Origin of the sequence: Actinosynnema pretiosum (assembly GCF_024171695.1) — a bacterium.
GTDB lineage: Bacteria > Actinomycetota > Actinomycetes > Mycobacteriales > Pseudonocardiaceae > Actinosynnema > Actinosynnema pretiosum.
This window is the reverse complement of the sequence record NZ_JAMTCF010000015.1, coordinates 57,672-115,342: the sequence shown is the minus strand read 5'-3', so window position 1 is coordinate 115,342 and position 57,671 is coordinate 57,672. Positions and strand designations below refer to the sequence as shown.

Below are 57,671 nucleotides of genomic sequence, written 5' to 3'. Positions count from 1 at the left end.
GTCTCGGAGAAGGCGAACGGGGGCAGCACCCACTCGAAGCCCTCGGGCGGCACCGTGCTCGCGGTCGGCGGGAAGAGCCCGTTGCCGGGCCCGCCGAAGAAGGCGGTGACGACGACCGAGGCCCCGACCGCCGACCCGGTGGCGAGCACCGGCCGCCGGGACGCCCACCACACCGCCGCGCAGCCCCCCGCGATCACGCCCAGGACGAGGACGGCCCGCCACGAGAGCGGCCACGCGCCCCACACCTGGCCCAGCAGCACCAGCGCCGCGACGAGCGGCCACCACCTCACGACTCCCGGCACGCGGCCGACCTTACGCACGCGCCCCCGCGCGCACGTCGGCCCGGAGGCCGGTCGGGGTCGGCCGATCGGCCGATGCCCGCTGCGCGCGGCCCCCCGGTGGAGCAGACTGGGGGTTCCTGTGATCGTCGTGGAGGGGTGGCGCGGTGGGCAAGAGAGAGTGGCCGGAGCTGGTGGGCGCGTCGGCGGACCAGGTGGTCGCCTCGATCAGGGCCGAGCACCCCGGCCGCGAGGTCGTGGTGGTGCCGGAGGGCTCGTTCGTGACCTTGGACTACCGCGAGGACCGCGTTCGCGTGTTCGTCACCGCCGACGGCCGGGTGGCCGAGGTGCCCAGGGTCGGGTGAGGCGGCGTTCCCCGGTGCGGCCGGGATATCTCACCCCGACCGCACCGGGGACCGGTCAGGAAGCCGTGCAGCCGGTGACCGTCACCCCGGCCGCCTGCCCCGTCCCGGTCAGCCCGAACGTGGTGCTGCCCGCCGGGGCCAGCGCGCCGTTGTGCGCGGCGTTCACCACCGCGCCCGAGGCGTGGGTCCCGTTCCACACGCTGGAGATCGTGGTCCCGGCCCCGACCGCCAGCGCGACCTTCCAGCCCCGCACCGCCGCCGTCCCGGAGTTGGTCACGGTCACCTCGCCCTGGTAGCCGCCCTGCCAGCTGTTCACCACCCGCAGCACCGCCGCGCACCCGGCGTCCCCGCCGCCGCTGCCCGGCAGCGTGGTCGCGCTGCGGGAGGCCGAGGCCGCCGAGAGGTTGCCCGCCGCGTCCCTGGCACGCACCGAGTAGCTGTAGGCGGTGCCGGGGCTCAGCCCGGTGTCCGTGTACGAGGTGCCGACGGCCGCGCCGACCTTCACCGCGCCCCGGTACACGTCGTACCCGGTCACGCCGACGTCGTCGGTCGCCGCCTGCCAGCTCAGCGCCACCGTCGTGGTGGTGGTCGTGCCCACCGCCAGCCCGGTCGGCGCGGTCGGGGCCGTGGTGTCGCCGGGGCCGCCGCCGTCGCCGTAGCGCTGGCCGAGGCTGATGCCGGTGGTCGTGCCCTCGCCGCCCAGCGGCACCTGGTGGTCCAGGCTCACGAACTTGCCGCCGTGCTGCCACAGCGCGGGCTTGAGCAGCGCGTACTTGGCCGCGTCCCAGGTCTTCCAGTCGTCGAGCAGCAGCCCGCCGGTGTCACCGGAGTTCGGGTTGAGCGCCCAGAACGTCTGGTGCAGCCCCTCCTCGACGATCAGGTCGCGCAGCGCGGCCATCCACCGGTCCTGCCGCTCGTCCTCGCCGAGCCGCCCGCCCCACTCGCCGATCAGCAGCGGCGCGGTCCCCTGCTCGTGCAGGTACAGCCAGTTGGGCCGCCACACGTCGGTGATCAGCGACTCCTTGGTGAACGGCTTGTCGAACCACGGCTGGTTGAACACCAGCGGCCCGTAGTCGTGCGGGGAGTAGACCAGCTGGTCCTGGTTCGCGCCGAGGTTCACCGGGTGCTCGGCGACGCCGCGCAGGTTGCCGCCCCACCAGGTGTGGAAGTAGTTGGGCGAGCGGTCGGGGTTGGTGTCGGGCGCGTCCCAGCCCTTGCCGGGGCGCGGGTAGACCTCGTTGCCCTCGCACAGGACCAGCAGCTCGGGGTTGATCGCCAGGATGCGGCGGCCCGCGGTCTCGCAGGTGTGCTTCCAGTTGTCGACGTCGGTCGAGCCGTCCCACTTGGCGCGCGGCGAGTCGCCGGGCCCGCCGTGCGGCTCGTTCTTGACGTCGACGGCGACGATCGTGTCGTTGTCCCGGTAGCGCGCGGTGACCCACTCCCAGGTGGAGTAGAACACCTCCGGCGTGATCGATCCCTTGTACCAGACGGGGTGCACGTGGCCGGAGTTGTCGGCCTCGGCGCTGTGCACGTCCAGCAGCACTTTGAGCCCGAACCGCTCGCACAGCCGCAGCCAGTAGTCGAAGATCTGGAGGTTGTTCATCCCCGCCAGCTCGGGGTTGGCGTAGTCGTTGATGTTCGGCTTGGCGACGGTTTTGCCCTCCTTCCACTCCTGCAGCAGCTGGGTGGAGACGGGCACGCGCACCAGGTTGACGCCACGATCGGCCATCGCCTTGGTGATCTCGGTGATGTTGGCCGACCACAGGCCGTGGAAGACCCGCTCGGTGGCGTTGAAGCCGAACCAGTTGGCTCCGGTGAGCTGGACGCGGTTGCCCGCCGCGTCGACGATCCGGTTGCCCTGGACGTGCAGCCAGTCCTTGGCGGGCGGGGCGGCGGAGGCGGCGGGCGGGGCGAGCGCGGAGGCCGCGAGGGTGGCGGCGACCAGCGGGACGGCCGCGAGCGCGGCCAGCCACCGCCGACCGCGCCCGTGGGTGGGTGACAGCACTGTCATCCTCCGGGGTTGGGTGACGTGGGAGTTCTGGGAGCGCTCCCAGAATGACTGATCGGGGGCGTCGGGAGAAGACCGCAGTTCTCGCGGGGCTTCGGTGGGCGGGGCTTCGGCGGACGGGTCGGCGGGGGCGTCGCCGCGCGCCCCGCCGACCCGCCGCACCCCGGCGGCCCCTGCGCGCCGGGAGGCGCCCCGCCCGTGGGAACCGGGGCGGGGCGCCGAGGGGCGGGGTCAGGAGCAGGCGACGCCGTTCAGCGTCGGCGACGAGAACGGCGGCGTGGCGCCGCCGTAGTTCGCGTTGTACCCGGCGGTCACCCGTCCACCGGGCGCGAGCGCTCCGTTCCAGGCGGTGTTCACGACCCGGACCCCGTCGCCGGTGTCGGTCCACGTCCCGTTCCACCCCTGCGTGACGGTCACACCGGGCGCGGAGAACTCCAGGGTCCACGAGCTGATCGCGGCCCCCCGGTTCTCCACGACGACCTCTCCGGTGTACCCGCCGTTCCACTGGCTGACCACGCGGTGGGTCACCGCGCAGCCGCCGCCGGGGTTCCCACCCGGCGTGGTGGTGGTCGTCGTCGTGGGCACGGGCCCCGCCGCGACCGCCAGGTCGTACGCGCGCTGCGGCACGAACTGGCCCGCGCCCGCGATGCACCCGTCCGCCTCGCCGACGATCTTGACCCACAGGAAGGCGTCGATCTGCGAGTCGCCGGTGCTCTTCGTGCTGGGCGTGCCGATGGCGCGACCGGGCGGGTCGCACCACTCGCTGCCCAGCGGCCCGTTCCCGTTGCGGCTGGTGTCGATCACCGCCTTGAGCCTGCCGTCGCCCAGCGCGTTCAGGATCGCCTTGGTGTAGGAGACCTCGGCCGGGGTGGTGCGGTAGTTGGAGACGTTGCTGGCGATGCCGTCGGAGCTGCCGGACACGTCGGCCCCGCGCAACCGGTTCGCGGCCTCGGCGGGCGCGAGCCAGTCGGAGTTGCCGATGTCGAAGTAGACCTTCGCCTGCCCGGAGCCGGACTTGAGCTTGCGGCCCGCGTAGGACATCGACGCCTTGGTCTGGTTCTGCTGGTCCGCGCTCTGGCAGTTGGACATGATCGGCAGCACGTCCGGTTCCAGGATGATCGACGCCGGTCGTCCGCCGAGCCCGGCCGCGACCTCGTCCACCCACGCCCGGTAGGCCTGGTGGGACGGCGCGCCGCCGCCGCTGGCGCCGCCGCAGTCCCGGTTGGGGATGTTGTAGACGACCATGATCGGGATCTTCCCGGCCGAGGCCGCCGCGCCGACGAAGGCGCTGACCTCCGAGCGCACGGTCGAGGTGTTGGTGGTGGTGAACCACTTCGCCTGCGGCACCGAGGCGACCCGGTCGCGGATGACCGCCGCGCGCGAGTCGTTCGGGTTGGCCGCCACCCACCTCGCGCTGGAGCTGCCGGGGTCGGTGTAGAACGCCGAGTCGGCGGCGGTGGCGCTCTGACCGCTCCCGGCCGCCAGGACGACCACCCCCGCCACGAGCGCGCCGGACAGCGCGCACGCCGCTGCTTTCCCGATACTCGCCATTGAGCTCCCTCTCGCGGTGCGTCTCGCCCGAGTCGGACCCAACCAGGCGCGGACAACAGCCGTCAACGCGCTCACGGGAAAGCTAAAGTTGTTAGCGCTATCTTTAGCTCGATCATTTCTCCGGACAAATACCTGGTCACCGCCTCAGCAGTCTGAAGTGCAGGTTGGGAGCGCTCCCCGAAATTTTTACCTCGTTCGGCCCACTGCGGTTGACGCAGCGCAAAAGCCTTCTTGTGAACGCGCACATCAAATGCCAGACTCCTGCTCACCGCCCCGTTCCCGTCCCCCACCACCCCGGCTCGCCGGGTGGTCGTCGGAAGGTGTGGAAGATGGAGCCGACATCGAGGTCAGCCTCCCGAGCCGGGTTCGGCGCGGTGGCGCTGGCCGCCGCGCTCGGAGCCACCCTGCTCGTGAGCACCCCCGCCAGCGCGGCCACGACCCTGGGCGCGGCAGCCGCCCAGACCGGCCGGTACTTCGGCGCGGCCGTCGCGGCGGGCAGGCTGAACGACTCGACCTACGTGAACATCCTGAACCGCGAGTTCAACTCGGTCACCGCCGAGAACGAGATGAAGTGGGACGCCACCGAGCCCAACCGGGGCCAGTTCACCTACACCGCCGGTGACCGGGTCCTCAACCAGGCGCTGAGCAACGGCAAGCGGGTGCGCGGGCACGCCCTGCTGTGGCACCAGCAGCAGCCGGGCTGGGCGCAGAGCCTGAGCGGGTCGGCGCTGCGGCAGGCCGCGCTCAACCACGTCACCCAGGTCGCCACCCACTACCGGGGCAGGATCCACTCCTGGGACGTGGTGAACGAGGCGTTCGCCGACGGCGGCTCGGGGGGCAGGCGCGACTCGAACCTCCAGCGCACCGGCAACGACTGGATCGAGGCCGCGTTCCGGGCCGCCCGCGCGGCCGACCCCGCCGCGAAGCTCTGCTACAACGACTACAACACCGACGGGATCAACGCGAAGTCCACCGGGATCTACAACATGGTGCGCGACTTCAAGTCGCGAGGCGTGCCGATCGACTGCGTGGGCCTCCAGTCGCACCTGACGAACAACGCGCCGTCGGACTACCAGGCCAACATCAAGCGCTTCGCGGACCTGGGCGTGGACGTGCAGATCACCGAGCTGGACATCGCGGGTTCCAACCAGGCCAACGCCTTCGGCGCGGTGACCCGCGCGTGCCTGGCGGTCCCCCGCTGCACCGGCATCACGGTGTGGGGCATCCGCGACACCGACTCGTGGCGCGGCGGCGAGAACCCGCTGCTGTTCGACGGCGGCGGCAACAAGAAGGCCGCCTACAACGCGGTGCTGGACGCGCTGAACGCGGGCGGCTCGACCGTGCCGGGCGAGACCCCGCCGACCACCACTCCCCCGACCACCCCGCCCACCACGACGAACCCGCCGCAGCCGGGCGGGTGCACGGCGTCGGTGTCGGTGAACTCCTGGGAGGGCGGTTTCGTCGCCACGGTCACGGTGACCGCCGGGTCGAGCGCGCTGACCGGCTGGAAGGTCACCACCGCCCTGCCGTCCGGGACGTCGGTGACCGGCTCGTGGAGCGCGAGCGGCAGCGGCACGTCCGGCACGGTGGACTGGACCAACGTCGCCTACAACGGCGCGGTCGCGGCGGGCCGGTCGACCGAGTTCGGCTTCCAGGGCACCGGGAGCGCCACCGGTCTGTCCCCGACCTGCGCGGCGAGCTGAGGCGGCCGTGCGCGCCACGACGCACCCCCGCAGCGGCCTGGTCGCGCTGGCGGTCCTGGCCTTGGCGGTCACCGCGTTCAGCGCGGTGACCGCGACCCCCGCCAGGGCGGACAACCCGGTGGTGCAGCACGTCTACACCGCCGACCCGGCCCCACTGGTCCACAGTGGACGGCTCTACCTCTACACCGGCCACGACGAGGACGGCTCGACCTACTTCACCATGAAGGAGTGGCGGGTCTGGTCCACCACCGACATGGTGAACTGGACCGACCACGGCTCGCCGATGAGCGTGGGCACCTTCGCGTGGGCCAGCAAGGACGCCTGGGCCGGGCAGGCGGTGGAGCGGAACGGGAAGTTCTACTGGTACGTGCCGGTGGTCAACCGGGCGACCGGCCGCATGGCCATCGGCGTCGGGGTCTCCGACAGCCCGACCGGCCCGTTCCGCGACGCGATCGGCCGCCCGCTGGCGGAGAACGGCGAGATCGACCCGTCGGTGCTCGTCGACGACGACGGCCAGGCGCACCTGTACTGGGGCAACCCGAACCTGTGGCACGCGCGCCTGAACCCCGACATGGTCTCGCTGGCGAGCGCGCCCGCGCGGATCCCGCTGACCACCGCCGGGTACGGCACGCGCGCCGGGAACGCGCAGCGCCCCACCCTCTACGAGGAGGGGCCCTGGGTCTACAAGCGGAACGGCTTGTACTACAACGTGTTCGCCGCGCAGTGCTGCTCGGAGTTCCTCGCCCACTCGACCGCGCCCACGCCCACCGGGCCGTGGACGTACCGGGGCGTGGTGATGCCGACGCAGGGCAGCAGCTTCACCAACCACGCGGGCGTGATCGACTACAAGGGCGGCTCGTACCTCTTCTACCACAACGGTTCCCTGCCGGGCGGCGGCGGTTACACCCGCTCGGTGGCGGTGGAGAGGTTCGCCTACGGCGCGGACGGCGCGATCCCCCGGCTGACCATGTCCAGCTCGGGACCGCCGCCCGCGGACACCCTGAACCCGTACGCGCGCCAGGAGGGCGAGACCATCGCGCGGGGCAGCGGCGTCGAGACCGAGACCTCCGGCGAGGGCGGGATGAACCTGAGCCACCTGGAGAACGGCGACAGCGTCACGGTCCGCTCGGTCGCCTTCGGGTCGGGCGCGACCGGCTTCACCGCGCGGGTCGCCTCCGCGACGGCCGGTGGTTCGCTGGAGCTGCGCGCGGACGGCCCGAGCGGCCCGGTGGTCGGCCGCTGCGCCGTGCCGGGCACGGGTGGTTGGCAGAGCTGGACCACGGCGTCCTGCCCGGTGACCGGCCTGTCCGGGACCCGCGACCTGCACCTGCGGTTCACCGGCGGCAGCGGCTACCTGTTCAACGTGGACTGGTGGCGGTTCACCGCCTGAGCCACCGGGTGCGGTGGGGTCTCGCGCCCCGCCGCACCCGGCCGCGTCAGGACGCGTGCACCTCGAACTCCGCCAGCTGCGCCGCGGCCCACCCGGTGTTCCCGGTGAACGTGAGCCGCACGTGCCGGTGCTCGCCGGTCACCGCGATCGTCACCGCGTTCCCGGAGGCCGCGTCGAACCGGTGCCCGGTCGCGCCCACCACCGTCCGGTACGAGGTCCCGTCCACGCTGCCCGACACCGCGATCGTCTGCGTGCGGGCGCCCCAGGCCGGGTCGGCGGGCAGCTTCAGCACCAGCCGCCGCACCTGCCGCACCGCGCCGAGGTCGACCGCCACCTCCTGCGGGAACGCGCCGCTCGGGCTCTCCCAGTACGTCCGCGCGTCGCCGTCGACCACGTTCGCGCCCCGGTGGCCGTCCACCGCGCCGCTCACCACGACCGGCTTGCCCAGCGCGACGTTCCCGGCCGGGAGCGCGGTCGTGGTGGTCGTCGGCGCGGGGCCGGGGTCGGTGCGCGGCGGCCAGGAGCCGCAGTCCGCCCACCGGCCGTCCCAGCCGCTGTTGCCGCTCCCCCTGGTCACCACGAACCCGCCGCCGCAGTCGTAGACCCCGCTCGCGCCCACCCGCGACGCGGTGACCCCGGTGAACCGCCCCTGCCCCCTGGTCTCGGCCTGGAGCACGACCGTGCCCACGCCCTCGACGCTCGCGCCGTCGACCGACAGCGAGGTCACCGCGTTCCCGCGCCCGGAGCCGTCCACGACCTGGATCGCGGAGTACGGGCTGTCCACGAACCTGTTGTCGGTCAACGAGATCGGCGTGGTGACGGGCGTGTCGTAGGAGTCCACGCGCAGCGCGCCGTGCGGGTGCGAGCTGCCCCAGTTCGGGTTGATCGCGCCGGTGCGCACCAGCGTGTTCGACGCGACCACCGTGGTCCCGGCCAGCGGCGAGAACGAGCCGTCGTGCAGGAAGGCCTGGTTGGAGATCGCGATCCCGCTGCCGAGCGCGTTGGTGTCGCGGACCAGGTTGCCGCGCACGGTGATGTCCGCGCCGCCGTAGATCGCGATCCCGTTGGCCAGGTTGGGCTGCACGACGGTGTTGTCCTCGAACCGGTCGCGCGCGTTCGCGCCGACGGACCACATGGCCAGCGCGTCGTCCCCGGTGTTGCGCAGGAAGTTGTCGCGCACCACCGAGTCGGTGACCCGGCCGTTGAAGTTGAGCCCGGCCGCCAGCAGGTCAAGGAACCGGTTGTTCTCGATGACCGCGTTGCTGGTGGTGCCGCTCATGGTCCAGATGCCGACCTTGAGGTGCTGCATCCACAACCCGGAGATGACCGAGTTCGCGCCGAGCGGCCCGTGGTAGGCGTTGTCGGGGCGGTCGTCGACGCGCTCGGTCACCTCGCCGAGGACGGCGAAGTCGTGCAGGCGGATGTTCCCGGCGACCTGCCCGTGGTTGAGGAACGGGTTGTCGCTGCGCAGCACCGAGTGCCACATGCCCGCGCCCCGGACGGTGACCTGGTCGATCGGCAGCCCGCGCCGCACCTCGAACTCATCGGCGGGGATCCAGACCTGCGCGCCGGACGCCCTGGCCGCGCCGATCGCGCGCGCGAGCGCGTCGGCGTCGTCGCGCCCGTCGCCGGGGACGGCGCCGTGGTCGGTGATCGACACCGCTCCGGCGGGCTTGGCGGCGGCGGGCGCGACCTGCTCGAAGTCGACCAGGTCGACGGTCAGCCGGGCGACGCTGCCCGCGTCCAGCTGCACCTTGACCTCGGCCCCGGCGGGCAGGTCGCGGCCGAGCAGCAGCCGCGACTCGTCGAACAGGTGGTGGGTCGTGGAGCCCGCGATGTGCGGGGTGTCGAGGTAGCTGTACTTCGAGGTGACCGGGAGGTCCGCGAGCTTGGTCCCGTCGACGTGGACGGCGGCGGTCCCCGCTGTGCCGTCGGGGACGTTGTAGCGCAGCACGAGCGCGTTCGCGGGCGCGGTCAGGGTGAACTCGACGTGCCGCCCCTGGCCGCTCAGCGTCACGGCGCGCCGCCCGGACGCCTCGGAGGCGAGCGTGCCCTGGGTGTGGTCGGGTCCGATCACCACGCCGTTGTGCGCGGCGGTCTCGGCCTCGTGCTCGACGAACGGAACACTGGCCCCGGAGCCATCGGCGCCACCGGCGCCATCGGCGCCATCGGAGGTGAGCTCGGGGTGCGGGGCGGCCGATCCCGAGGTGGTGACGGCCAGGGCGGCGGCGACGAGCGCGGCGGTCGCCAGCGCCGCTGCGGGCAGGGTTGTCCTGGACATGGGTGGGAGCGCTCTCCTGGCCGGGTCGGTCCGCGCGGGGGTCGACGGCGGGGCAGGGTTCCACCGTCGTGCGGATGACGGTCATCCTCCCGAGAACCCGATCCGGAACACACCCCTACTACCGGGAAAAGCGCGCCCGCGCGGCCGAAGAACGTGCGCCGAACGGTTGTGGAGCCGGGTTCTTCACGGCTTTCACACAAGTTCCTCATATCGAACTCCCAGCGAACGCCCAGCCGCGATCCCTAACTTCGGCGCTCCCGAACGATCTCCCGACACCACGACGAGGTGGACCTTGCACGACGACGACGAACCGATCGGCGCCCTCCTGGGCAGGCGCCAGGCGCTCACCCTGCTGGGCGCGGCAGGCGCGGCCCTCACCCTGGGCGGCGCGACCCACGCGTCCCCCGACACCGCTGTCCCCCGAGTGGACTGCGTGGGCCGCCCGGACCAGACCGAGGGCCCGTACTTCGTGGACGAGAAGCTGAACCGCTCCGACATCAGGACGGACCCGTCCACCGGCGCCCTCTCGCCGGGCGTCAAGCTCACGCTCTCCTTCACCGTGCTCCAGATCCAGTCCGCGACGTGCCGCCCCCTCCCCGGCGCGGTCGTGGACCTGTGGCAGTGCGACGCGCTCGGCCTGTACTCCGACATCCCGTCGGAGGGGTCGGGCGGCAGGAAGTTCCTGCGCGGCTACCAGGTCAGCGACAGCACGGGCCTGGCGAGGTTCGTGACGATCCTGCCGGGCTGGTACCGGGGCCGCACGGTCCACCACCACTTCAAGATCCGCACGACCGGGACGAACGGCGGGGCGTACGAGTTCACCTCGCAGCTGTACCTGGAGGAGGCGTTCAAGGCGGCGTACCTGAAGCTGGCCCCGTACAGCGCGAAGGGCAGCCCGGACACCACCAACGCGCGCGACGGCATCTACGCGCAGGGCGGCAGCCAACTGCTGCTGAAGCCGACCGGGTCGGCGAGCGCCGGGTACGCGGCGGACTTCGCGATCGGGCTGGACCTGTCGGACACGGGCGTGGGGGCGCCCGACTAGCCGGGCGCGCGGCGGACCGGCGGCACGCCCCGGCGCCGGTCCGCCGCTGGCGTCCCCCGCATGACCGATCCCCCCGGCGTCGCGCTCTCCCCCGCCGAGATCGCGGTCCCGGCCGGGAACTTCCCCGAGGTGCGCGCCCGCTTCCCCGACCACGTCCTCGACGCGGTGGGCGATGGCCGCATCTGGGCGGACGCCGGACCTGCGGCGCTGGCCGCCACGCACCAGACCTGGGTGCGCGACCCGGTCACCGACGCCTACCTGCTCGACGTGCTCCGCGAACCGCACGACGGCACCACCTGGGTCTTCCGCCACGACCCGGCGATCCGCCTCCCGCGCGCCGAGGTCGTCGAGCGCACGAGCGACGGCGTCCCGCGCCTGGCGCCCGACCTGGTCCTGCTGTTCAAGGCCAAGCGCCCCCGCCCCAAGGACCAGGCCGACTTCGACCGGGTCGTCCCCCGCCTGCCCCTTGCCCGGCGCCACCGACTGGCCGCCCTCCTGGCCCGCGCCCACCCCGGTCACCAGTGGCTGACCCGCCTGTGACCCTATGCTCCGCCCATGAACACGTCGGTGACCTGGGACCAGGTGCGGTCGTGGCGGCTGAACAGGCAGTTCCTCGACCCGCGTACCGCCGTGACCGCCGGTGAGGTCGTGGACCGGTTGTGCGGGGTGCAGGCGCAGGTGGCGTCGTCGGCCGAGTTCGCCGTGGCGACGCGCACCGGCGTCACCGGCGAGGTGGCCCGCGACCTGGCGTCCGGCGCGCTGGTGAAGACCTGGGCGGCGCGCGGGACCCTGCACCTGCTGCGTCCGGACACCGCCCCCGACGCGCTCTCCCTGCTCGCCTCGGCCCGCACCTGGGAGCGCCCGTCGTGGCAGAAGGCGTTCGGCGCGACCCCGGCCCAGGTCGCCGCGCTCGCGGACGCGGTCGGCGAGCTGCTCACCGGCGCGCCGCTGTCCCGCGAGGAGCTGGCGACCGCGCTGGCCGCCGACGCGCGCTTCGCGGGACTGGCCGACCAGCTCCGCTCGTCCTGGGGCACGCTGCTGAAAACCCTCGCCTGGCAAGGCGTCCTGCGCCACGCGCCCCCCGAGGGCAACCGGGTCGCGTTCACCGCCCCGCCGTGGCGCGGGCTCCCCGCCCCCGACGAGGCCGCGCCCCGCGTGATCACCGCCTACCTCGGCGCCTACGGCCCTGCCACGCCGGAGGCGTTCGACGCGTGGCTGCTGCGCGGCGCGCTGCGCAAACCCGTGCTGCGCGGGTGGTTCGCCGCCCTGGGCGACCGCCTGGCGACCGTGGACGTCGAGGGCCGCACCGCCCACCTGCTCGCCGAGCACGTGGACGAGCTCGCCGCCACGAGGCCGAGCACGTCCGTGCGCCTGCTCGGCGCGTTCGACCAGCACGTCCTCGGCCCCGGCACCGCCGACCCCGCCCTGCTCGCCCCCGAGCACCGCCCCCTGGTCAGCAGGGCGGCGGGCTGGATCTCCCCGGTGGTCGTGGACGGCGGTCGCGTCACCGGGACCTGGGCTGCGGAGGGCGGCGTCCTCACCGTCACCCCGTTCCCCGGCCACGCCCCGCCGGACCCCGCCGCGCTGGAAGCCGAGATCGAGCACGTCACCCAGGTGGGCGGGCTCGGCGGAAGCCGCCCCTGACCGGGGAGCGGCGCACTCCCGCACGACTGCTCCACCCGGGTGAACGGGCGCGGGCCGGGCAACTCCGGGCCGTCCCGCGCGCCCTTCCCAGTGCCGGCGTCACCGACCCGGCACTGGGGGTTCCACCGCACCGCGACCCGGCCGCGAGGTCGGGCTGTTCGCCGTGCCGTGGAGCGGGAACGAACTGGGGGAACGCAGGATGAGCAGCACGAGAGCGCGCTGGGCGGGGATCGCCGCGATCACCGCGGTGTGCGCGGTCGCCGGGGGCGGCGTCGCGGTGGCGGACGAGGCGACGGGGTCGATCTCCGGGCTGGTGTGGAACGACCGGGACGCGGACGGGGCGGTCGGCGAGGGGGACGGCGTCCTGTGGGACGCCTACGTGGAGGTCCACAGGCCGAACGGCGACTGGGTGACCTGGCAGCGCGCGTCGTACGACGGCACCTACACGATCAGCGGCCTGCCCGAGGGCGACTACCTGGTCACGGGCGGCAAGTACGGCTTCGCGTCCACCACCAGGTCCGTCCAACGGGTGGTGGTGACGTCGGAGGGCGTCAGCGGGGTCGACTTCGGCGCGCGCGGCGGTCAGATCACGGGGCGGATCTGGCACGACGTCAACGAGGACGGCGTCCGGCAGGACGACGAGCCGGGGCTGGTCGACGCGTTGACCTACGTCGCCTCCCTGCACTCGCAGGAGTCGTGGCGGCAGGAAGCCGACGGGACGTACGTGGTCTACGACCTGGAGGCGGGTTCCCACGTCTTCTCGACCCCGTCGCGGTCCACGCTCGCCCGCTCCCCGAAGGGCGCGGGCGACGACCCGGAGCGCGATTCCGACTTCGAGCGCACCGGGGTGAGCGAGACCGTGGAGTTCCGGGTCGTGGGCGACCAGGTGCTGCCCGTCGGCGGCCCGGTCGTGCTGGACGTCGGCTACTACGTGGGCGTGACCCACGGCGCGCTGACGTTCACCGCCGACCGCGACACCACCGACCTGGAGGTCGGCGACACCGTGGTCCTGACCGCGACCGCCGCCTACACCGGCAACGCGATCGACACCTACGGCGTCAGCATCGACCTGCCGCAGGGGCTCACCGAGGTGTCCGTGACGCAGGACGGGTGGCTGCGGGAGACCTACGGCGGCGACCCGCACATCTTCCTGCGCCGCTCGTGGGACGCGCTGGAGCCGGTGACGAGCACGTTCACGATCACGGCGCGGGTCACCGCCCCCATCACGTCGGGGCTGGTCACCGGCAAGCTGAACAACTCGTCCTACCTCGCGGACTGGGACCTGATCAGGGCGAGCCTGCCGGTGTCGGCGACGTCCTGACCGGGTGGCGCGCGGTGGTGGTCGCAGGCCGCCACCGCGCGCCGCAGGCCGGTCGCAGCACGCCCGGCCACCGGGTCACCCCTCGGCCAGCTTCCGCCGCACCCGGTCGGCCTCCGCCCGCCGGTCCTGCTCCTCCAGCAGCGCGAGGCACTCCCGCCACGCCGCCACCGCCGCGCCCCGCTCCCCCAGCGCCGCGTGCAGGTCGCCGAGCACGTCGAGCACCGGCGGCGCCTGGTAGGTGTACCCGTGCTCCCGGTACAGGGCCAGCGCCCGCCGGTAGTGGCCGATCGCGCCCGCGTGGTCGCCCGCGCCGCGCGCGATGTACCCCAGCGTGTCCAGGGTGTTCGCCTCGCCGTCCGGGCTCGGGGCCTGCCCCCGGTGCAGCTCCAGCGCGGCCTCGCAGTGGGCCCGCGCGGTGGTGTGGTCGCCCAGGCGCGCGGAGTACCAGCCGACCAGGTTCAGCGCTTCCGCCTCGGCCGCGGGCTGCGCCAGCCCCCGGTACAGCTCCACCGCGCGGCGGGCGTGCGCCAGGGCCGCGCGGTCCTCGCCCAGGTGCTCGAACGGGCCGGTGAACGCCGAGTGCACCTGGGCGCGCTGGACCGGGTCGCCGAGCCGCTCGGCGTGCGCCAGCGCCCGGTCCAGGTGGGTGATGGCCTCCCGCTGCTGCCCGAGGCCGGTGTGCGCCAGGCCGAGCGCGCGGTGCGCGTGGGCGGGGGCGGTGGGGTCGGGCAGGTGGCCTGCGGCGTCGGCGGCGGCCCGCCAGGTGGCGAGGCGGTCGCGGCGGTGGCCGCGCAGGGTGTGGAACGTGTCCAGGGCGCGGGTCAGGTTCCACACGGTCGGGTGGCGGGCGGTGGCGGTGGCGGCGCGGTGCCCCGCGAGCAGGCAGGCGTGCTCGGCGTCGAACCAGGCGAGCGCGGCGCGCGCGTCGGGCAGCGGGTGGGGGCGCACGCCCGGCGCGGGCGCGGCCAGCTCGATGGGGCGGCGGTGCGGGTTGAGCAGGCGGTCGGCGGCGCGGGCGGTGTGGGTGTGGAAGTCCAGGAACCTGAGCAGCGCGGCCTCCCGCGCCCGCGCGGTCAGCCCGTCGCGGGCCGTGGCGGCGGCGTGCGCGCGGACCAGGTCGTGCATGGCGTACCGGCCGCGCGGGCGGCGCTCCACGAGCGAGGCGCCCTCCAGGGTGCGCAGGGTCCGGCGGGTCTCGGCGTCGGGGGCGGCGGTGAGGGCGGCTGCGGCGGGCAGGCCGATGTCGGGACCGGGCGCGGTGCCCAGCAGGGCGAACGCGGTGCGCTGCTCGGGGGTGAGCGAGCGCAGCGACCAGGAGAGCACGACGGGCAGGCTGGCTGCGGGGTCGTCGTCGTCCAGCAGGTCGAGGCCGAGCTCGTGCAGCTCGTCGGTGAACTCGGCGAGCGGGGCGGACGGGCGGGCGGCGATGTGCCTGGCCATGATCGCGAGGGCCAGCGGGTGCCGCCAGCACAGGTCGACCAGCTCGGCGGTGGCGGCGGGGTCGGCGGCCAACCGGTCGGCGCCGACGCGGGCGGCCACGAGGGCGTGCGCCTCGTCGCGGGTGAGCACGCCCAGCGGCAGGTGGCGGGCGCCGTGCCGGTCGATCAGGGACGGCAGGGCGGTCCGACCGGTGACCAGGACGGCGCAGGTCGGGCTGCCGGGCAGCAGCGGGCGCACCTGCTCGGCGGTGGCGGCGTTGTCCAGCACCACCAGCACGCGCCTGCCCGCGAGCAGGCTCCGGTAGCGGGCGGCCCCGGCCTCCAGGTCGGGCGGGACGCGGTCGGGGTCGACGCCGAGGACGTCGAGGAAGCCGCGCACGGCGGTGGCGGGGTCGAGCGGCCCGGCGTCCGGGCTGAACCCGCGCAGGTCCGCGAACAGCTGCCCGTCGGGGAACAGGTCGGCGTTGCGGTGCGCCCAGCGCAGGGCCAACCAGGTCTTGCCGACACCGCCACCGCCCGCGATGGCGACGACGGGCATGGCGTCGGCGCGGCGCGCGTCGGCGAAGGCGGAGTCGAGCCGGTCCAGCTCCGCGCCGCGCCCGACGAACGGGGCCGGTGGCGCGGGGAGCTGGCGGGGGACGCCTGCCGCGAGGGCGCCGGGCGCGGGAGTGGACGCCGGGCCGCTGGGCACCGGACCACCGGTCGCGGGGCCGCCGGTCGCCGAATCACAGGTCGCCGGGCTACCGGTCATGGGGCCGACGGCAGCAGGACCACCGGTCACAGGACCGCCGGACGCTGAGCCCCCAGCAGCAGGACCACCGACCACCGGGCCGCCAGCCGCAGTGCCGCCGACCGCAGGACCACCGCTCACCAGGCCACCGCTCACCAGGCCACCGGTCGTGGGCTCGCGCGGCGGGCGGGTCGGCCCCTGTTCGGCGGTGAGGACGTCCCGGTGCAGCCGTCGCAGCGCGGCGCCGGGGTCGACGCCCAGCTCCTCGGCCAGCAGGTCCCTGGTGCGGCGGTAGTGCTCCAGCGCGTCGGCCCGCCTGCCTGACCGGTGCAGCGCCAGCACCAGCTGGCCCGCCACGCGCTCGTCCAGCGGGTGCTCGGCGGCCAGCGCGGTCAGCTCGGGCAGCAGCTCGGCGTGCCCGCCGCACTCCAGCGCCAGGTCGGCGCGGTGGGCGCGCGCGGCGGCGCGCTCCCCGGTCAGGCGCTCGCGCTCGGCCAGCGCCCACGGGGTGTCCAGCTCGGCCAGCGGTTCACCGCGCCACAGCGCCAGCGCCTCGTCGACCAGCCCCAGCGCCCTCGGCGCGTCCGCGCCCGCCCTCGCCCTGGCGAGCAGGCCCCGGAAGCGGTGCAGGTCCACCAGCTCCGGTTCAACGGATAACCGGTACCCGGTGCCGTTCCAGGTGATGGTGATCCCGGTCGGCTCCAGCGCCCGGCGCAGGGCGGACAGGTACGTGCGCAGCACCGGCCTGGCCCGAGCGGGTGGCCGCTCGCCCCAGACGCGGTCGAGCAGCCGGGCCGGGGGCACCACGCGGTTGGCGTCGACCAGCAGCGCCGCGAGCACCGCCTTGCGCCGCACGGGCCCGACCTGCAGCGGCACGCCGTCGACGTGGACCTCCAGGGCGCCCAGCACGCCGACCACGACACCCGGCACCGAGCCCCCGATCTCCGCCACCCCCCTGTTCTACCCGCGCCGCGCGGGGGGGTTCAACGCCCCCGTCCCAGGGCCGGGGGACACCACACCCAGGGGTCGCCTGGCACCCGCGCCGACCTGCGTCAACCCCTAGTCCACTGTGGACTAGCGCGGCCGATCGCGCTTCAATGGGCGGGTCGACCGACCGAGGAGAACAAGCGTGCCCAAGATCGTGCCGGGTCTGGTGGTGGCCCTGGCCGCCACGGGGGTCCTCGCGGCCCCCGCGAGCGCCGCCATCACCAGCCCCACCGTGACCAGCACCGCCACCACCGTCACCTTCGAGGTCGGCCGCACCGGGACGCCCGCGTTCTCGCGCGTCTACGTCGACACCGACCGCAGCGCGGCCACCGGGTACGCGCAGGGCGGCATCGGGGCGGACTACCTGCTGGAGAACGGTTCCCTGTACCGGCACAGCGGCGGCGGCTGGGCGTGGACGCAGGTGAGGTCGGTGCCGTTCACCTCCTCCGGCGGCACGGCGCGGTGGACCGTCGAGCGGGTGGACCTGGGCGAGCACGCGAGCCCGAACGACGTCGACGTGGTGTTCCAGGTCGAGGCGCCGGTGGAGACCTCGGCGAAGGTCACCCACACCTACGCGGGCGGCGCGAGCGGCGTGGTGTCCTACCCGGCGTCGACCGGGGCGATCGCCAACCCGGAGCGCGGTCTGTACCACCACACCGGTGACTGCGACAAGGCGGACTTCTCCGCCGACACCCTGCGCAAGTACCGCACCGAGCAGAACATCACCCTCGCCATGTGCGTGTTCTACCTGGCCGAGTACCGCTCGTCGCCGATCGCGCAGACCGCGCTCGACCGCCTCCAGCGCCAGTTCGACGCCGCGCGGGTCGCGGGCGTGAAGCTGGTGCTGCGCTTCGCCTACACCGCCGCGGAGTCCGGCGAGGACGCCCCGAAGGACCGGGTGCTGGCGCACGTCGACCAGCTCACCCCGCTCCTGCGGTCGAACGCGGACGTGATCGCCGTGGTGCAGGCGGGCTTCGTCGGCGCGTGGGGAGAGTGGTACTACACCAAGAACTTCGGCAACGCGGGCGTCGTCTCCGCGACCGACCAGGCGAACCGCAAGGCGGTCGTGGACAAGCTCCTGGCCGCGCTCCCGGCGAACCGCGCGGTGCAGCTGCGCACGCCGAAGTTCAAGCGGGCCCTGTACGCGGGCGGCAACACCAGGGTCGGTCACCACAACGACTGCTTCCTGGCCAGCGACACGGACTTCGGCACCTACGAGGACCCGGCGACCGAGTACCCGTACCTGGAGGCGGAGACCAGGTCGCTGCCGATGGGCGGCGAGACCTGCGCGGTGAACCCGCCCCGCACCGACTGCCCGACCGCGACGGCGGAGCTGTCCCGCTTCCACTGGACGTACCTGAACACCGACTACCAGCAGGACGTGCTGCGCTCGTGGTCGGCGCAGGGCTGCCTGGCGGACGTGACGAACCGGCTCGGCTACCGCTTCACCCTGCGCGACTCGGTGTTCCCAGCGACGGTGGCCAGGGGCGCCGCCCTGCCGGTGAGGGTGAACCTGGCGAACGACGGCTACGCGGCGGCGGTGAACCAGCGCGCGGTGAACCTGGTGCTGCGCAACACGACCACGGGCGCGCTGACCCGCGTCCCGCTGACGGCGGACCCCAGGACCTGGCTGCCGGGGGCGCGCTCGATCGCGCAGGACGCCCAGGTGCCCGCGTCGCTCGCGACGGGGAGGTACGCGCTGCTGCTGGAACTGGCCGACCCGGCCCTGCCGGGGCGGCCGGAGTACTCGATCCGGACGGCGAACACCGGGCTGTGGGACGCGGCGACGGGGTTGAACGACCTGAAGCAGACGATCACGGTGTCGTAGGGGTGCGGGCCGGTTCCCCGGCCTCGCACCACCACACCACCCCCACCGCGCGGGCCGGAACCGATTCCGGCCCGCGCGGTTTTTCCTGCTCCGGCGGAGTGGTCTTGCCACAGAACGGGCACGGCCGCGCACCCCGAGCCTTATGCATGACCCGGAAGTCGACTCCTCCACTCACCGGAAGGGGACACGGGCACATGAGAGCAGGGTTCAAGGCATCGGCCGCCGCCGTCGCGGCAGCACTCGCACTGGCCACACCGGGTTCGGCGCTCGCGATCGAGCAGAGGTCCTGCACGGTGCCGCAGTGGTCCTGCGGGACAGCGGCGCTGAGCACGGCGGGCAGCACGATCTTCCACGTCGCGACGGACGGCGTGCGGGGTTCCTCGTTCGTCATCGTCCTGGACCTCGCGGCCCCCGGCACGCCGGAGGTGGTCCGCGAGTCCCTGGGGGCGGGCAACCACGACATCTGGCGGGACAAGGTCTACTCGAGGTACCGGGCGGAGCTCCACTGCCCGTACTCGTGCGCAGGCGCCAGGATCTACTTCGCCAACGGCTGAGCACGCCCGCACCGCGCGAACGCCTCGGGCACGGCGCGCGCCCCACCCGTTGACGGTGATCGCTCGTGCCCGCACCACGTGGGCCGCTAGGGTGCGATCCATGTCCGCCAGCCGGATTCATTGAGCAAGGGCTCAGCTCAGCACCACAGCTCTGCCCCCACTCGAATCCGGAGAGTAATCATATGGTCACCCCCAGTGCGGTGCTCTGCGCCCGCGCGGGCTGCGGCGCGCCCCGGCCCGCAGGCGCCACCGCCCGCTGGCGCTTCTGCTCCACCGCCTGCAAGCAAGCCGCCTACCGCGTGCGCCGCAAGGCGGTCGGCCCGGACCCCGCCGACCTGGACGAGCAGCTCCGCTCGGCGCTGCTCGCCCTGGTGGCGCGGGCCAGGTGCCTGGCCGCCCGCACGGGCGCGGAGACCGACCCGCCCCGGTCCGCGCAGGCCGCCGCGCTGGTCGAGCTGGCCCAGCGGGTGGCGGAGCTGGCCGGGGCCCGCGAGGTCAGCTCACGCGGGCGCTGACTCTGCTCAGCAGCAGCGCCGAGGCCACCGCCCCCGCCATCACGGCGGCGGGGACGAGTGGCCCGCCGGTGGAGAGCGCGCCGGAGACGGCGGTCAGCAGGGTCACCAGGAGCGCCCGCAGGCCCATGGTCAGCGACGAGGCCGCGCCCGCCCGGTCGGGGAAGACCGCCATCGACCGGGCGAACACGACCGGGTAGCACACGGCGAAGCCCGCGCAGAACAGCGCGACCGAACCGGTCGCGGCGACCGGACCGTCGCCCAGCAGCAGGAACCCGAGCACGCCCGCCACCACCGCGCCCAGGCTCCAGCGCACGGCGCCCGCCGGGCCGCCGAGGAGCGGGATGAGCCTCGTGGCGAACGCGCTGGGGATCGCGAACGAGGCGACGACGACGAGCAGGGTGAGCGCGAACTCGGTGGCGCCCAGGCCGAACGCCGAGGTGTAGAGGAACGAGCTGGCCGCGATGAACACCAGGTACGCGGCGAACAGCAGGCTGGGGACCAGCGACGCGGCCAGGTAGGCGCCGCTCCCGAGCAGCGCCCGGTAGTCGGCGAGCACCGATCGGGCGGTGACCTCGCGGCGCGCGCGGGCTCGCGTCTCGGGCAGGAGGAAGAACATCAGCAGCAGGGACAGCGCGGTGATGGCGCACACCGTGAAGTAGTTGCCGCGCCACCCGACCAGGTGGTTGATCACTCCGCCGAGGGGCGGCGCGGCGGTCATCAGGACGGACATCGCGGCGTTCACCAGGCCGTACATCCTCAGGGCGGCCACGCCCTCGTAGCGGTCGCCGATGATCACGAACACCAGCACGACGGCGGTGCTCGCGCCGATGCCCTGGACGAACCGCGCGGCCAGCAGCAGTCCGATCGTCGGGGCGATGGCGCAGCCCAGCGCGCCGACCAGCATGACGGCGTTCCCGCCGAGCATGACCGGGCGGCGGCCGAACCGGTCGGAGAGCGGGCCGTGGCACAGCGCGCCCAGGCAGTAGCCGAGGAAGTTGAGGGTGATCGTGAGCTGCACGGCCGCGCCGCCCACCCCCAGCTCCCGCGCGATGTCCGGGAAGCTGGGCACGGACATGTCGATCTCCACGATCGTGCCCACCAGCGCCACGACCAGCAGGGCGGGCAGCCCCCCGCCCACCGCGCCGTCGATCTTTCCTGCCACCAACGCCGTCCTCCCGAGGTCAGCGAGGAGTTTTCGGTAACGCCGGAAAAAGCGTTCCGCAACGTTTCCTCGAATTATCCGGGAAATCCGCCGAAACGAATTTCCCTAACCTCGGACGCTAGCGCCAAATCCCTTTCCGGTTAACTCATTTGCCGTCGTCCGCGAACGGGTCGACCGCCCGCTCCGGCTGCCCCGCGAGCACCCGGTCGACCAGCGCGGTCACCAGGTCGTGGCGCTGCCGGTCGGTCAGCAGGTCGGGCAGGGTGAGGCGCTCCACGATCAGCCAGTTGAGCGCCAGCCACAGCAGCGCCACGGTGGTCCCGTCGCCGGGCAGCCCGGAGCGGGCGTGGTGCTCGACGTTGAAGCGCAGGTCGGCGCGCACGCGCTCGGTCAGCACCGCGCGCAGCTCCGGTCTGCGCGCGGCCTCCAGGCGCAGCTCCAGCAGCGCCAGGAAGCCGGTCGGGAACGCCGACACCCGGTCGACCAGCGCGTGCATCAGCTCTGCGACGCGGGCCCGGTCGCGCGCGCCGTCGAGCACCTCGGCCAGCGGGGCCTGGTCGAGCAGCCGCTGGTAGACCCGCTCACCCGCCCCGGTGAGGATCTCCGCGCGCCCGGCGAAGTAGTTGGACGCCGTGCCCGCGGGCACCCCGGCCCGCTGGTCGACCGCCCGGAACGTGAGCCCCCGCGCGCCCTCGGCCGCCAGGACCTCGACGGCCGCGTCGAGCAGCGCGGCCCGCCGCTCCGGGTTGCGCCGCGCCATTGACACCACTCCAAACGTAGTACTACGGTTCACACCACTTCAGACAGAGTACTACGACCGGAGTGGTCGAGACAGGGAGAAGCCCGTGCGCAAGCTCGTGTACTTCATCGCGGCGAGCATCGACGGCGTGATCGCGGGCCCGGAGGGCGAGTACGACTTCTACCCGACCGCCGAGCCCATGGTCGAGCACCTGCGCGCCGAGTACCCCGAGACCACGCCCACCCACGTCCGCGCGCTCACCGGGATGCCCCTGGACACCCCGAACAAGCGCTACGACACGGTCCTGATGGGCCGGGGCAGCTACCAGCCCGCGCTGGACGCGGGCATCACGAGCCCGTACGCGCACCTGCGCCAGTACGTGGTCTCCCGCTCCCTGCCGGAGACCACCGACCCGGCCGTCACCCTGGTGCGCGCGGACCCGCTCGGCCTGGTGCGCGCGCTCAAGCGGGAGGACGGCCTGGACGTGTGGCTGTGCGGCGGCGCCGACCTGGCCGGGCAGCTGCTGCCGGAGATCGACGAGCTGGTGGTCAAGACCTACCCGGTGGTGGCGGGCGGCGGCACCCCGCTGTTCCGCGCGGGCTTCGCCCCACGCGCGTTCACCCCGGTGGACGTCCGCGCGTTCGACCACGGCGGCGTGGTCACCACCTACCGCCCGGCCTGACACCCCCGACGCGCGGGCAGTACACCCCGGCAGGCAGGGCGGCGGTGGCGGACGCGAGCAGGACGGCGGCATCGACGCCCGCCAGTGACGCGCCGCCGGGGTTGGGCAGGTCCACGACCAGCACCGACACCGTGAAGCCGATCGAGCCCGGCAACCCCGCCCCGAGCACGTCCGGCCGGCCCAGCACCGGGTCGAGCCGGGCGCGGGTGAACCAGGTGGGCAGCCAGGTCGCGCCGACGATGCCCAGCGGCTTGCCCACCAGCCGCCCGGCAGGCACGCCCCACACCACCGCGCTGTCCCGGAACCCGTCCACGCCGGACAGGTCGACCCCCACCGAGGTCAGCGCGAACACCGGGAGCAAGTCCCCTGCGGTGAACGGGCGCAGCGCCTACTCGGCCCGGCACGCGGGGTCCTGCGCCTCGCCGGGACGCGGGCGGGGGCGCACCAGCAGGCCCATCACCACGGCCCCGATCGTGGCGTGCGCCACGAAGGCGTGCGCCAACCACCAGATCCCCACCGCGAGCGGCGCAGGCAGCACCCGGCACGCACGCCCCTGCAGGAGCCCGAACACCACCAGCCCCACCACCGCGCCCGCGAGCGCGGCCAGGTCCAGGCCGGAGGTGCAGGCGACCACGATGACCAGCACCGCGCGCACGTCGCCCACAGCGGCCGGGCACCAGGAGGGCGGCGGGCGGCCGACCACGGCGGGCACGGCCAAGGCGAACGCGGTGCCGGTGGCCACCGGCACGCCCCACCCGGCGCTCGCGCCCGGCGTGGCCGCGATGACCGCCAGGAAGACCAGCGCAGGCGCTGCGACCCCGCCGAGCGCCGAGCCGATGGGCAGCGGGGCACGCCGGGGGATCGCGCAGCTCCCCGTGCACGATCTCGCGCTCGTGCGCCGCGCCGACGACGAACACCGCCAGCACCCCGTCCGTCGCCCACGCCCGCACCGTCAGCATCGGAGGAGCGCGGGGCTGAGGTGATCCGTGCGAGGACGGACACGGGTGAGGTCTCCGGAGCAGCGCGAAGGGGACGGCCGCGCGCCCGTCCTGGGCGCTCGTTCCGGGAGACGGCGCGGGTCAGCGCCCCTTCCACGGGTTCACGCCCGCAGGCGCGCCCCGGCTGCCCACGTGGCCGTTCGTGCCGATCGGACGGTGCTCGGCGGTCACCAGCGCGAGCACCCTGGCGGGCACGGCGACCACACGACCACGCATCGTCCCTCAGCCCGCCCACACCGAATCCGGGCCTCCGGCGCACCCGCGCCCTCCCCTAAGGTCGTGCGATGCCGGACACCTCCACCGCCATCAGGTCCGCCTACGACGCCGTCGCCCACCTCTACGCGGACCTGTTCACCGACGTCCTCAAGTCCTTCCCCCTCGAACGCGCCCTGCTCTCCGCGTTCGCCGAGCTCGTCGGCCCCGGCGCCCGCGTCGCGGACCTCGGCTGCGGCCCCGGCCACCTCACCGCGCACCTGAGCGCGCTCGGCCTGTCCGCGTTCGGCGTCGACCTGTCCCCCACGATGATCTCCATCGCCCGCGCGGCGAACCCGGACCTGGAGTTCACCGAGGGCTCCATGGCGCGGCTCGACCTCCCCGACGCCGGTCTCGCCGGAATCCTGGCGTTCTACTCGGTGATCCACACCCCGCCCGCCGAACTCCCGCCCGTGCTCGCCGAGTTCCACCGGGTGCTCGAACCCGGCGGTCACCTCATGCTCGGTTTCTTCGCGGGCGACGATCCGGAACCCCAGGCTTTCGACCACAAAGTCGTGACCGCCTACCGCTGGTCCCCCACCACCCTGCTGGCGCTGCTGCGCGCGAGCGGTTTCACCGACGTGGCCGAGGTGGTGCGGGAACCGCAGGTCGGCGAGCGCTTCCGGCAGGCGCAACTGCTGGTCCGCAAACCCGCCACCCCCTGACCCGAACCCCCGTTGCACACGTCCGGTCAGCGGTTGTCAAAACCCCCGAGCGTGACATTCCACTTCCCTGAGCACGCTCCCGCGATGGGTACAGTGGAACCCCTGCGTGTTGCGCGCCGAATCGGCGCGGGCAGTTCCCAGGAGGAGCGGCACACGATCATGGGCTGTGTATTGGTCATTCCGAGGACGGCCGCGCGCGCCGTCCGGTCCGGCGGTGGGGCGTGACCGAGGCGTTCACGTGGGAGACCGACGACGACATCAAGCTGGCGGCCAGCCTGCGCCGCGACGCGGAGGCGGCGAACGCGGCGGACTCGACCCGCGCGTACCTCAAGGCGATCGGCCGGGTGCGGCTGCTGACCGCCGACCAGGAGGTGGAGCTGGCCCGGCGGGTCGAGGCGGGCCTGTACGCCGAGCACCTGCTGGACCTGCCACCGGCCGCGCGCGGCTCGCGGCGGCCGATCGAGCTGCGCCGGGTGGTGCGGGACGGGCAGCGCGCCAAGGACCACCTGCTGGAGGCGAACCTGCGGCTGGTGGTGAGCATCGCCAAGCGGTACACCGGCAAGGGCATGGCGCTGCTCGACGTCATCCAGGAGGGCAACCTGGGCCTGGTGCGGGCGGTCGAGAAGTTCGACTACGCCAAGGGCTTCAAGTTCTCCACCTACGCCACCTGGTGGATCCGGCAGGCGATCACGCGCGCGCTGGCCGACCAGTCGCGCACCATCCGGCTGCCGGTGCACATGGTGGAGGTGGTCACCAAGCTGGCGCGGATCGAGCGGGAGCTGCTGCACCGCAACGGGCGCGAGGCGACCGCCGAGGAGGTCGCGTTCGAGCTGGACGTGACGCCGGAGAAGGTGGTGGAGCTGCGCCAGCACGCGCGCACCCCGGTGTCGCTGGACCAGACCATCGGCGCGGAGGCGGACACCTCGATCGGTGACCTGATCGCGGACGAGAACGCGGTGGCCCCGCTGGAGGCGGTCAGCTCGGCGCTGCTGTCGGCGGACCTGCGGGCGGTGCTGGACACGCTGACGCCGCGCGAGGCGGGCGTGGTGCGGATGCGGTACGGCTTCCCGGACGGGGTGCTGCACACGCTGGACGAGGTCGGGCGGGTCTACGGGGTGACGCGCGAGCGCATCCGGCAGATCGAGTCGCGCACGATGGCGAAGTTGCAGCACCCGGCGCGCTCGCGCGGCCTTGAGGGGTACCTGGACTGAGGGGGCGCGCGGGCGCCCCCTCGGTCGGAGGCCCGCTCAGAACACGTCCGTCGCGTACCGCCCCCGCGCGCGCAGGGCGTCCAGCCACCCGGCGCCGGATCCGACGCGCGCCAAGGTCTCCTCCACCGCAGGCCCCATCCGCGTCGCGTCACCGCAGACGTACACGCGCGCCCCCGCGTTGACCAGCTCGCGCACCCGGTCGCGCCGCTCCCACAGCCGGTGCTGCACGTGGCGGACCCCGCCGTCGGGGTGGCGCGAGTACGCCCGGTCCACCTCCAGCCAGTCCCCGAGCGCGGCGAACTCCTCCGCGTACAGGTCGTCCAGCTCCGGCCCCCGGCAGCCGAACAGCAGCAGCACCGGTCCCGGCTCGCCGCCGAGCGCCGCCCGCGCCCGGAGGAAACCCCGGAACGGCGCGATCCCCGTGCCCGCGGCGATCAGCACCATCGGCGTCGCGGGGTCCGAAGGCGGGCGGAACGACTCCGGCGGGGACGCGACGCCCACCGCCACCCGGTCACCGGGCCGCACCCGGCCGAGGTAGCCGGAGGTCACGCCGACCACGGACGCGGTCAGCGCCACCTCGGCCCGCTCCTCGGCGGCCGAGCTGATCGAGTACAGCCGCGTCCTGGGCGCGGGCAGCAGTTCCAGCGCCAGCGCGAGGTCGACCGCGCACGAGGGGAAGCGCTCCAGCAGCTCCAGCAGCGTCGCCCCGGTGGTGGCGGCCAGCTCGGCGCGCTCCGGCGGGCAGGGGCAGCGCTCGGCCAGCCGCGCCACCACGCCCGCGCTCGCGGGCGCGGACAGGTCGACGCACCGGGACAGCAGCTCGTCCACCCGCAGCGCCCGCCCCACCGGAACCAGCCCGGCGGGCGCGCTCGACTCCACCGTCACCACCCGCTCCGCGCGCGTCCCCAGCCGCGCCACCGCCCGGCGCACCAGGTCGGGGTGGTTCTGCGGCAGCACCGACAGGTAGTCGCCGGTGCGGTAGGACGTGCCGTCGGGCAGGCGCAGCTCCAGGTGCCGCTTGGACCCGGCGTCCGGTCCGCGCACCAGCTCCCGGTTCTCCAGCACCACGGCCGACGCGAGGTCGCCGAGGCCGTCCGCCGCGTCCGACTCGACCACGCGGAAGCGCGGCCCGACCTCGCCCACCGCGACGCCGCACTCGGCCGACAGCAGCGGCCACAGCGGCTCGTACCAGCGCTCCCAGTCGCCGAAGAAGTCCGCGCGGGCGTCGGTGACCCCGCGCTCCCGCAGCCGCCGCGCGCCCGCCGCCGCCATGGCCTCGTCGATCAGGGTGGGCACGCGCTGGTAGGTGGCCGACCAGTCCAGGTTGCCGCAGCCGAGCACCAGGTAGTCCACTCCGGACAGGTCGGGGCCCTCCTCGGTCAGCCAGCGCACGAAGTCCGCCGCGTTGTCCGGCGGGGCGCCGTTGTAGGAGGAGCTGACGATCACCACCGGTCCCGTGGTCGGCAGCGCGCGCACCGCCTCGTCAAGGGGCGCAACGGAAGTCGCCCACCCGCGAGCCGTCCCGTCACCGGCGATCGTGCGCGCCAGGCCCTCGCTGCTGCCGCCGTTCGACCCGTAGAGCACGTGCAGCGGGGTGCCGTGCCGATCGGCGACCGGAACCTGCTGCGGCGCAACGGTTTTCATGGGGTTTTCCACGGGTGCGGCGGCCACCGGCCGGTCGACGCGCGGCCGGGCGCGGACGACCAGCCCTTCCGGCTTGAGCGTCAACGTCTGCTTGACGGTCAGCCGGTAGTCGGGGTCGGCGAGCGCGAGGTCGAACCGCTGGAGCACCAGCGCCAGCACGAGAGTGGCCTCCTGCAAGGCGAACGGCCGCCCGATGCACGCCCGCGCGCCGTGCCCGAACGGCATCCACGCGTAGGCCGGGATCTCGCCCATCCGCTCGGGCGCGAACCGCTCCGGGTCGAACACCTCGGGGTCGCGCCACACCGCCGGGTCCCGGTGCAGGGTCGGCAGCATCACCAGCACCGACTCGCCCGCGTCGATCCGGTGCCCGCCCAGCTCGGTCGGCTCGCCCGGCGCCAGCGCGAACGCGGGCGCGGTGGGGTGCAGCCGCAGGGTCTCGCGCAGCACCTGACCCAGGTAGTCGAGCCGGGCCAGGTCCTCGAACGCGGGCGCCCGGTCGCCCAGCACCTCGTCCACCGCGCTCCTGGCCCTGCGCAGCACCTCGGGGTGTGACAGCAGCCGGTGCACGGCGAACGAGAGCAGGCCGGAGGTGGTCTCGTGGCCCGCGATCAGGAACGTGGCCAGCTGGTACCGCACGTTCCGCGCCGACAGCCGCTCCCCGGTGACCGGGTCGGCCGAGGTCAGCATCCGCTCCAGCAGGTCGTCCGGCCGCTCACCGGCGGGCAGGGCGGCGCGCGCGGCGACGATCTCCTCGGCGATCCGGTTCATCGTGGTGATGTCCTCCCGGTACCGCTGGTTCCGCCCCACCAGGAACGGCTGCACGCCGGGCAGCCGCTCGGAGCGCTCACCGGCCTCCACGAGGCTGCGCACCATCGCGTCCACGAAGGGGTGGGCGCGGTCGCGGTAGAAGGAGTTGAACCGGGTGCCGAAGGCGCACAGCGCGATGGTGTCCAGGGTCAGCCGGGTCATGTCGTCGGCGACGTCGATCCGGTGCTCGGGGCCGAACCGCTGCCAGCGCACGAGCATCTGCTCGGCGATGTCGAGCATCGCCGGGAAGTGGTCCTTCATGGCGGTCGGTCCGAACGCGGGCATGAGCAGCCGGTGCGCCTTGCCCCAGTTGGGCTCGTCGTTGCGCGCGGTGAACAGCCCGTCGCCCGCGAAGTCGCGGACCTGCTCCAGCGTCGGGTGCACGGCCTTGGTCCAGAGCGGGTCGGCGCACATGCGGGCGACGAGCTCGTGGCCGGAGGCGAAGACCTGGCGCTGCCCGGCGAAGGTCAGCGCGACGATCGGGCCGTGCTCGCGGTGGCAGCGGTCGAGGAAGTCGACGTCGGTGTCCAGGTCCGAGGTGAGGACGTCGACCAGGTTCCCCACCAGCGGGAGCGGTTTCGGTCCTGGGATGCGCGCGCTTGCGGTGACCACGGGTTCCCCTCGGGTTGACGGCTGCTCGGCCGCCCCCACGGTAAAGTTGGCCAAGTGACCAAGTCAAGCGACTAGGTCAGTTGGCCAGACTGTTAGGATCGTCCCATGTCGACGGCACCGGCCAGGAAGCACGTCAGCGCGAGCGTGCGGCGCGAGCTGCTCGTGGCCGCCGCGCTGCGGGTGATGAAGCGCGACGGGGTCGCCGCCGCGACCACGCGCGCGATCTGCGCCGAGGCCGACATGCCGCACGGCGCGTTCCACTACTGCTTCCGCTCCAAGCGGGAGCTGTTCACCGCGCTGCTGAGCACGGGCATCAACACCAGCCTGGACGCGGCGTGGCCCGCGATCTCCCCCGACCTGCCCGCCGTGGACAACATCCGCACGCTGCTGGACGCGTTCTGGACCGCGTTCCAGGCCGACCCCGAGGCGGAGCTGGTGCTGGGCGAGCTGGTCGCGCTCGCCCAGCGGGAACCCGAACTGCGCGAGCTGCCCGCGTGGCAGCACCGCGAGTACACCGCGAAGGCCGCCGCGCACCTGGAGCGGCTGGCGCGCGAGTCCGGGGTCGAGTACGCGGTGGACGGGGCGCTGCTGGCCGAGATGGTCGTGTCGGTGCTGGACGGGGTCGCCTCGTCCTGGTTCTCGCACCGCGACGACGAGCTGGCGAGGGCCGCGCTGGAGCAGTTCGCCCTGATGTTCGCCGCACTGACCCGCTGAACCCGCCCCCGGCGTCCGCTCGACGCGGGCGCTGGGCGGTGGTGGGCAGGCCGAGGTGCGCGCCGACGACGGCGCCGCGGTCGCCGTCGTCAGGCGCGGTCCCGACCCGGTCGAGCCACCCCGCCCCGCCGCCCGGTCCTACCGGGTCACCGCGAGCACGAGCTTGCCGGTGAGGTGACCCCGGTCGAGCGCCCGGTGCGCGTCGACCACCCGCTCGAACGGGAACACCTCCCGCACGTGCACCCGCAGCGCGCCGCGCTCGACCAGGTCCACCAGCCCGCGCAGGCCGACCGGGTCCGGGTCGAGCGCGACGCCGCTGAAGCGCAGCCCGGCCGCCGCGAACGCCTCGGCCAGGCGCGGGTCGTCCTCGGACACCGCCGTCACCATGATCCCGCCTGGGCGCAGCACGGGCAGCGAGCGCTCGGCGGTGGCGCCGCCGACCAGGTCGAGCACGACGTCGACGTCCCGCACCGCCTCGGCGAAGTCCACCGCCGCGTGGTCGAGGACCTCGTCGGCGCCGAGGCCGAGGACGAACTCGCGCTTCCCGGCGCTCGCGGTGGTGATCACGTGCGCCCCCAGGGCCTTGGCGATCTGGACCGCGACGTGCCCGACCCCGCCGCCACCGCCGTGCACCAGCACGCGATCGCCCTGTCCGACCCGCGCCAGGTCCACCAGCGCCTGCCACGCGGTCAGCCCGACCACCGGCAGCGCCGCCGCCTCCACGTGCGTGAGCGCGGCCGGTTTGCGCGCCAGGTGCAGGGCGGGCGCGGCGACCAGCTCGGCGTACGCGCTCGCGGCGCGCGGGAACAGCGGCATCCCGAACACCTCGTCGCCCGGCCGGAACCGGTAGGTGCCCGAGGCGTCCTCGACCACGCCGCTGATGTCCCAGCCGAGGGTGAACGGCGGCGGGCCGAGCAGCGGGAACTCGCCCGCGCGCAGCCGCGCCTCCAGGGGGTTGAGCCCGATCGCCTCGACCCGGACGAGGACCTCGCTGGGCAGCGGACGGGGATCGGGGGCGTCCACGACGACGAGCGCCTCCGGCCCGCCGAACCCGTGCTGGGTGATGGCTCGCACGGCTCTCCTTCCGTTGGGGGACAAGCGAAAGCCAGGCTAGCCACGCCCGTGGGAACCTCCGGGTACCTTTGGCCCCATGAGCGGTTCTGCCCCCGGCGGCTCCTCCCGGTCCGGCTTCTCCCCGGCCGACTGCTTCCTGTCCGACTGCCCTGGGCGCCTGACGTTCGAGCTGCTCGCCGACAAGTGGGCGGCGGTCGTGCTCTACGGGCTGAGCGAGGGCCCGGTGCGGCACGGCGAGCTGGCCGGGCTGATCGGCGGGGTGTCCCGCAAGGTGCTCACCCAGACGCTGCGCCGCCTGGAGGCGCGCGGGCTGGTGGACCGGCACGCGCACCCAGGGGTGCCGCCGCGCGTCGAGTACTCCCTCACCGCGCTCGGGACGACGCTGATCGAGCCGATCCACCTGCTGACCGAGTGGGCGCGCGAGCACGGCGACGAGGTGCTGGACGCGCTCGACGCGCACCCGTGACCCCCTGCGGCGCCGCTGAACCCCGGAAGGCCGCCGTTCGGCGCACCGGTCGGACGAGGTCGTTTGCCCCGCACCGCCACGGGTAGCCGCGTGCACCGGGCAGCCGCCCGGACGTCCGGCCCCGCCGGACGCCCTGCTCCCTGGAGGCAGGCATGAGCAGCACCACCACCCGCCGCCGCACGCCGGTGCAGATCGCCGCATTAGCGGTCGGCGCGGTGTTCCTGCTGATCGGCGTCGCCGGGTTCGTCCCCGGTCTGACCACGGACTACGACAGCCTCGCGTTCGCGGGCCACCACTCGGACGCCGCGCTGCTGGGCGTGTTCAAGGTCTCCGCGCTGCACAACCTGGTGCACCTCGCGTTCGGCGCGGCGGGTATCGCCACCGGGCTGTCCCGCGCCCCGCGCGGCGCCCGCGCCTTCCTGATCGGCGGCGGCGCGATCTACGCGGTGCTGTGGCTGTACGGGGTGGTGGTGGACGAGCACAGCACGGCCAACTTCGTGCCGCTCAACGCCGCCGACAACTGGCTGCACCTGGGCCTGGCCGTCGGCATGATCGGCCTCGGCGTCGTGCTGGGCCGCGACGCCGCGCACTACCGCGCGACCCAGTCCGACGACTGAACCGCGGACGGGAACGGGAACGGGGCCGACCGGACGTCCCGGTCGGCCCAGTCCGCGTTCGGCGCTCAGGACCGGGCTGCCGCGCGCACCCCGTCCCGCACCGCCCCCGTCACCCGGTGCACCCCGCTCACCACCGAGGTCAACACCTCCCCCGGCCTGGGCACGCGCGCCAGCAGCGCCGTCACCGGACTGGCGCTCAGCACCCGCCCCGGATACGACCCGTGCACCCGCCCGTCCTCGTCCACCGGCGAGTCCACGTTGTCCACCCCGTTGTCCGGCCGGTCCGACCGCATCCCGGACCGGCCGACCACCCGCAGCGACATCAGCGCGTCCGTCAGCGCCGGGAACAGCCGCTGCCCCAGGTAGAACGCGAGCGCCGCGTCGCCCACCGGCACCTCGCGGCGCGGTCGTTCGGCGGCGCGCAGCACGGCCTCGGCGACCAGCTCCGGCGCGTACACCGGGGGCGGCGGCTCGGGCAGCGACCCGACGCGGCTGCGGCAGTGCTCGAAGAACGGGCTGTTGATCGCGGCGGGCAGCACGGCGGTGACCGCGATCGGCTCGCCGTCGTGGGCCAGCTCCACCCGCAGCCCGTCGTAGAACGACCGCACCGCCGCCTTGCTGGCCGCGTAGGGGGCCTGGAGCGGCGCCGAGCGCAGCCCGAGCACGGACGCGATCCCGATCAGCACTCCCCCGCCCGCCTCGCGCAGCGCGGGCAGCGCGGCCTTGGCCCCGTGCACGTGCCCGAGGTAGTTGACCCGCATCACCCGGTCGAACTCCTCGGCGGGCGTGTCCTCGACCCGCCCGTACACCCCGATCCCGGCCGCGTTGACCCACGTGTCCACCCGCCCGAACCGCTCCACCGCCACGTCGGCGACCGCGCGCACCGCAGCCTCGTCGGCGATGTCCGCCGTCACCGCGACCGCCGTCCCACCCGCGCCCCGGACCTCCTCGACCAGGCCGTCGAGGGCGCGGGCGTTGCGCGCCGCGCACACCACCCGCGCCCCCGCAGCCGCGAACCGCAGCGCGGTGACCCGCCCGATCCCCGACGACGCGCCCACCACGACGACGACCTGCTCGGCCAACCTCCTGGGCATGTGACCTCTCCTCGTCCCGGATCGCGAAATGCGGCGGGTACCCGGCGGGAGGCCGTCCACGCGTCCCGGAGGGATGGTCCGCGCGGACGGCGGTCGGTCCGGGGGTGGGGGCGAGCCCTCGATCTCGGCAGTCCGACCAGCACGCGACCGTCCAGCACGCGACTGACCAGCACGCGACAGTCCAGCGCACGGCCGACCAAGGCGCGACCGTCCACCCAGGCCCCGGACGCCCGCCCCCACGCGATCACACCGCCACGACGCTCCGCGCCGCATCGGCGATCTCCGCCAACCGGGTCACCACCTCGCTCACCGGGGGCAGCGCGAGCAGGGTCCGGCGCGCGTGGCGGGCCCTGGCGGTGAAACCGGGATCGGCCAGCACGGTCCGGCAGGCGTCCGCCAGCTCGGCGGGCGAGCCGTCCACCACCCGCAGCCCCAGTCCCAGCGCGGCGACCCTGGCGGCGTTGTGCGGCTGGTCGCCGAACAGCGGGGTCGCGACCATCGGCACCCCCGCCCGCACCCCCTCGCGCACGCTGTTGGCCCCCGCGTGGGTGACGAACAGCTGCGCGCACTCCAGCAGCAGCGGCTGGGGCGCCCGCTCGACCACGCGCACGTGCGGCGCGCCCGACCGGACGCGGTCGACCGGGATGCCACCGGTGGACACCACCGCGGCGCAGTCCACCTCGGACAGGGCGGTCACCAGGAGGTCCAGCGCCTCCACCGGGTCGGCGGCCAGCGCGGTCACGTCGTCGCGGCGCCAGGTGGCGGCCAGCGCGATGCCGACCGCCCCGTAGACCAGCGGGCGGGACGGGTCCAGGTCGGCGACCCACGCGGGCAGCGACCGGCCTTCGGGTGACGGCGGCCGGTAGGCCAGGCACGGGCTGAGCGGGACGCCGAGCAGGGAGTACTCGCGCGGCAGGCAGTCGACGTGGCCGTGCCGGTGCGCGCTGCGCGGGTCGGCCGAGGTGGGCAGGTCCAGCTCGGCCCGGCGCTCGTTGAGCCGGGGCAGCACGGCGGCCGGGTCGAGCTGGTTCGTCGTGCCCGAGGGGACGGTCAGGCAGGGCAGCCCGCGCTCCTCCGCGACAAGCAGCCCGGCCAGCTCCATGCCGTCGCGCAGGAGGAGGTCGGGCTGGAAGCGGTCGACGACGGGGCGCAGCCCGGCCAGCGCCTCCCGCAGCAGCGCCCTGCCCGCGATGACGTCGACGATCGCGTCGGCGCCGGGGTAGTCGGTGCCCGGCCTGGCCGGTGGCGCGACGCCCCCGAGCCGCTCAACCCAGAACCTCGCCTGGTCGGGCAGCGCCTCGACCGAGGGCAGGCCGCTGCCCCGCAGGCCCGGTGCGGCGCTGGGGGCCGTGGCCACGAGCACCTCGTGCCCGGCGTCCAGGACCGCGCGCCCGAGCACGAGCATCTCGTGCGCGTGCGACGGGGCCCCGGTGACGGTGAACAGAACGCGCAACTGTCTTCCTCCGTGCTGGGGCCCGCCACGCGGCGGACCCCGGTGGTGAAGGGCCGCGGGTGCGGCCCCGAACCGGTCAGGTCCGCTCGGCGCGGCCCAGCCGGGTGTCGATGAACTCGAACAGCTCCGCCACGCCCGCGTCCCGGAGCGCGGCCCCGCCGTCGGGCTCGCCTCGGCCGTCGTCGGACCGGCCTCGCCCGTCGTCGGACAGGGCGGCGAGCAGCCCGCGCAGCCTGGCGGCGGCGCTCGCGCGCAGCGCCGGGTCGGCGGGCGGGTCGGCGAGGGCGGCCTCCAGGCGGTCGAGGCCCGAGGTCACCGGGTCGCCGCCGTCGAGCAGCCCCGCCAGCACGGTGGCGACCCCGGCCGCCGTCGGGTGGTCGAACAGCAGGGTCGCGGGCAGGGTCAGGCCGGTGGCGGCGGCCAGGCGGTCGCGCAGCTCCACCGCCGTCATCGAGTCGAACCCCAGGTCCTTGAACGCGGCCCGCTCGTCCACCGAACCGTCGGCGCGCCCCAGCACGGCGGCGGCGTGGTCGCGCACCAGCGCCCGCAGCACCCGGTCCCGGTCCGGGCCGGTCAGGTCGACCGCGCCCGGCTCGGGCCGGGCGCTCCTCGGCTCGGGCAGCACCACCTCGGGCGTCCGCGCGAACACGACCACCCCCAGCTCCGGGCTCAGCGGTGGCACCCCCGGTCCCGCGCACAGCAGGGTCGCGGGCAGGCCGTCCTCGTGGCGGCGGCGCACGAGCGCGGCCAGCACCCCGGCGGCCACCGCGTCCTCGGGGCGCGCCGCGTCGCCGAGCGCGCCCGCCGGTCCGCACAGCGCGAACAGCGCGGGCGGCCGGTCGCGGGTCAGCTCGTCCAGCAGCGCGGCCAGCGCCAGGCCCGCGTCGTCCGGCTCGACGGCGAGCACGACCCAGTCCGGGCGGTGCCCGTCCAGCGCGGCCACCAGCTCCGCCCGGTCGGGGGCGGCGGGCAGCACGACCGGTTCGCGGACCCCGCAGGCCGCCACCACGCTCCGCGCGGCCTCCCCGACCACCAGCACCGGACCGGCCGGGACCGCGCCGGTCGCGGTGACGCGGCGCAGCCTGGGCGCGCGCACCTCGCCCGCGCGCACCACCACCTCGGGCTCACCGCAGCCGTGCAGCGCGGGCAGCAGCGCCACCGACGCCGGATCGTCGTCCGCGTCCGCCAGCACGACGTCCGCGCGGACCGGCAGCGAGCGCACCAGCCCGGCCACCGCGCCGTCCCCGGTGACCACCAGCAGCGGGCCGCCGTGCTCGGCCAGCACGTCGGCGACGCTCGCCAGCTCCTCCGCCGAGGCGGTCGGCCCCACCTCGAGCACGGTCGCGTCCCCGCCACCCCGAGGCGCGGGCAGCCGCTCGTGGCGCACCTCGCACCACGCGCCGGGCGCCTGCGCCACCGGCCAGAACCGGGTGCGCTGGAACGGGTAGGTGGGCAGGTCGGCGAACGCGCCCGGCCCGCCCAGCAGCGCGGGCCAGTCGACCGGGGCCCCGGACGCGAACAGGTCGCCGACCCCGGAGAGCAGCCCGACCACCTCGTCCCCGTCGACCAGCCCGCGCGCCACCGCGGTCCCCGGCGCGACCTGCTCGCGCACCAGGGCGGCCAGCGCGCCACCGGGCCCCACCTCCAGCACCCGCGTCACGCCCAGCTCGCCCAGCCGGGCGACGCAGTCGCCGAACCGGACGGCCTGCCGGGCGTGCCGCACCCAGTAGTCCGGGTCGGCGAGCAGCCCGGCGTCGACGGGCGCGCCGGTGAGGTTGGACAGCAGCGGGACGCGCGGGGGCAGGAACTGAACCTGCCGCGCCGCTCCCGCCAGCTCCCCCAGCACCCCGTCCAGGTGCGCGGAGTGGAAGGCGTGGCTCACCCGCAGCGCCTTGGTCCGCCACCCGCGCCCGGCGCACGCGGCGGCGGCCCGCTCGACCGCGTCGCCGTCGCCGGACAGCACCACCGCGCCCGGCCCGTTGACGGCGGCCAGCGCGAGGCCCTCGCCCAGCAGCGGCGCGACCTGCTCCTCGGTGGCGGCCACCGCGAGCATCGCCCCGCCCCGCCGCGCCCCGTGCATGGCGCGCGCCCTGGCCGCGACGAGCGCGCAGGCGTCCGACTCCGACAGCGCGCCCGCGACGTGCGCGGCGGCGAGCTCGCCCACCGAGTGCCCGAGCACGACGTCGGGCACGACGCCCCACCCCTCCAGCAGCCGCGCCAGCGCGACCTCCACGGCGAACAGCGCGGGCTGGGCGTGGACGGTCTCCGCGAGCAGCTCGGCGGGCCCGTCGAGCACGACGTCCCGGACCGAGCGCCCGGTGACGCGGCTCAACCGGCCGTCGAGCGAGGCGCACAGCCGGTCGAAGACCTCGGCGAACGCGGGGAACGCGGCGTGCAGGCCGCGCCCCATGCCGACGAACTGGCTGCCCTGCCCGGAGAACGCGAACGCCAACCCGCCGGGCGCGCGGACCCCGGTGCGGGCGGCGGCGTGCGGGCGGCCATCGGCCAGCGCGCGGAGCCCGGCGGCCAGGGCGTCCCGGTCGGCGGCGACGACCACGGCGCGGTGCTCGTGCACGGCGCGCCCGCGCGCGAGCGCCGAGGCGACGTCCCGGAGCGGGGCCCCGTCGAGGACGTCGGCGAGCTGCGCGGCCCTGGCGCGCAGGGCCGCCGGGCCGCGCGCGGACAGCACGAGCGGCAGCGCGCCGGGCGGGTCCCCGGCGCTCTCACCGGGGGTCTCGTCTGCGGGGGCCTGCTCCAGCACGACGTGCGCGTTGGTGCCGCTGACCCCGAACGAGGACACCGCCGCCCGGCGCGGCCGGTCCACCTCGGGCCACGCGCGCTGCTCGGCCAGCACCGCCACGCCGTCCCAGTCGACCTCGGAGGTCGGCGCGTCGACGTGCAGGGTGCGCGGCAGCACCCCGTGCCGCAGCGCCTGCACGGTCTTCACCACACCACCGATCCCGGCCGCGCCCTGCATGTGCCCGAGGTTGGACTTGAGCGACCCGAGCCACAGCGGCTCGCCGTCCCGGCCGCGCCCGTAGGTCTCCACCAGGGCGCGGGCCTCGATCGGGTCGCCCAGCCGGGTGCCGGTCCCGTGCGCCTCCACCGCGTCGACGTCCGAAGTGGACAGACCGGCGTCCGCGAGCGCGGCCCGGATCACCCGCTGCTGGGCCGCACCGCTCGGCGCGGTCAACCCGTTCGACGCGCCGTCCGAGTTCACCGCGCTGCCCCGCACCACCGCCAGCACCCGGTGCCCGTTGCGCCGCGCGTCCGACAACCGCTCCAGCAGCACCAACCCCGCGCCCTCGGACCACGCCGTCCCGTCCGCGCACTCGGCGAAGGACTTGCACCGCCCGTCCGGGGCGAGCCCGCGCTGCCTGGCGAACTCCACGAACCCCCTGGGGGTGGCCATGACCGTCGCGCCGCCCGCCAGCGCCATCGAGCACTCGCCGCCGCGCAGGGCCCGCACCGCGAGGTGGATCGCCACCAGCGAGGCCGAGCAGGCGGTGTCCACCGACAGCGCGGGGCCCTCCAGCCCGAGCGCGTAGGCGATGCGCCCCGACACGACGCTGCCCGACACGCCGGTGATCCGGTAGCCGTCGTCGCCGCGCGGGAGCACCTGGTCGTAGTCGTGGTTGGTGACGCCCGCGAACACGCCGACGTCCTTCCCCCGGACCGAGTCCGGGGCGATGCCCGCGCGCTCGAACGCCTCCCACGCGACTTCGAGCAGCAACCGCTGCTGCGGGTCCATGGCGAGGGCCTCGCGCGGCGAGATGCCGAAGAAGTCCGCGTCGAACCCGGCCGGGTCGTCCAGGAACGCGGCCCGGTCGACGTAGGTGGAGCCCTCGTGGTCGGGGTCCGGGTGCACCAGCCGCTCCAGGTCCCAGCCCCGGTCGGCGGGGAACGGACCGACCGCGTCGACGCCTCCCGCGACCAGGTCCCACAGGTCCTCGGGCGAGACGACCCCGCCCGGCGCGCGGCAGGCCATGCCGACGATCGCGATCGGCTCGCCGGGCACGGGCACGGGCGTGGAGGCGGCGCCGTGCCCCGCACCAAACCCTGCGGCAGGTGCTGTGCCGGACGCCGACGCCGTGCCGACCCCTGCGCCGGACGCCGTTCCCGAGGCCGCGCCGCCCAGCCGCTCCAGCAGCGCGGCGGCCAGTGCGGCGGGGGTCGGGTGGTCGAACACCAGCGTCGCGGGCAACCTCAGCCCGGTGGCCTCGGCGAGCCGGTTGCGCAGCTCCACCCCGGTCAGCGAGTCGAGCCCGAGGTCGCGGAACGCCCGCTGCTCGTCGACGCCCGCGACGGGCAGGGCGAGCACGGCGGCGGCCTCGGCCCGCACCAGCGCGAGCAGCGCGGCCGGGTCCCCCGCGACCGGTGCGGCGGGCGCGGGCGTCCGGCGCGACGCGACCACCTCGCTCAGCGCGGCGGGCGCCCGGTCGGCGGCGCGGGCCAGCGCGAGCGCGGTGACGGCGGGCCGCCCGCAGGCCAGCGCGGCGTCGAGCAGGTCGAGCGCGGCGGGCGCGGGCAGCGGGCGCATCCCGGACGCGGCCAGCCGCTCCCGGTCGGCCGCGCCGCGCTCCCCCACCAGCCCGCTGTCCACGTCCCACAGCCCCCAGGCGATGGACGTGGCGGGCAGGCCGAGCACGTGCCGCTCGTGCGCGAGGCCGTCGAGGAACCCGTTGGCCGCCGCGTAGTTGGCCTGCCCGGCCGAGCCGAGCACCGAGGCCACGGAGGAGAACAGCACGAACGCGGCCAGGTCGTGGTCCCTGGTCAGCTCGTCCAGGTGCCGGGCGGCCAGCGCCTTGGGCGCGAACGCGGCGGCCAGCCGCTCGGGGGTCAGCGCGGTCACCACGCCGTCGTCGAGCGCGCCCGCGAGGTGCACGACGGCGGTGAGCGCGCGCCCGGCGAGCGCGGCGGACAGCGCGTCCCGGTCGGCGACGTCGCAGGCGAGGGCCTCGACCTCGGCGCCGAGGTCGGTGAGCTCGGCGACCAGGTCGCGCGCCCGCTCCGGACCGCCGCGCCCGAGCAGCAGGAGCTCGCGGGCGCCGTGGTCGGTGACCAGGTGACGGGCGACGAGCCGCCCGAGCGCGCCGGTCCCGCCGGTGAGCACCACCGTCTTCGCCGGGTCCAGCACGACGGGCCCGGCGACCGCCGCGACCGGCGTCAACCGGGGCACGAGCACGGCCCCGGCGCGGATCGCGACCTGGGGCTCGCCGGAGGCCAGCACCCGGTCCAGCGCCGCGCCCGCCCGCTCGGGGGCGGTGTCCAGGTCGGCCAGCACGATCCGGCCGGGCTCCTCCAGCTGCGCCGACCGCACCAGCCCCCACACCGCCGCGCCGACCGCCGTGTCGAGCGCCGCGCCGGGACCGCCGGTGAGCACGAGCAGCCGCCCGTCCCCGGCCAGGGCCTCGCGCAGGGCGGCGAGCACCCGCTCGACCGAGTCCCCCACCACGGTCGTCACGTCGGCGGGCTGCCGGGCGTCGGGCAGCTCAACCGGACGCCACGCGGTCTCCAGCAGCACCCCCGGCGGACCGGACCGGATCTCGCTGGCCCGGCGGAACGCCAGCTCGCCGATCCGCGCCACCGGGCGGCCCGCCGCGTCGGCGAGGTCGAGCGAGACGACCCCGTCCCCGACCCGCGTCGCCCGCACCCGCACCGCGTCCGCGCCGGACCGGTGCAGCGCGACGCGGGAGAACGAGAACGGCAGCCCCACCGAACCGCCGTCCCCGGCGACGTGCTGCCCGGCGAAGCTGCTCACGTGCAGCGCGCACTCCAGCAGCGCCGGGTGCAGCGCGAACCCGGCGGCCCGGCGCTGCTCGCCGGTCAGCTCGACCTCGCCGAACACCTCGTCGCCGCGCCGCCACAGCCGGGTCAGCCGCTGGAAGTGCGGCCCGTACTCCAGGCCCTTGGCGGCGAAGTCCGGGTAGAGCCCGGTGAGGTCGACCGGTTCGGCGCCCTCGGGCGGCCACGGGCCCCCGACCGCCTCGGGCGCGCGGGCCGGGCCGAGGAGGCCGCGCGCGTGCACCACCGGGGACTCGTCGCCGGAGACCACGTCCACCGCGCGCGTCCCGTCCGCGCCGCGCGGGCCGACGACCACCCGCACCGGCACGTCACCGCTCTCCGGGACCACCAGCGGCGCGGCCACCACCAGCTCCTCCAGCGCCGGGCAGCCGACCTCGTCGCCCGCGCGCACGGCCAGCTCCACGAGCGCGACTCCGGGCACGACCACCGCGCCGAGCACCCGGTGGTCGGCCAGCCACGGCTGCGCGGCCAGCGAGAGCCGCCCGGTGAGGACGGTCCCGTCCGCCAGCGGCACGACCGCGCCCAGCAGCGGGTGCCCCGAGGGCACGAGCCCGGCGGCGCGCGGGTCGCCGGACGGGCGGGGCGCGTCCAGCCAGTACCGCTCGCGCTGGAACGCGGTGGTCGGCACCTCGGCCGTCCCGGCGCCCGCGTGCCGGGCGAGGTCGACGGGCACACCGCGCACGTGCAGCTCGGCGGCGGACAGCAGGAACCGGTCGAGGCCGCCCTCGTCGCGGCGGAGGGTGCCCACGACGGCGGTGCGGTGCGGTGCGGCGACGTCGACGACGCTGGTGGTGAGCACCGGGTGCGGGCTCACCTCCACGAACACCCGGTGCCCCCGGTCGACCAGCGCCCGGACGGCGTCGGCGAACCGGACGGGCTCGCGCAGGTTGCGGTACCAGTGCTCGGCGTCGAGCCGGGTGGCGGGCTCCCCGGTGACGGTGGACAGCAGCGGGATCTCGGGCTCGCGGGCGGTGACGTCGCCGAGCGCGGCCAGCAGGTCCGCGCGCAGGGCGTCGACCTGCGGGGAGTGCCCGGCGAAGTCGACGCCGGGCAGCCGCCACCGCAGCATCCGCTGGGCGGACAGGACCCGCTCGAACTCGCGCACCGCCCCGTCCTCGCCGGAGACGGTGACCGAGGCGGGCCCGTTGACGGCCGCGACGCACACCCGCCCCTCGAACGCGGCGAGCAGCGCGGTGACCCGCTCGACGTCGGCGAGGACGGTGAGCATCGCGCCGCGCCCGGACAGCTCGCGGGCGATCAGCGCGGAGCGCAGCACCACGATCCGGGCGGCCTCGGCGAGCGTGAGCGCGCCCGCGACGTGGGCGGCGGCGACCTCGCCCTGCGAGTGCCCGACGACCGCGTCGGGCCGCACGCCGACCGAAGCCCAGAGCGCGGCGAGCGACACGACGACCGCGAACGACACCGGTTGCAGCACGTCGACGCGCTCCAGCGCGACCGGGTCGGCGAGCACCTCCCGCAGCTCCCACCCGGTGAGGGCGCGCAGAGCGGCGGCGCAGGACTCCATGCTGTCGGCGAAGGCGGGCGCCTCCCGCCACAACCGCTCGGCCATCCCGACCCAGTGCGCCCCCTGTCCGGGGAACACCAGGACGACCCGCCCGGTGACGTCGGCGGCGCCGCGCGCGAGCCGGGGCGCGGCCTCGCCCTCGGCGAGCGCGTCGAGCCCGGCGAGCAGCGAGCCCCGGTCGGCGGCGACCACGACGGCGCGCTGCTCGCGCTGGGCGCGGGAGACCAGCAGTGGCCGGGCGACGTCCTCGGGGGTGAGCGCGGGCCGCTCGCGCAGGCGCCCGGCCAGGCGCGCGGCCTGGGCGCGCAGGCCTGCGGTGGTGGCGCCGGACACGGCGACGGGGACGGGGACGGGGGCAGAAACGGGGGCGCCTGCGGGGACTTCCTGGGGCGCTGCGCTGGTCGGCGGCGCGGACGGCGAGGCGCCCACGGGCGCGCCGGACGACGCGGGCTCATGTCCAGCGGGCAGCGGACTCGTGGGCGGCACAGCGGGCGAACCACCAGACACCCCGCCCGCCAGCGAGTTCACCGACGCCCCAGCGGGCAGACCGCCAGACACCCCGGTGGCTGGCGGACTCGCGGACGCCCCAGCGGGCGAGCCACCAGACAGCCCACCAACCAGCGAGTTCAGCGACGGCCCAGCGGGCAGACCGCCAGACACCCCGGTGGCTGGCGAACTCGCGGACGCCCCAGCGGGCGAGCCACCAGGCACCCCGCTGGCCAGCGAGTTCACCGACCCCCCAGCGGGCAGACCACCGGGTGGCGGGGTTGCGGGCTGCGGGGTGGCGGATGCCTGGGGCGCGGCCAGCGGGGTTTCGGCCAGCGAGTCCGGGTGCGGTCGGCTCGCGGGCGGCGCGGTGGACAGTCCGGTGAGCGGTCCGGTGGGCGGCGCGGTCACCGTTCCAACAGCCGGTGTTCCACCAGCCGCAGTTCCGCTGGTCCCACTTCCACTGGCCGCAGTTCCGCCAGCCGCTTCTCCGCCAGCCGCAGTTCCGCTGCCCGTCGTTCCGCCTGCCGCCGCGAGCGGCTGCGCGGGCGGTGCGGTGGGCGCGCTGGTCGCGGGCCCCTTCCCCGCCCGCGTCGTTTCGAGCCCCGGCGGGGCCTCTTCGAGGATCAGGTGGGCGTTGGTCCCACTCGCCCCGAACGCGGACACCGCCCCGCGCCTCGGCCGGACCGCCGAGCCACCGGCCCCACCGCCCCGCGCGCCACTCGCAGCGTCGCCCCGCACACCACCAGCACCGCCCGCAGCACCACCAGCACCCGCAGCACCGCCCGCACCGCCTACGGCACCACCAGCGCCACACGCAGCACCACTCGCACCACCGCCACCACCGCCTGCGGCACCACCGGCGGAACCCTCCGCACCGCCACCAGTCCCCCACCCCCCGCGCCAAGGCCGGGCCCGGTCGAGCACCCGCACCGCCCCGGCGTCCCAGTCGACCTCGGTGGTGGGCGTCGCGGCGTGCAGGGTGGGCGGCAGGACGCCGTTGCGCAGCGCCTGCACCACCTTCAGCACCCCGGCCACCCCCGCCGCGCCCTGGGTGTGCCCGATGTTCGACTTCACCGACCCGAGCCACAGCGGCTCGGCCTGCCCCCGCCCGCGCCCGTACGTCTCCAGCAGCGCCTGCGCCTCGATCGGATCACCCAGCACGGTCCCGGTGCCGTGCGCCTCCAGCAGATCCACGTCCGCCGCCGACAGCCCGGCGTCGGCGAGCGCCGCCCGGATCACCCGCTGCTGCGCGGGTCCGCTGGGCGCGGTCAGCCCGTTGGACGCGCCGTCCGAGTTCACCGCCGACCCGCGCACCACCGCCAGCACCTCCCGCCCGTCCCGCCTCGCGGCGGAGAGCGGTTGCAGCAGCACCAGACCCGCGCCCTCGCCCCACGCGGTGCCGTCCGCGTCGGCGGAGAACGCCTTGCAGCGCCCGTCGCGGGCCAGCGCGCGCTGCCGCGAGAACTCGACGAACGTGTCCGGCGTGGACATCACCGTCACCCCGCCCGCCAGCGCCATCGAGCACTCGCCGCGCTGGAGCGCCCGCACCGCCAGGTGGATCGCGACCAGCGACGACGAGCAGGCCGTGTCCACCGTGATCGCGGGCCCCTCCAGCCCGAACGTGTAAGCGACGCGCCCCACCGCCGCGCTGCCGGAACTGCCGATCCCCAGGTAGCCCTCCAGCTCCGCCGGGACGGGCCGGAACCGGGAGCCGTGGTCGTGGTTGAGCACGCCGCCGAACACCCCGACGTCCTTCCCCCGGACCGAGTCCGGGGCGATGCCCGCGCGCTCGAACGCCTCCCACGCGACCTCCAGCAGCAGCCGGTGCTGCGGGTCGATCACCAGCGCCTCGCGCGGCGAGATCCCGAAGAACCCCGGCTCGAACCAGGCCATGTCGCGCAGGAACGCCCCGTGCCGCACGTAGGAGCGCCCGATCCGGTCCGGGTCGGGGTCGAACAGGTCCGCCAGGTCCCAGCCCCGGTCGGCGGGGAACGCGCCCGCCGCGTCGACCTCGCCGACGACCAGGTCCCACAGCTCCTCGGGCGAGGTGACCCCGCCGGGGAAGCGGCAGGCCGCGCCGACGATCGCGACCGGTTCGACCGCGCCCCCGGTGGCGCGCAGCCGCTCGTTCTCCCGCAGCGAGGCGCGCAGCGCGTCCAGGAGCTGCTCACGGGTGGTCACGCGGTGTCCTCCAAGGGTTTCGGCTACTCGCCGCCGAGCGCGCGGCGGACCAGCTCGTCGGCGGCCATGTCGTCGAAGTCGTCGCCGTGCCGGGGGCCGGGCAGCTGCTCGGCCGGGAACAGCTCGGCCTCCAGGCGCTCGGCGGTGGCGGCGGGGGTGGGGTGGTCGAACACGACGCTCGCGGGCAGGCGCACCCCGGCCAGCCGGACGAGCCGGTTGCGCAGGGCCATCGCGGTGATCGAGTCGAACCCGGCGTCGCGGAACGCCTGCCCGGCGGGCAGCGCGGCCCCGTCGTCTCGGCCCAGCACGGCGCGGGCCTCGGCGGTGACCAGCTCCAGCAGGGCGGCGCGCCGCTCGGCGGGCGGCAGCGGGCGCAGCCGGTCGGCCAGCGACGGCCCGGCCGGGGCGGGGGTCGCGGCGCGCGGGGCGGGGACGCGGCGCTCCGGTTCGCGGTCGAGCGGGACGAGCGCGGGCAGGCCGGTGCGCAGGGCCGCGTCGAACAGGTCGAGCGCGACCTGCGGCGCGAGGGTCCCGCGACCGCGCGCCATGCCCTCGGTCCACGGCCCCCAGGCCAGCGCCGTGGCGGGCAGGCCGAGGGCGTGCCGCTCGTGCGCGAGGCCGTCCAGGTAGGCGTTGGCCGCCGCGTAGTTGGCCTGCCCGGCGTGGCCGAGCGCGCCCGCGACCGAGGAGAACAGCACGAACGCGGCCAGGTCCCGGTCCCTGGTCAGCTCGTCCAGGTGCCGGGCGCCCTCGGCCTTGGGGCGCAGCACCGCGTCCAGCCGCTCGGGGGTCAGCGAGGTCAGCGCGCCGTCGTCGAGCACCCCGGCCAGGTGCGCCACCAGCGTCAGCGGCCGGTCCGGCGGCACGGCGGCCAGCGCCGCGACCACGTCGGCCCGGTCCGCGACGTCGCCGCGCACGTGCCGCACGTCGGCGCCCGGCACGTCCGGCCCGCGCCCGCTGCGGCTGAGCAGCACCAGGGAGCGCACGCCGTGCGCGCGCACCAGGTGCTCGGCCAGCAGCGCGGCCAGCGCCCCGGAGCCGCCGGTGATCAGCGCGGTGCCACCGGGGTCGAGCGCTGTCCCGCCGGTGCTGGGCGCGGAGACCCGGTGCAGGCCGGGCACGAGCACCCGTCCCGCGCGGACCACCGCCTCCGGCAGCGCGCCGGTGGCGAGCGCGGGAAGCAGCGCGGCGGACTCGGGCCGGTCGTCCAGGTCGACCAGGACGAACCGGCCGGGGTGCTCGGCGGCGGCCGTCCGCACCAGGCCCCACACCGCGGCCCCTTCGGCGCGACCGGCGCGCGGCCCGACCGCGCCCGAGGTCGTCACGAGCAGTCGCGCCGACTCCCAGCAGGGCTCGGTCACCGCCTCCTGGAGCAGCGGCAGCAGGTCGCGGACGTGCCCGGCGTCGACCCGCACCACCGGCGGCACCCGCTCGCCGACCTCGCGCAGCGGCACGGGCTCGGCCGCGCCGGGCGGCGGGCCGACCTCCGTCCACGCCTGGCGCAGCAGCACCCCGGAGCGCAGCCGGTCGGGGGTGACCGGCCGGGACACCAGCGAGGCGATCTCCAGCAGCGGACGGCCCTCGGGGCAGGCGACGCGCACCCGGACGCCGCCGTCGCCGTCGGGCCGCAGGGAGGCGCGCACCGCGCGGCCCGCCCGGCCGGCGCCGCGCGCGGAGCGCCAGCTGAACGGCACCCGCACCTGCGAGCCGTCCTCGACCCCGGTGAGCGAGATGGCCTGGAGCACCGCGTCGAGCAGCGCCGGGTGCACGGCGTGCCCGTCGTCGGCGACCTCGTCCGGCAGGACCGCCTCCACCAGCACCTCGTCGCCGAGCCGCCAGGCGGCGCGCAGCCCGAGGAACGCGGGCCCGTACCCGTGGCCGGTGGCGGCCATCGCGGCCCGGTGGTCGGCCACCGGGAGCGGCTGCGCGCCCTGCGGCGGCCACTGCGCCAGGTCGAACGCGAGCGGCCCCGACTCGGGGGCGAGCTGGCCGGTGACGTGCCTGGTCCACGGCGAGCGCGGACCTGCCGACTCCGGTCGGGAGTGCACGGCCACCTCCCGCCGCCCGTCCGGCCCCGGCGCGGCGGCGGTGACGCGCAGCAGCGCCGCCCCGTCGCCGAGCACCAGCGGGACCTCGTTGACCAGCTCGGCGACCTCGGGCAGCCCGAGCTGCCGACCGGCCGCCCGCACCAGGTCCAGCAGGGCCGTCCCCGGCACGACGACCGCGCCGAGCAGCCGGTGGTCGGCCAGCCACGGCTGGGCGCCGGTGGCGACGCGGCCGGTGAACGCGGCGGTGTCCGAGCCGGGGATCTCCAGCTCCCCGGTGAGCAGCGGGTGCTCCAGCGGGGCGGCGTCGGTGGCGGGCGGGGCGGGGTCGAGCCAGAAGCGGCGGCGCTGGAACGGGTAGGTGGGCAGGTCGGTGGTCCGGCCGCCCGCGTCGGCGAGCAGGGGGGCGAAGTCGACGTGCGAGCCTCGGGCGTGCAGCGCGCCGAGCGCGGTGATCAGGGAGTGGTCCTCGTCGTGGTCGCGGTGCAGCAGGGGGGCGCAGAGCACGTCGTGCCCGTCCAGGCACTCCTGCGCGGCGGCGGCCAGCCCGCCGCCGGGGCCGACCTCGACGAACGCGGTCGCGCCCCGCCGGTGCAGGTCGGTGACGGCGTCGGCGAAGCGCACCGGCTGACGGGCCTGGTCCAGCCAGTAGCCGGGGGTGTCGAGCGCGCCGGGCGCGGCGGCGGCCACCGGGACCTGCGGCGGGCGGAAGTCCAGGCGCGCCAGCACGTCGGCGAACGCGGGCAGCACCGCGTCGACGGCGGCCGAGTGGAAGGCGTGGGCGACCCGCAGTCGGGTGGCGCGCCCGAAGCGGGCGGCCACCGAGGTCACGGCGGCCTCGTCGCCGGTGAGCACGGTGGAGCGGGGGCCGTTGACGGCGGCCAGCTCCACCCCGTCGACCAGCGCGGCGCGCACCTCGTCCGCACCCGCGCGCACCGCGACCATCACGCCGGGCGGCAGCTCGCGCATGAGCGCGCCGCGCGCGGCCACCAGGGTGCAGGCATCCGCCAGGGACAGCACCCCGGCCGCGTGCGCGACGGCGATCTCGCCGACCGAGTGCCCGGCGAGCAGGTCGGGGCGGACGCCGAGCGCGTCGAGCAGGCGCACCAGCGCGACCTGCACGGCGAACAGGCCGGCCTGCGCGTACCGGGTGTCGGCGAGCAGGTCGGGGTCGTCCAGCGCGGCGCGCACGCCGGGGCCGCCGACGATCCGCCGGTCCAGCAGGGCGCACACCTCGCGCAGCGCGTCGCGGAACACCGGGAACCGCCGCTCCAGCAACCGCCCGGTCCCGACGCGCTGGCTGCCCTGGCCGGACAGCAGGAACGCGACGCTCCCGCCGTCCCGGTCGGCGGGCGCGGTGGCGCCGGACGCGAGGTCGCGCAGCGCCGCGAGCGCCTGGTCCCGGTCGCGGGCGGGCAGCACCGCCCGGCAGGGCAGCGCGGCGCGGCCGGTGACCAGGGACAGCGCCAGGTCGGGCAGCGGGACGCGCTCGGCGACCGGCAGCAGGCGGGCCGCGGTGGCGCGCAGCGCGGCCGGGTCGTGCGCGGACAGCACGAGCGGCAGGTGGCCGGGGACGTCCCGATCGGACCCGGCGGGAGCTTGGTCGTCGGGTGCCTGGTGGGCGGCTGCCCGGTCGGCGGATTCCTGGTCGGCGGATTTATGGCCCCCAGGCACCCGCCCTTCGGACGCCTGGTCATCAGGTGCCCGGTCGTCGGACGCCTGGCCCATAGGCACCCGGCCCTCGGAGGCTTGGTCCTCGGGTACCTGCCCCTCGGGCACCCGGCCCGCTGAAGTCACGCCCGCAGCCACCCAGGCCGCTGAGGTCGGGCCCGCAGCCGCCTGACCCGCTGCTGAGGTCCGACCCGCTGAAGCCCGCCCCTCGGGGATCTGCTCCCCAGGGACCAACTCCTCGGAGGCCAGCTCCTCGGGGGCCTGCTCCAGCACCACGTGCGCGTTGGTCCCGCTGACCCCGAACGAGGACACCGCCGCCCGGCGCGGCCTGCCCACCTCGGGCCAGTCCCGCCGCTCGGCCAGCACCGCCACCCCGTCCCAGTCGACCTCGGTCGTGGGCTCGGCCGCGTGCAGGGTCGCGGGCAGCACCCCGTGCCGGAGCGCCTGCACCGCCTTGATCAGCCCGGCGACCCCGGCGGCGGCCTGGGTGTGCCCGATGTTCGACTTCACCGACCCGAGCCACACCGGCTCGCCGTCCCGGTCGCGCCCGTAGGTCGCCACCAGCGCCCGCGCCTCGATCGGGTCGCCCAGCCGCGTCCCGGTCCCGTGCGCCTCCACCAGGTCCACGTCGGCCGCCGACAGCCCGGCGTCCGCGAGCGCCCGCCCGATGACGCGCTCCTGCGCGGGACCGCTGGGCGCGGTCAGCCCGTTGGACGCCCCGTCGGAGTTCACCGCGCTGCCGCGCACCAGCCCCAGCACCCGGTGCCCGTTGCGCCGCGCGTCCGACAGCCGCTCCAGCAGCACCAGGCCGACGCCCTCGCCGAACCCGGTGCCGTCCGCGCCCGCCCCGAACGCCTTGCAGCGCCCGTCGGCGGCGAGCCCGCGCTGCCGGGAGAAGTCCACGAACAGGTCCGGCGTGCTCAGCACGGTCACGCCGCCCGCCAGCGCCAGCGAGCACTCGCCGCCGCGCAGCGCCCGCACCGCCAGGTGCACGCCCACCAGCGACGACGAGCACGCCGTGTCCACGGTCATCGCGGGCCCCTGCAACCCGAAGGCGTAGGCGACCCGGCCGGACACCACGCTCCCGGACACCCCGGTGACGCGGTGGCCCTCCAGCCCCTGGGCGGAGTGGGCGGGCAGCACCGGGTAGCCGTGCGCGATGACGCCCGCGAACACGCCGGTGTCGGTGCCGCGCAGCGAGTCGGGTGCGATGCCCGCGCGCTCGAACAGCTCCCACGCCACCTCCAGCAGCAGCCGCTGCTGCGGGTCGGTGCCGATGGCCTCGCGCGGGCTGATGCCGAACAGGTCGGCGTCGAAGCCCGCGACGTCGGCGAGGAACCCGCCCTCGCGGGCGTAGCTGCGGCCCGCGCGGTCCGGGTCGGGGTCGAACAGGCCCGCCAGGTCCCAGCCCCGGTCGGCGGGGAACGGGGTGAGCGCGTCCCGACCGCCCGCGACGAGGTCCCACAGGTCCTCCGGGGAGGACACGTCGCCGGGGAAGCGGCAGGCCATCGACACGATCGCGATGGGCTCCCCCGCGTCGACCCCGGCGGGTGCGGCGGCGACGGCGGGCGCGGTGGTCCCGGTGGCGGGGGCGTGGCCCAGCTCGGCGAGCAGGTGCGCGGTCAGCAGCGCCGGGGTCGGGTGGTCGAACACCGAGGTGGCGGCCAGCGCGAGGCCGGTCGCGGCGGCGAGCCGGTTGCGCAGCTCCACGGCCGTGAGCGAGTCAACGCCCAGCTCCTTGAACGCGCGGTGCGCGTCCACGGCGGAGGCGTCGCGGTGCCCGAGCACGGTCGCGGTGTGCGCCCTGACCACGTCGATCAGCGGCCGGTCCGCCCCCGCGCCGACACCGGCGGCCACCGCCCGGCGCGGTCCGGCGAGGTCGCGCAGCAGCGGCGGGACCTCGGCGGCGCGGCGGGGGTCGAGCGCGGCGGCGAGGACGGCGGGTTCCGGGGAGGCCAGTGCGGCGTCCAGCAGCGCCAGCGCCTCGGCGGTGCCGAGCGAGCCCGCGCCGTGCCTGGCCCCGCGCGCGAGGTCGGCGGCGGTGAGCCCGGCGGTGAGCGCGCTGGTGTGCTCCCAGTGGCCCCAGGCGATGGCGGTGGCGGGCAGCCCGGCGGAGCGGCGGCGGACGGCCAGCGCGTCGAGCGCGGCGTTCGCGGCGGCGTAGTTGGCCTGGCCCGCGTTGCCGAGCGTCCCGGCGGCGGAGGAGAACAGCACGAACGCGGCGAGGTCGGCGTCGCGGGTCAGCTCGTCCAGCAGCAGCGCCCCGTCGAGCTTGGCGCGCAGGGCCGTGTCGACGCGCGCCGCGTCCTGGTCGGCGAGCAGGGCGTCGTCGAGCGCGCCCGCCGTGTGCACGACGGCGGTCAGCGGGCGCCCGCCGAGGTCGGCCAGCAGGGCGGCGACCCGGTCGCGGTCGGCGGCGTCGCAGCGCTCGAACCGGGCGGTGGCCCCGAGTTCGGCGAGGTCGGCGGCCAGTTCCGCGGCGCCGGGGGCGTCCGGGCCGCGCCGGGAGGTGATCAGCAGGTGGCGGACGCCGTGCGCGGTGACCAGGTGCCGGGCGGTGAGCGCGCCGAGCTCGCCGCCGCCGTGGACCAGGACGACGCCCTCGGGGTCGAGCGGGCGGGGCACGGTCAGCACGACCTTGCCGACGTGCCCGCCGGACGCGACGTGCCGCAGCGCCTCGGGCGCGTGCCTGATGTCGCGGACGGTCAGCGGCAGCGGTTCCAGGCGGCCTTCCGCGAACAGCCCCATGATCTCGGCGAGCAGTTCGGCGGTGCGGTCGGGGCCCGCGTCGCGCAGGTCGTAGGCCCGGTACGACACGTCGGCGCGGACGAGGTCGCGCACGTCGACCTTGCCCAGCTCCAGGAACCGCCCGCCGGGCGCGAGCAGCCGCAGCGAGGCGTCCACCAGCTCGCCGGTGAGCGAGTTCAGCACGACGTCGACGTTCGGGAAGCGCTCGGCGAACCCGGTGTCCCTGGAGGACGCCAGGTGCTCGTCGTCCAGGCCGAGGGCGCGCAGCACCGGCCACTTCGCCGGGGACGCGGTGGCGAACACCTCCGCGCCCAGCAGCGCGGCCAGCCGGACCGCCGCGCCGCCGACGCCGCCCGCGCCCGCGTGCACCAGGACGCGGTCGCCCGGCCCGACCTGGGCGAGGTCGCGCAGGCCGTGGAGGGCGGTGAGGAACGCGACCGGGACCGAGGCCGCGCGGGCGAAGCCCCAGCCCGGCGGGACGGGGGCGAGCAGGCGGGCGTCGGTGATCGCGACCGGGCCGAACGCGCCGAAGTCGCGGTCGAACGTGCCGAGCACCCGGTCGCCGACCGCGAGGCCGGTGACGCCGGGGCCGGTCTCCAGGACGACGCCGGAGGCCTCGCCGCCGAGCCCGCGCTGGCCGGGCACCGCGTTCAGCACGACGGCGGCGTCCCGGAAGTTGACGCCCGCCGCGCGCACGCCGACCCGGACCTCGCCGGGTTCCAGCGGGCGGGTCGCGGCGGGGCCGGGGGTGGCGGCCAGGTCGGTGAACGTGCCGCCGTCGCAGGTCAGCCGCCAGGTCGGGTCGGCGGGCAGCCGCAGGCCGTCGTCGCGGGTGCGCGCGAGGCGCGGGGCGCCCGCCCTCCCGGCGCGCACCCGGACCTGCGGCTCGCCGGTGGCGGGCAGGGCGGGCAGCAGGGCGCGCGAGGCGGGGTCGTCGTCCAGGTCGACCAGGGCGTAGCGGCCGGGCCGCTCGGTCTGGGCGGTGCGCAGCAGCCCCCACACGGCGGCGGCGGCCGGGTCCTCGGCCGCGCCGCGCGTGACGACGGTCAGCTCCTCGTGCTCGCGCAGGGCTTCCAGGGTGAGGCCGACGAGGGTGCGCGCGTCACCGCCCGGCAGGTCGGGCGCGGACAGGTCGAGCAGCGGCTGTCCTGGCGCCGGGGCGTCCGAAGTGGACTCCGGCACGTCCAGGTCCACCCACTCGACCCGGAACAGCGCGCCCGAGCCGACGAGCGCGGTGGTCGGGGCCGGGCGCAGCCGCAGGGCGTCGACCTCCACGACCGGCGCGCCCTCGGGGTCGTAGGCGCGCAGCACGTGGTCGTCGGCGGTCCCGGTCAGGTGCACGCGCAGCGCGGTCGCCCCGGTGGCGCGCAGCCTGGTCCCCCGCCAGGAGAACGGCAGCAGCACCTCGTCGGCGGCGACCCGCGCCGGGGGCAGCAGGCCGGTGGCGTGCAGGGCTGCGTCGAACAGGGCGGGGTGCAGGCCCCAGCCGTCCGGGCTCAGCGGTTCGGGCAGCCCCACCTCGGCGAACACCTCGCCGTCGCGGGTCCAGGCGCGGCGCAGCCCGCGCAGCGCGGGCCCGTAGCCGTAGCCGTCGGCGGCCCGGCTGTCGTAGAAGCCGGTCAGGTCGACCTCGCGGGCGCCGGTCGGCGGCCACTGCGCCAGCGGGACCGGGGTGGACCGGTCGGCGGCGAGGGTGCCGCTGGCGTGCCTGGTCCAGGTCCCGCCCTCGGCGCGGGCGTGCGCCTGGAGCGGCCTGCGCCCTGCGGCGTCCGGGGCGCCGATCCTGAGCTGCACCTCCACCGCGCCGCGCTCGGGCAGCACCAGCGGGGCCTCCACCAGCAGCTCGTCCAGCGCGGGCGCGCCGACCTCGTCGCCCGCGCGGATGGCCAGCTCCGCCCAGCAGGTGCCGGGCAGGACGGCGGACCCGCGCACCGCGTGGTCGGCGAGCCACGGCTGCCGCGCGGTGCTCAGCCGCGCCTGGCACACCAGGTCGTCGCCGCCCGCGAGGTCGGTGGCGGAGGTGAGCAGCGGGTGCCGGAGCCCGGAGGCGGCGGTGGCGGGGTCGGCGTCCAGCCAGTAGCGGGCGCGCTGGAACGGGTAGGTGGGCAGGTCGAGCACCCGGACCGGCGGGGGCAGCAGCGGGGCGAGGTCGACGGGGACGCCGCGCACGTGCAGCTCGGCGGCGGAGCGCAGGAACCGGTCGAGGCCGCCGTCGTCGCGGCGCAGCGTGCCGGTGGCGACCGAGGGGCCCGCGCCCGCGAGCAGGTCCTGGACGGGCGCGGTGAGCACCGGGTGCGCGCCGACCTCCACGAACGCCCTGACCCCGTCGGCGACCAGGAGGGCTGCGGCGTCGGCGAAGCGGACGGGTTCGCGCAGGTTGGTGAACCAGTAGTCGGCGTCCAGCTCGGGACCGTCGAGCCACTTGCCCGTGACGGTGGACAGCATCGGGATCGTGGTGGGCCGAGGGGTGATCGGGGCGAGGTCGGCGAGCAGGCCTTCGCGCAGCACGTCCACGGCGGGCGAGTGCGAGGCGTAGTCGACGGGCAGCCTTCGGGCGCCAGCCACGCGGGCGACCAGCGCGTCGACGTCACCGGAGACGACCACCGAGCCGGGGCCGTTGACCGCCGCGACGCACACCCCGGTGCCCGCGATCAGCTCCTCGACCTCGGCCTGCGGCAGCGGGATCGAGGCCATGCCGCCGCCGTCCAGCCCGGCGGCGATGGCCCGGCTGCGCAGCACCACCACGCGGGCGGCGTCTTCCAGTGAGAGGGCCCCGGCCACGCAGGCCGCCGCGATCTCGCCCTGCGAGTGGCCGATCACCGCGTCGGGTTCGACGCCGCACGAGCGCCACAGCTCGGCCAGCGCCACCATGAGCACGAAGGAGACCGGCTGCACCACGTCCACCCGGCCGAGGTCGCCGCCGCGCAGCACGTCCACCACGCGGAAGTCCACCAGCGGGTCGACGGCCGCCGCGCACGCGCGCACCCGCTCGGCGAACACCGGCGACTCGTCCAGCAGCCGCGCGCCCATGCCCACCCACTGGCCGCCCTGGCCGGGGAACACGAGCACCGTGCGGCCGGTGACGTCCGCCCGGCCGGTGACCAGTGCGGGCGACGGCTGGTCCGAGGCCAGCGCCTCCAGCGCGGCGAGCGCGCCCGCCCGGTCGGCGGCGACCACGACGGCGCGCTCGCCCAGGTCGGCCCGACCCGCGCGCAGCGCGCCCGCCAGCTCGGCGGCCGTGACGTCGGAGGGGGCGAGGAAGTCGGCCAGCCGCCGGGCCTGGGCGCGCAGCGCCGCCGCGCCGACGGCGGACACCGGCAGCGGCACGGCCCCGCGCTCGGGCACGGCGGGTGCGGCGGCCTCGGCGGGCGCCTGCTCCAGGACGACGTGCGCGTTGGTGCCGCTGACCCCGAACGAGGACACCGCCGCCCGGCGCGGCCGGTCCACCTCCGGCCAGTCCCGCTGCTCGGCCAGCAGCTCCACGCCGGTCCACTCCACCTCGGGCGTGGGCGCGTCGACGTGCAGGGTGCGCGGCAGCACCCCGTGCCGCAGCGCCTGCACGAGCTTGATCAGCCCGGCGATCCCGGCCGCGCCCTGGGGGTGGCCGAAGTTCGACTTGAGCGAGCCGAGCCGCAGCGGCTCGCCGTCCCGGTCCCGCCCGTAGGTGGCCACCAGCGCCCGCGCCTCGATCGGGTCGCCCAGCCGGGTGCCGGTCCCGTGCGCCTCCACCGCGTCGACGTCCGAAGTGGACAGTCCGGCGTCGGCGAGCGCGGCCCGGATCACCCGCTGCTGAGCCGCGCCGCTCGGCGCGGTCAGCCCGTTCGACGCGCCATCGGAGTTGACCGCGCTGCCCCGCACCACCGCCAGCACCGGATGACCGTTGCGCCGCGCGTCCGACAGCCGCTCCAGCAGCACCAACCCCGCACCCTCGGACCACGCCGTCCCGTCCGCCGACGCCGAGAACGGCTTGCAGCGGCCGTCCGGGGCCAGCGCGCCCTGCCTGGCGAACTCCACGAAGTCGGCGGGCGTGGCCATGACCGTCGCGCCGCCCGCCAGCGCCATCGCGCACTCGCCGCGCCGCAGCGACTGCACCGCCAGGTGCACCGCCACCAGCGACGACGAGCACGCGGTGTCCACGGTGATCGCGGGCCCGGTGAGCCCGAACGCGTAGGCGATCCGCCCGGAGGCGACGCTGCCCGCGTTGCCCGTGCTCAGGTAGCCCTCCACGAGCTGCCGGTCCAGCCCCGGCCGCGACCCGTAGTCGTGGCCCATCAGCCCGGCGAACACGCCGGTCCCGTCGCCCGCCACCGAGCGCGGGTCGATGCCCGCGCGCTCGAACACCTCCCACGCGACTTCGAGCAGCAACCGCTGCTGCGGGTCCATCGCCAGCGCCTCGCGCGGGTGCACCCCGAACAGGTCGGCGTCGAACAGGGCGGCGTCGGCCAGGAACCCGCCCCCGGCGCAGGCGCCGCGCAGCGCGTCCAGGTCCCAGCCCCGGTCGACCGGGAACGGCGACACCACGTCCGAGCCGGAGCGCACGACCTCCCACAGGTCCTCGGGCGAGGCGACGCCGCCGGGCAGCCTGCACCCGGCGGCCACGATCGCGATCGGCTCGCCCGAGCGCCCGGTGGCGCACGCGGGCGCGCTCGGGACCTGCGGCGCGCCGAACAGCTCGTCGTGCAGCAGAGCGGCGAGCGCGGTCGGGGTCGGGTGCTCGAACGCGGCGGTCGCGGGCAGCGCGAGGCCGGTCGCGGCGGTGAGCCGGTCGCGCAGCGCGACCGAGGTGGCGGAGGTGAAGCCGAGTTCGGTGAAGCCGCGCTCGTGCCCGTCGACCACGAACTCGGCGGGCCGCAGCGCCGAGGTCTCGGCGCGCACCAGGTCGAGCAGGAGCCGCCTGCGCTCCCGCTCCCCGCGCCCGGCGAGGCGGGCCCGCAGCTCGACCGCCCGGCCCCGCTCGGGTTCTGCGGCCACCACGTGCAGCAGGTCGCGCAGCGGCGCGGGCACCGCCCCGGAGACCAGGTCGGGGTCGGGGCGCAGCACGGAGAGCACCGGCTCGTCGGCGCCGAGCGCGGCGTCGAACGCGGCCAGCCCGTCCCGCAGCGGCAGCACGGCCAGCCCGGCGCCCGCCCGAGCCCCCTCGGCCTCCCACGGCCCGAAGACCAGGCACCGGGCGGGCATCCCGGCCGCGCGGCGGCGCAGCACGACGTCCTCGGCGGCGGCCGAGTCGAGCGCGGTCGCGCACACCACCAGCTCCACCCGCGCGCCGAGCAGGTGGGGCAGCGCGGCCGGGTCCCCGCCGCCGGTGTGCACGAGGGCGCCCAGCGGGGACGGCGCCCGGCTGAGCGCGCGGTCGAGCGCGTCCGGTTCGGCGACGGCGAGCACGACCCGCGCGCCCGAGGCCACGAGGTCGTCGCGCAGCGCGCCCGCGCGGGCCCGCCCGTCGGGAGCGGTGATCAGCAGCAGGTCGCGCACGCCGTGCGCGCCGCGCAGGTGCCGGGCCAGCGCGGCGGCGGTCCCGCTGTCCGCGCCGGTGACGGCGACGGCCCGGCGCGGGTCGAGCGCGCCGCGCCCGACGACGGAACCGGGGACCTCGTGCAGGCGGGGCACGAGCACGACCCCGGAGCGCACGAGCAGCCGGGGCTCGTCGGCGGCGAGCAGCGCGACCGGGTCGACCTCGTCGGTGTCGGTGTCGGGATCGGTGTCGGCCACGGTGATCCCGGCGTGGCGGGCGGCGGTCCACGCGGCGAGCTGCCCGAGCCGCACCGGCCCGCCGTCGACGGCCACCGCCCCCCTGGTGAGCACCAGGTCGGGACGACCGGACAGCGCGGGCGCGTCGTCGCCGCGCAGGTCGAGCACCACCGGCGCGTCACCGGGCGCCGGGACCGGGGCGGTGGGGGCGCCTGCGGGCGACCCGGCGTCGGGACCGGTCTCAGCACCAGGCGCGGTCGCAGCACCGGACGCGGTCTCGGGACCAGGCGCGGTCGCCGCGCCGACCGCGGCGGTCAGCGGCACCCAGTCGGTGCGGAACAGCGCCCCCCGCTCACCGCTCGCCCGCAGCCGCGCGGGCGTCTCCAGCAGCACCCGCCGGGTGATCTTCCCCGACGCCGTGCGCGGCACCACGTCGATCTGGTACAGCTCCTCGGGCACCTTGTGGTAGGACAGCCGCTCCCGGCACACCGCCAGCACCCGCGCCGGGTCGAACCCCTCCCCCGGCACCAGGAACGCCACCGGCACCTCGCCCAGCACGTCGTGCGGCCTGCCCACGACGGCGGCGTCCGCGACGCCGGGCACCGCCCGCAGCACCGCCTCCACCTCCGCCGGGTGCACCTTCTCGCCGCCGCGCACCACGACGTCGTCGATGCGCCCGGTGACCGCGTGGAACCCGGACTCGTCCCTGGTCGCCAGGTCCCCGGTGCAGTACCAGCCGTCGCGCAGCGCGGCGGCCGTCGCCTCGGGCCGGTTGTGGTAGCCGACCATGACGCTCGGCCCGCGCACCCACACCTCGCCCTCCGCCCCGGCGGGCGCGTCCAGGCCGGTGTCCGGGTCGACCAGCCGCACCGCCAGCCCCGGCACCGGCAGTCCGCTGGAGCCCTCCACCCTGGGCCCGGTCGGCCAGTTCACCGTGATCGACCCGCAGGTCTCGGTGCTGCCGTAGGCGTCGATGAGCGGCACGCCGAACCGCTGCTCGACGGCGGCCCGCAGCTCGGCCGTGGTGATCGCGCCGCCGACCAGGCCGACCCGCAGGTCGGGCGCGAGGAACCCGCGCTCACCGGCCGCGCGCACCAGGTGGTGGTAGGTCGTGGGCACGCCCGCGAGCACCGTGGAGCGCTCCTCGTGCAGCGCGGCCAGCACGTCCTGCGGCGAGCGCCCGTCGACCAGGCGGGTGGTGGCCCCGACGGCGGTGGTGGCCAGCACCCCGGCGATGTGCGACAGGCTGTGGAACAGCGGCAGCGGCCACAGCACCCGGTCGTCCGGGGTCAGGCCGAGCACGGGCGCGTAGCAGGCGGCCACCGACCACAGGCAGTTGCGCTGGGTGGACAGCACGCCCTTGGGCGCGCCGGTGGTGCCGGAGGTGTAGAGCATCCACGCCAGGTCGTCCAGCTCCAGCGCGTCGTGCGCGGGCAGCGGGGCCTCGGCGCCCGCGAGCGCCTCGTAGTCCCGGCCGACGTGCACGACCTCCAGCTCGGGCCTGACCGCGCGCAGCCTGGCGAGCTGGTCGGCGTGCGCGGTGTCGGTGAGGACGAGCCGGGCGCCGCTGTCGTCGAGCAGCGCGCCCAGCTCGGCGTCGGTGGACACCGGGTTCAGCGGCACGCCCACCGCCCCCGCCCGCACCAGCGCCAGGTAGCACTCGACGGTCTCCACGCGGTTGCCCAGCAGG

The 57,671-nt window shown here is 76.1% G+C and carries 29 protein-coding genes and 2 pseudogenes (2 of these 31 cut by a window edge); 16 read left to right on the top strand and 15 right to left on the bottom strand.

The features are described 5' to 3' along the window. Positions 1 to 302, bottom strand: partial view of a sensor histidine kinase gene (locus LV78_RS41795; RefSeq protein ID WP_253848699.1) — the 5' portion only. The gene continues 844 nt to the left of window position 1, outside the view; only the first 302 of its 1,146 coding nucleotides appear in the window; it begins with the start codon at positions 300 to 302; the stop codon falls past the left edge of the window. Between the two features lie 143 nt (positions 303 to 445). On the opposite strand from LV78_RS41795, the gene LV78_RS28205 reads away from it, so the two are divergent. Continuing rightward, on the top strand, positions 446 to 643 hold the full coding sequence (locus tag LV78_RS28205) for a serine protease inhibitor (protein WP_253848698.1): 198 nt from the start codon (positions 446 to 448) through the stop codon (positions 641 to 643). Between the two features lie 55 nt (positions 644 to 698). Here LV78_RS28205 and LV78_RS28200 read toward each other — a convergent pair whose 3' ends face one another. Together LV78_RS28200 and LV78_RS28195 are read right to left on the bottom strand one after the other, a co-directional pair. Beyond that, positions 699 to 2,654, bottom strand: coding sequence for a cellulase family glycosylhydrolase (locus LV78_RS28200; RefSeq protein ID WP_253848697.1), 1,956 nt, complete (start codon positions 2,652 to 2,654; stop codon positions 699 to 701). 228 nt (positions 2,655 to 2,882) lie between these two features. Next, entirely contained in the window at positions 2,883 to 4,202 is a 1,320-nt protein-coding gene (locus LV78_RS28195) for a glycoside hydrolase family 6 protein (protein WP_253848696.1), read from the bottom strand. 329 nt (positions 4,203 to 4,531) lie between these two features. Between LV78_RS28195 and LV78_RS28190 the strand changes: the two genes are divergently transcribed. Then, positions 4,532 to 5,905 (top strand): glycoside hydrolase family 10 protein, encoded by a 1,374-nt coding sequence (locus tag LV78_RS28190; protein WP_253848695.1) that lies wholly within the window; start codon positions 4,532 to 4,534, stop codon positions 5,903 to 5,905. Between the two features lie 7 nt (positions 5,906 to 5,912). After that, positions 5,913 to 7,295, top strand: a complete 1,383-nt coding sequence (locus LV78_RS28185; protein ID WP_253848694.1) for a glycoside hydrolase family 43 protein — start codon at positions 5,913 to 5,915, stop codon at positions 7,293 to 7,295. Between the two features lie 46 nt (positions 7,296 to 7,341). Here LV78_RS28185 and LV78_RS28180 read toward each other — a convergent pair whose 3' ends face one another. Then, positions 7,342 to 9,576, bottom strand: a complete 2,235-nt coding sequence (locus LV78_RS28180) for a discoidin domain-containing protein (RefSeq protein ID WP_253848693.1) — start codon at positions 9,574 to 9,576, stop codon at positions 7,342 to 7,344. Between the two features lie 292 nt (positions 9,577 to 9,868). On the opposite strand from LV78_RS28180, the gene LV78_RS28175 reads away from it, so the two are divergent. From LV78_RS28175 to LV78_RS28160, 4 genes are all read left to right on the top strand, one after another. Continuing rightward, positions 9,869 to 10,621 (top strand): intradiol ring-cleavage dioxygenase, encoded by a 753-nt coding sequence (locus LV78_RS28175; protein ID WP_253848692.1) that lies wholly within the window; start codon positions 9,869 to 9,871, stop codon positions 10,619 to 10,621. 60 nt (positions 10,622 to 10,681) lie between these two features. Continuing rightward, the gene (locus LV78_RS28170; protein WP_253848691.1) at positions 10,682 to 11,161 is read left to right on the top strand and encodes a hypothetical protein; all 480 of its coding nucleotides are present in this window, start codon (positions 10,682 to 10,684) and stop codon (positions 11,159 to 11,161) included. Positions 11,162 to 11,176: 15 nt separating this feature from the next. Then, positions 11,177 to 12,265, top strand: coding sequence for a winged helix DNA-binding domain-containing protein (locus LV78_RS28165; protein WP_253848690.1), 1,089 nt, complete (start codon positions 11,177 to 11,179; stop codon positions 12,263 to 12,265). A gap of 199 nt (positions 12,266 to 12,464) precedes the next feature. Then, positions 12,465 to 13,586, top strand: coding sequence for an SdrD B-like domain-containing protein (locus LV78_RS28160; protein ID WP_253848689.1), 1,122 nt, complete (start codon positions 12,465 to 12,467; stop codon positions 13,584 to 13,586). 75 nt (positions 13,587 to 13,661) lie between these two features. On the opposite strand, the gene LV78_RS28155 is transcribed toward LV78_RS28160, so the two are convergent. After that, entirely contained in the window at positions 13,662 to 16,706 is a 3,045-nt protein-coding gene (locus LV78_RS28155) for an AfsR/SARP family transcriptional regulator (protein ID WP_253848688.1), read from the bottom strand. A 178-nt stretch (positions 16,707 to 16,884) separates the two neighbouring features. Here LV78_RS28155 and LV78_RS28150 point away from each other — a divergent pair, with 178 nt between their 5' ends. The 3 genes from LV78_RS28150 to LV78_RS28140 all read left to right on the top strand — a co-directional run bounded on the left by LV78_RS28150 (position 16,885) and on the right by LV78_RS28140 (position 19,639). Continuing rightward, complete coding sequence (locus LV78_RS28150; protein WP_253848687.1) at positions 16,885 to 18,570, top strand: DUF4832 domain-containing protein; 1,686 nt, start codon at positions 16,885 to 16,887, stop codon at positions 18,568 to 18,570. 194 nt (positions 18,571 to 18,764) lie between these two features. Beyond that, entirely contained in the window at positions 18,765 to 19,124 is a 360-nt protein-coding gene (locus LV78_RS28145) for a hypothetical protein (protein ID WP_253848686.1), read from the top strand. Between the two features lie 182 nt (positions 19,125 to 19,306). Further along, positions 19,307 to 19,639, top strand: a complete 333-nt coding sequence (locus LV78_RS28140; protein ID WP_253848685.1) for a hypothetical protein — start codon at positions 19,307 to 19,309, stop codon at positions 19,637 to 19,639. On the opposite strand, the gene LV78_RS28135 is transcribed toward LV78_RS28140, so the two are convergent. Further along, the gene (locus LV78_RS28135; protein WP_253848684.1) at positions 19,620 to 20,801 is read right to left on the bottom strand and encodes an MFS transporter; all 1,182 of its coding nucleotides are present in this window, start codon (positions 20,799 to 20,801) and stop codon (positions 19,620 to 19,622) included. The two genes, LV78_RS28140 and LV78_RS28135, sit on opposite strands and share 20 nt — an antisense overlap. A 145-nt stretch (positions 20,802 to 20,946) precedes the next feature. Next, positions 20,947 to 21,561 (bottom strand): TetR/AcrR family transcriptional regulator, encoded by a 615-nt coding sequence (locus tag LV78_RS28130; RefSeq protein WP_253848683.1) that lies wholly within the window; start codon positions 21,559 to 21,561, stop codon positions 20,947 to 20,949. 85 nt (positions 21,562 to 21,646) lie between these two features. On the opposite strand from LV78_RS28130, the gene LV78_RS28125 reads away from it, so the two are divergent. Next, positions 21,647 to 22,222 carry a dihydrofolate reductase family protein gene (locus LV78_RS28125; protein ID WP_253848682.1) on the top strand — a complete coding sequence of 192 codons (576 nt, stop codon included), beginning with the start codon at positions 21,647 to 21,649 and terminating at the stop codon, positions 22,220 to 22,222. Here the strand turns inward: LV78_RS28125 and LV78_RS28120 are convergent. Next, positions 22,200 to 23,087, bottom strand: a pseudogene (locus tag LV78_RS28120) (Na+/H+ antiporter NhaA); the annotation flags it as partial. The gene LV78_RS28125 and the pseudogene LV78_RS28120 sit on opposite strands and share 23 nt — an antisense overlap. A gap of 214 nt (positions 23,088 to 23,301) precedes the next feature. Further along, positions 23,302 to 23,436 (bottom strand): hypothetical protein, encoded by a 135-nt coding sequence (locus tag LV78_RS41095; protein ID WP_301307474.1) that lies wholly within the window; start codon positions 23,434 to 23,436, stop codon positions 23,302 to 23,304. A 68-nt stretch (positions 23,437 to 23,504) separates the two neighbouring features. On the opposite strand from LV78_RS41095, the gene LV78_RS28115 reads away from it, so the two are divergent. Both LV78_RS28115 and LV78_RS28110 read left to right on the top strand, forming a co-directional pair. Next, positions 23,505 to 24,137 (top strand): class I SAM-dependent DNA methyltransferase, encoded by a 633-nt coding sequence (locus LV78_RS28115; RefSeq protein WP_253848681.1) that lies wholly within the window; start codon positions 23,505 to 23,507, stop codon positions 24,135 to 24,137. Between the two features lie 278 nt (positions 24,138 to 24,415). Further along, positions 24,416 to 25,348, top strand: a pseudogene (locus tag LV78_RS28110) (RNA polymerase sigma factor); the annotation flags it as partial. Positions 25,349 to 25,384: 36 nt separating this feature from the next. Here LV78_RS28110 and LV78_RS28105 read toward each other — a convergent pair. After that, entirely contained in the window at positions 25,385 to 28,411 is a 3,027-nt protein-coding gene (locus LV78_RS28105) for a bifunctional cytochrome P450/NADPH--P450 reductase (RefSeq protein ID WP_253848680.1), read from the bottom strand. A 105-nt stretch (positions 28,412 to 28,516) separates the two neighbouring features. Here LV78_RS28105 and LV78_RS28100 point away from each other — a divergent pair, with 105 nt between their 5' ends. Next, complete coding sequence (locus tag LV78_RS28100; RefSeq protein WP_253848679.1) at positions 28,517 to 29,125, top strand: TetR/AcrR family transcriptional regulator; 609 nt, start codon at positions 28,517 to 28,519, stop codon at positions 29,123 to 29,125. 138 nt (positions 29,126 to 29,263) lie between these two features. Here LV78_RS28100 and LV78_RS28095 read toward each other — a convergent pair whose 3' ends face one another. Then, positions 29,264 to 30,199, bottom strand: coding sequence for an NADP-dependent oxidoreductase (locus tag LV78_RS28095; protein ID WP_253848678.1), 936 nt, complete (start codon positions 30,197 to 30,199; stop codon positions 29,264 to 29,266). A gap of 76 nt (positions 30,200 to 30,275) precedes the next feature. Between LV78_RS28095 and LV78_RS28090 the strand changes: the two genes are divergently transcribed. Both LV78_RS28090 and LV78_RS28085 read left to right on the top strand, forming a co-directional pair. Then, complete coding sequence (locus tag LV78_RS28090; protein WP_253848677.1) at positions 30,276 to 30,665, top strand: winged helix-turn-helix transcriptional regulator; 390 nt, start codon at positions 30,276 to 30,278, stop codon at positions 30,663 to 30,665. A gap of 152 nt (positions 30,666 to 30,817) precedes the next feature. After that, the gene (locus LV78_RS28085) at positions 30,818 to 31,282 is read left to right on the top strand and encodes a DUF4383 domain-containing protein (protein WP_253848675.1); all 465 of its coding nucleotides are present in this window, start codon (positions 30,818 to 30,820) and stop codon (positions 31,280 to 31,282) included. Between the two features lie 65 nt (positions 31,283 to 31,347). Here LV78_RS28085 and LV78_RS28080 read toward each other — a convergent pair whose 3' ends face one another. The 4 genes from LV78_RS28080 to LV78_RS28065 all read right to left on the bottom strand — a co-directional run. Further along, on the bottom strand, positions 31,348 to 32,376 hold the full coding sequence (locus LV78_RS28080; protein WP_301307471.1) for an SDR family oxidoreductase: 1,029 nt from the start codon (positions 32,374 to 32,376) through the stop codon (positions 31,348 to 31,350). A 244-nt stretch (positions 32,377 to 32,620) separates the two neighbouring features. After that, the gene (locus tag LV78_RS28075; protein WP_253848674.1) at positions 32,621 to 33,829 is read right to left on the bottom strand and encodes a glycosyltransferase; all 1,209 of its coding nucleotides are present in this window, start codon (positions 33,827 to 33,829) and stop codon (positions 32,621 to 32,623) included. A gap of 76 nt (positions 33,830 to 33,905) precedes the next feature. Further along, positions 33,906 to 43,829: a type I polyketide synthase gene (locus tag LV78_RS28070; protein WP_253848671.1), complete on the bottom strand. Its 9,924-nt coding sequence runs from the start codon at positions 43,827 to 43,829 to the stop codon at positions 33,906 to 33,908. Positions 43,830 to 43,852: 23 nt separating this feature from the next. Then, positions 43,853 to 57,671 carry the 3' portion of a type I polyketide synthase gene (locus LV78_RS28065; protein WP_253848669.1) on the bottom strand. Its footprint extends 188 nt past the window's final position, so only the last 13,819 of its 14,007 coding nucleotides appear in the window; the start codon falls outside the window, past its right edge; the stop codon is at positions 43,853 to 43,855.

What these genes read in the sequence shown, in the direction of transcription:
- LV78_RS28200 (WP_253848697.1), bottom strand. Translation starts at nt 2,654, where the DNA reads ATGACAGTGCTGTCACCCACCCACGGGCGCGGTCGGCGGTGGCTGGCC.
- LV78_RS28195 (WP_253848696.1), bottom strand. Translation starts at nt 4,202, where the DNA reads ATGGCGAGTATCGGGAAAGCAGCGGCGTGCGCGCTGTCCGGCGCGCTC.
- LV78_RS28190 (WP_253848695.1), top strand. Translation starts at nt 4,532, where the DNA reads ATGGAGCCGACATCGAGGTCAGCCTCCCGAGCCGGGTTCGGCGCGGTG.
- LV78_RS28180 (WP_253848693.1), bottom strand. Translation starts at nt 9,576, where the DNA reads ATGTCCAGGACAACCCTGCCCGCAGCGGCGCTGGCGACCGCCGCGCTC.
- LV78_RS28170 (WP_253848691.1), top strand. Translation starts at nt 10,682, where the DNA reads ATGACCGATCCCCCCGGCGTCGCGCTCTCCCCCGCCGAGATCGCGGTC.
- LV78_RS28165 (WP_253848690.1), top strand. Translation starts at nt 11,177, where the DNA reads ATGAACACGTCGGTGACCTGGGACCAGGTGCGGTCGTGGCGGCTGAAC.
- LV78_RS28160 (WP_253848689.1), top strand. Translation starts at nt 12,465, where the DNA reads ATGAGCAGCACGAGAGCGCGCTGGGCGGGGATCGCCGCGATCACCGCG.
- LV78_RS28145 (WP_253848686.1), top strand. Translation starts at nt 18,765, where the DNA reads ATGAGAGCAGGGTTCAAGGCATCGGCCGCCGCCGTCGCGGCAGCACTC.
- LV78_RS28140 (WP_253848685.1), top strand. Translation starts at nt 19,307, where the DNA reads ATGGTCACCCCCAGTGCGGTGCTCTGCGCCCGCGCGGGCTGCGGCGCG.
- LV78_RS28130 (WP_253848683.1), bottom strand. Translation starts at nt 21,561, where the DNA reads ATGGCGCGGCGCAACCCGGAGCGGCGGGCCGCGCTGCTCGACGCGGCC.
- LV78_RS41095 (WP_301307474.1), bottom strand. Translation starts at nt 23,436, where the DNA reads ATGCGTGGTCGTGTGGTCGCCGTGCCCGCCAGGGTGCTCGCGCTGGTG.
- LV78_RS28115 (WP_253848681.1), top strand. Translation starts at nt 23,505, where the DNA reads ATGCCGGACACCTCCACCGCCATCAGGTCCGCCTACGACGCCGTCGCC.
- LV78_RS28100 (WP_253848679.1), top strand. Translation starts at nt 28,517, where the DNA reads ATGTCGACGGCACCGGCCAGGAAGCACGTCAGCGCGAGCGTGCGGCGC.
- LV78_RS28090 (WP_253848677.1), top strand. Translation starts at nt 30,276, where the DNA reads ATGAGCGGTTCTGCCCCCGGCGGCTCCTCCCGGTCCGGCTTCTCCCCG.
- LV78_RS28085 (WP_253848675.1), top strand. Translation starts at nt 30,818, where the DNA reads ATGAGCAGCACCACCACCCGCCGCCGCACGCCGGTGCAGATCGCCGCA.
- LV78_RS28080 (WP_301307471.1), bottom strand. Translation starts at nt 32,376, where the DNA reads ATGCCCAGGAGGTTGGCCGAGCAGGTCGTCGTCGTGGTGGGCGCGTCG.